Genomic DNA, 57,671 nt, shown 5'->3' on the forward strand with positions numbered 1-57,671 from the left:
CGACCAGTCCGGTGACCAGTCCCACGACGATGCCGTCCAGCAGGACGTGGAGGACGGGGAGTTCGTGGTGGACCTTCTTGGGTGCCTGCCGACGACCGCGGATCATGGCGACAGCGGTGGCGATCATCATGAGGGCGAACGCGAGCAGCAGGACGGTGCCCGGGAAGAATTCGGCGAGTCGGCCGCCCGCGTAGGCGCCGGTCATGCCTGCCAGGCCGAACAGCAGCCCGGTGCGCCAGCGGACGCGTCCGGCGCGCGCGTGGGAGACGACGCCGGCGGCGCTGGTGACGCCGACGACGAACAGGGAGGTGGCGATGGCTTCCTTGGTCTCCATGCCGGCCAGGTAGATCAGGATGGGCACGGTCAGGATGGATCCGCCGCCGCCCAGGATGCCGAGGCTGACACCGATGAGCAGGGACGCGGCGATGATGACGGCGATCATGGCGTGCCCCGCAGGGCGGCGACGACCGTGTCGAGGTCGGTGCGCGGGCCGCGGTTGTAGGGCAGCTTCGACAGCAGCACGCCCATCGCGCAGGTGTTGGTGAGCGCGGCGCCGGCCAGCCCCGCACCGACGGCCGTGCCGATCAGGTGCACTCCGGGCACGAACACGCCCGCGACGCCGGTCACCAGGACGAGAGCTCCGGCGACGAGCCGGACCTGGCGCTCCAGGTCCCAGCGGTCGGGCCCGCGGGTGAGCGGGCCGCCGGCGGTCTCCCAGGCCATGACGCCGCCGTCGAGGACGCGCAGGTTGGGCAGTCCGGCTTCTGCGAGGGCCTGTTCGGCCTGGGCGGCACGGATACCGGAGCGGCAGATGAGTATGACGTCCTCGTCGAGGTGGTGGCGCAGTTCGGCGCGGTGTTCGCGCAGGGTGTCGAGGGGGACGTTGTAGGAGCCGGGGATGTGGGCGGTGCGGAACTCGCCGGGCGTGCGCACGTCCAGCAGGCGCGGGCCCTCGCCGGATCGGGTCAGGTCGCGCAGGTCGGCGGGGCCGAGGCGTGGTTTGTCGGCATGGAGGGTCATCGGGGGGTTCCCTGCTGTCGATGAAGCGTTCTTTCTCGATGGGGAGCGGGCGGCGGCCGGTGCTTCGGTCGCCGCCCGGAGCGGGGTGGATCAGACGTCGGCGGGTGGGGGTCCCCCCGCGGTGGGGGAGAAGCCTCGCGTGGGGGAGGGCAGGGCGAGCCAGGCGCCGTAGCCGCCGAGCAGGTCGGAGACGTCGGTACGGCCCTGGTGGCGCAGCAGGCTGGCGGCGATGGAGGAGCGGTGGCCGCCGGCGCAGTGCACGACCAAGGGACGGTCGGCCGGGATCTCCTCGATACGGCGCGCGAGTTCGGCCAGCGGGATGTGCCACGAGCCCTCGATAAGGCCCTCTTCGCGCTCGGCGGTGTTGCGCACGTCCAGCACCAGCGGCGGCTCGTCGCCGTCCAGCAGACGGCGCAGCTCGTCGGCGGTGAGCCGGCTGGCCTGATCCATCTCGTCGGCCAGGGCCGGGAAGGCGCCCTCGGGCTCACGAAGGTAGCCGCCGACCTTGTCGAAGCCGATCCGGGCCAGCCGGGTGACGACCTCCTCCTCGCGGTCCTGCGGTGCGATGACGACGACGTCCTGTTCGGGAGCGACGACCATGCCGGCCTGCTCGGCGAACCGGCCGTCCGCGGGCACGTTGACCGAGCCGCACAGATACCCCGGAGCGAAGTCCTGCGGGGAACGGGCGTCGACCACGACGGCGCCGGCCGCCCGCCGCTGCATGAACTCCTCGACCGACAGCGGCCGGGGCGCGGCGGCTGCATCGAACAGGCCGTGCTGCTTGCGGTTGAGGATGGCGTCGTAGACGAAGTACGCGGGCGCGGACGGCTGGCCCTCGGTCACCAGCGACACGAACTTCTCCTCGCTCATGGGCCGGCAGGCGTAGTTGGTGGCGCGCTGCTCGCCGATGGTGGACTGGCGCTGGGTGGAGAGGTTCTTGCCGCAGGCGGAGCCGGCGCCATGGGCGGGGAAGACCCGGACCGCGTCCGGGAGGTCCATCAGCTTGTGCTGGATGGTGTCGTACAGCATCTTGCCGAGTTCGTCGGCGGTCACGCCGATGGAGGCGAGCAGGTCGGGGCGGCCGACGTCGCCGATGAACAGCGCGTCGCCGGTGAGGACACCGTAGGGGACGGCGTCGCTCGCGTGCTCGTACACCAGGACGCTGATCGACTCCGGGGTGTGGCCCGGCGTTTCGAGGATCCGCAGCTGGACGTCGCCGAGGGTGATGCGTTCGCCGTCGACCAGCTTGTGGATGGGGTATTCGGCCTCGGCGCGCTGCCCGTAGCCGATCCAGGCGCCGGTGCGGTCGGCGAGTTCCAGGTGCCCGGCGAGGAAGTCGGCGTGGAAGTGGGTGTTGATGACGGCCTCGATGGTGAAGCCGTGCTCGGCGGCGTCGGTGAGGTACTCGGAGATGTCGCGGCGCGGATCGATGACGGCGGCCTTGCCGGTGGTCTCGTCGGCGATCATGTAGGACGCCTGGGAGAGGCAGTCCAGGTAGTACTGGGCGAAGAACATGGTCGGGTGACCTCCATGTCGGATGAGGTGGCTTACCCCGGGGGGTATATAGAAGGCGCTGGTCCGCCCATGTCGGAGGGCGGAGGGGTGGTGGTCGGCCCGGGTCGGGGGATGCCCGGGCCGACCGGTCAGAGGCGGCCGGTGAGCATGCCCCGCCAGTAGATCGGCGGCAGTCCGTACCGCTTGAACGCCCACATCGTGCGCCGCTCCTTGAACGGATCCAGCAGCGGGAACGACGGGGTGGGGTTGAGGTCGTAGTCGAACTCGGCGAGCAGCATCCGGTCCCGGGCCGTCACCAGCGGGCAGGACGTGTAGCCGTCGTAACGGTGTGAGGGGGAACGGCCGTCCATGACGTCGAGCAGATTGCCGGCCACGACCGGGGCCTGCTTGCGCACCGCGGCACCGGTCTTGGACGTGGGCAGGTTCGCCACGTCCCCGAGGGAGAACACGTTGTCGTAGGAAGGGTGTTGGAGGGTGTGCTTGTCAGCCGCGACGAAGCCCTGCGGGCTGGCCGGGTCGGCGAGCGGGCTCGCCTTGACCCAGTCGGGCGCGCTCTGCGGCGGGACGGCGTGCAGGAGGTCGTAGCCGATGGTCTCCTGGGTGCCGAGCGCGTGGTCGGTGACCGTGAGCTCGCGTGCGTCGCCGTCGACGGCGGCCAGCTCGGAGCGCAGCCGTACGTCGATGCCGTAGCGGGCGGCGACCTTCTCCAGGACCTGTGACCAGGCGGGCACCTTGAACATCGCCGGGTCGGGGATCACCAGGATGATGCGGATGTCGTTGAGGACCCTCTGCTTGCGCCAGTGGTCGGCGGCCAGGTAGGCGATCTTCTGCGGGGCGCCGCCGCACTTCAGCGGGGTGGCCGGGTGGGTGAAGACGGCCGTGCCCGAGCGCATCCGCCGGATGAGTTCCCAGGTGCGCGGGGCGTACTCGGGCGCGTAGTTGCTGCTCACCCGGTCGTGCCCGACGGCCTCGGCGAGGCCCGGCACGCCGTTCCAGTCCAGCTGGAGGCTCGGTGCCATGACCAGGTGCTCGTAGGTGAGTTCGGCGTCGCCGGACAGGGTCACCGTGCGGGCCTCGGGGTCGACGGCCAGGGCGCGCCGGCGGGCCCATCGCACCCCGTCGGGTATTACCGAGTTCTCGGGGCGGCGGGTGCTGCGCAGGGGTGCTTGGCCGCCGCCGACCAGGGTCCACAGCGGCTGGTACCAGTGGGTGTCGGACGGTTCGATCAGGGTGATGTCGGTGACGCCGGCACGGCGCAGGCGGGCGGCGACGCTGATGCCGGCGCTGCCGCCGCCGATGACGGCGACTCGGTGGCGTCCGGAGATCGGGGCGGCGGAGGGGGAAGGGGTGGCGGCCAAGGCAGGGCTCCTTTCCAGCTGGCCGGTGTGGCGGTGTCGGACGGGGGTGTCAGGCGGCGTGCTCGTGCGAACCGGCCGCGATCGGACGTCCGGCGCGGGCCCAGGCGCCGGTCCCGCCGACGACGGAGTAGGCGTCGATGCCGCGGGAGTTCATCCAGTCGGCGGCGGTCCGGCTGCGGTTGCCGCTGGCGCAGATCACGAACACCGGCCGGTCGGCGCGCAGTTCGCCGCAGCGGGCGGGCACGGTGCGCAGCGCCATCAGGTGGGCGCCGGGCACGTGTCCGGCCGCGTACTCGTCCGCCTCCCGGACGTCGACCACGAGTGCACCGTCGGCCCAGGCCGCCGCGAATGCTTCCTGTGTCACTTCGAGAGCCACTTCCTTGCCTCCTCAATTACCCCCGGGGGTATCTCTCTGGCGAGAGTACGGCGGGTCGGAGCGGGGCGTCAAATACCCCTGGGGGTATTTGCCCGGGAGGTAACTCGCGACGCGCGGCCGGGGCCGGGCACGAGCCGTGATTCCGGTGACGCTGCCCTGGGCAGCCGGAGGGTCATCCGTGTTCCGCCGCCCGGTCCGCAGGCCGCGGTGACCGTGCCGCCGTGGGCGGTGACCAGCTCCTTGACCACGGCGAGGCCGATGCCGCTGCCGCCTCCGGCACGAGCGCGGTCGCCGCGCCACAGACGGTCGAAGACGTGCGGCAGCTCGTCGGCGGGGATGCCCGGTCCGGTGTCGGCCACCTCGACGAGCGCTTCGGTGGGCGTGGCGGACGTGGTGACGGTGACGGTGTCGCCGGGGCGGCAGTGGCGGGCGGTGTTGCTGAGCAGGTTGCCGAGGGCCTGGTGCAACCGGTCGGCGTCGGCGCGGACCGGCAGGGGAGCGGGGCCGGGGACGGCGCGGACGGTCAGCCCGGCGCTGCGCAGCTCGGCCTCCCGTTCGGCCACGGCCGCGTCGGCCAGGGCGGTCAGATCCACCTCGGCCAGGTGCAGTGACAGCCGGGCCGACTCGGCCTCGGCGAGTTCACCGAGGTCGTCGACGATGCGGCCCAGACGCAGGGCCTGGTCGTGCAGGGACGCCAGGCGCCCGGCCGACGGGTCGGCGTAGCCGTCGTGCAGTTCCTCCAGCCCTGCACGCAGGGAGGCCAGGGGTGTGCGCAGTTCGTGGGCGACGTCGGCGGCGAGGCGGTGGCGGGCCTGTTCGGCGTGGCCGACGTCGTCGGCCATGGCGTCGAAGGCGCGGGCGAGGTCGCCCAGTTCACCGGGTGCGTCGATCCGGGCCCGTGCGCCGCGGTCCCCGGCGGCCAGCGCCCGGGCGCCCCCCGCGACCCGGACGACGGGTGCCGTCATGCGCCGGGTGACGAACGAGCTCACGGCCAGCGCCATGGCCAGCGCGCCGGCGGCGGCCGCGGCCACCCAGCCCCAGGCGACGGACAGGCCCGCCGATCCGGAGCCGGCCGAGAAGACCAGGTGCACCGTGCCGACGGTATGGCCGTCGACCACCACGGCCGCGCTCGCGCCGGGGCCCGAGCCCATGCCCTGCTCGCGATGCCCGCGACCCCAGCCGGACATGCCATGCTCGTCCTCCGCCCCCGAGCCGGAGTTGCCGGAGACCACCTCGCCGTCCGCATCGCGCACGGTGAGCACCGCCCCAGCACCGGACGCGAGCGACCGGGCCGCAGACAGGTCGGCCGAGGTCCAGCCGCCCGCGGTGCGGTAGGCGTCGGCGGCGGCAGCGGCCACCTGGGAAGCCGTCCGCCGGCGGTCGGCGTGGTGGGCGCTGCTGAGCCCACGATCGGTTCCGATCAGCGCCGCGGCCGTCAGCAGGGCCACGGATGCTAGCGCCACCACGGCGAATGCGGCGAACAGCCGCCGCCCGAGCGGGCCGAGCCCGCCGGACGGCCGAACGCTGGAGCGCGGCGCACGCGGCTCACGGATCACGGACCCACCCCAGCCGGTAGCCGACACCCAGCACCGTCTCGACAAGCTCAGACCCCGCGCCCCCGAACTTGTGCCGCAGGTTCTTCACATGCGAGTCGATCGTCCGCTCGTACCCGGCGAACTCGTAGCCGCGCACCCGGTTGACCAGCTCATAGCGCGAGAACACCCGGCCCGGTACCGACGCCAGCGCGGTCAGCAGGCCCCACTCGGTCGGCGTCAACTCGAGAGAACAGCCGTCCAGCACCGCCTCGTGCCGGGCCTCGTCGATCCGCAACCGTCCCTCGCCGTACGACACAACCGGCGCCGCCCCCGTCGCCGTACCCCGGGCCCGCTGCAGCACCGCACCCACCCGCAGCACCACCTCGGTCGGGCTGAACGGCTTGGTCACATAGTCGTCGGCACCCAGCCGCAGCCCATGAATGCGGTCCTCGACGGTCGTACGCGCGGTCAGCACCACCACCGGCACTCGCCCACGCTCACGGGCCTCACGCAGCACCTCGTCCCCGTCCACGTCCGGCAGCCCGAGATCCAGCAGCGTCAGATCGATCCCCGGCTCACCGAGAAGCCGCACCGCCTCTGCACCCGAGCCGGTCGTCAGCACCCCGTATCCCGCGCGCTCCAGGTAGCGGCGCAGCAGCTCGCGGATCTCCTTCTCGTCCTCGACGACGAGCACCGTGTCGGCCATGTCCCACGTCTACGCGCCGCGCGCCCGCCCCCGGGAGGGGCCAAACAGCCCAACCCGCCCGGCGGTTGTCTCCATCCCGTCTCCACACACACCGCACGGCGACTGCAGGGCCCGGCGCGACGGTGACGGTGCGGGAACGCAAGAACGCTCCCGCGGACCCGAGGAGGTTCGCCATGAAGCGCAACATCAAGATCGCGACAGCGGTCACCGCGGGCGCCCTTGCCATCGGCGGAGTGCTGGCAGTCGGCCCGGTGACCGCGGGCACGGGCGGCGGCACGCCGGCGGCCGCGCAGACCACGTCCCGGAGCATGCTGATGAATGCTCAGTACCAGGGACGCCTCCACGGCGGAGACACGGACGGCATCCGCCGGCACGACGGAACCTGCAACGGAGCCGCCCTGACTGAGCAGGGCACCCTGACGACCGTCCAGAAGGCCACGCTGGCGGGCATGACCGAGGAGGAGAAGCTCGCGCACGACCTCTACACGGCGTTCGCCGAACGCTACGACGTGCGGGTCTTCGAGCGGATCGCGGCGGCGGAGACCCAGCACCTGAGCGCCGTGCGCACCCTGCTGGACCGCTACGACGTCACCGATCCGACCGCCGGCAAGCCGGCCGGGGAGTTCACCGACCCGGGCGTCCAGGCCGCCTACGACCGGCTCCTGAAGCAAGGAGAGGACAGCCTGCCCGGAGCCCTGAAGGCGGGCCGCACGGTCGAGACCGACGACATCGCCGCGCTGAACAAGGCGCTGTCCGGACTCACCGCCCCGGACACCCGCCAGGTGTACACCAACCTGCTCGCCGCCTCCGAGCGGCACCTGACGGCATTCGAGCACTGGAGCGCCGACGAGTAGGAGGAAACAGGGAGACGGTCCCGGCCTGTACCTGGCCGGGACCGTCGGGTTTCGTCGGAGGGGGCCGGCGCCTACAGGGCCGCCGTCGGGGCCCCCGCACGCGCCCTGCGGCGGCGCAGCGCGAACACGGTGGTCATCGTGCCGGCTGTCAGCAGACCGGCGCCGACGGCGATCGGCAGGGCAGGGGAGGCGGAGCTCGCGGCGGCGACGTTCTGCGCCTTGAGGTCCTGCACGTACGCCGCGTACGGGGCGTCCGTGGAGGCGGACGACGCCGTCTGCGCGTAGTGGTGCGGGATCGGTTTCACCGACTTGACCGAGCCGTCCGCGTTGAGCAGCACCTGCTTGTTGTTGGGGTGCCGGAAGTCGAACAGGCCGCTCAGGCTGCCCGCCCGCCGGTCGAAGGAGGCGTCGCCGATGCGGCCGGTGTGCCAGTTGTTCTCGATGAACTTCGTGATCGACGCCTGCTCGGTCGCGGTGTGGTCGACCGAGTTCACCTTGCTGTAGGGGGAGATGACCAGCAGCGGCTGACGGGTGCCGGGACCGCAGCGGTCCGCGTAGCCGCCCGCGGCGGCCGGACCGGCCTGGCAGTCGGGGCCGTCCAGGGCCTTGCCGTTGGAGCCGACCGTGGAGTCCTTCGAGCCGTTGAGCACCTTCGAGGTGACGTGGTCGTACCAGCCGTCGGAGTCGTCGTAGGCGACAACGACCGCGGTCGACTTCCACTGCGGAGACTTCTGCAGCGCGTTGATCTCCTTGACCAGGAAGTGCTGTTCGTCGGTCGGGTCGGAGTAGGCGGCGTGCCCGTCCTGGTACTCGGCGGCCTTCACGAAGCTGACGGCGGGGAGGCGGCCGGCCTTGAGGGTGGCGTCGAAGTCAGTGAGGTCGTAGTTGTGGTTGGCGCGTCCGGTGTGCCCGATCTCGGCGATGTTCTTCGGCGCCAGGTGGTGCGGGTTCGAGGTGGACTTGTAGTACTGGAACGGGGAGTGGTGCGGGCTGTAGTCGACCACCGCGGCGCCGCCGACGTTGGTGTGCGTGGCGCCGCCGCACTTGGCGTAGTCGCCGCTCTTGCCGTCCCAGGGGGTGCTGGGCCTGAAGCCGCCCTGGAACCAGCCCCAGCTCACGTGCTTGGCGTTGAGCAGGTCACCGATGTTCTCGCCCTGCATCGCTGCGAGGGCGTTGGTGCTGGTGTGGTCCTTGCCGGAGCAGTCGTCATAGGCCGGGTCGGGGTCGTTGATCACCGTGCCGACGCCCTTGGCGTCCGGCGAGAGGACGGTGTACGAGTCCGGGGTCGACGTCTGCTTCGGGTTCTCCGTGCCGGAGGCCGGGTCCACCGAGATGACGCCGTGCGTCTGGCCGGAGACCAGGTTGAGGGCACCGGGCGTGGAGGGGCCGTAGACCGAGCTGAAGGACCGGTCGCTCATGGCGTACTGCTGGGCGTAGTTCCACAGGCCGGTGACGGTGTTGCCGTCGTAGTAGTCCATCACCAGACCGGGCTCGCCGAACAGCCCGGTGCACTTGCTGACCTCGGTGTTCTCGACGTACTTGTCGGCCTTGCCGCCATCGGCCGCGTACTGCTCGGGGCCGTAGGAATGGTTCTGGTCGCACGTCATCGCCTGCGCCGGAGTGAGCCGCTTGGGAGCGTACAGGTTCGGGTTCTTCGTCAGCAGCCCGGCGTTGAGCAGGTTGTCGGCCTTCGGCGTGTGGGCCTTGGCCTTGAACTTGGTGCCGTCGGTGTTGGCGGCCTTGGGGTAGGTGGCGAAGTAGTGGTCGAACGAGACGTTCTCCTGGTAGATCACCACCACGTGCTTGATCGGCGTGGCCGTGTGCGTTCCGTGGCCGTGACCGCCGTGCGCCGAGGCCGCCGCCGCGGGGACCGCTCCGCCCGCCACGGCCAGGGCGGCCGCGCCGAGCAGGGCGCCTACGCGCGTCAACCGGCGTCGGGCGCCGGGGGTTCTTCCTGTGCCGATCATGCTGTCTCGCCTTCCGGGAGCACCGAGTTCCGCTGCCACGCCCATTCGTGGCCATGGCATCGATGGCTGATCCTGGGCAATGGTGGCGGCCGGGCGGGGGAGCGGCAATGAAGGGCGAGCGAACGAATGGTCAGGAGATTCTCATGGTGTCTTGACCGTCTTTTGATCCGGGTGTGCAGGTCCGATCACGTCAGCAGGGCGCGTCCCAACCAGTCGGAGGTGTCCCGCACCCCGGGCAGCGCGAAGAAGTAGCCGCCGCCGAACGGGGAGACGTAGTCGACCAGCGGCTCACCGGCCAGCCGCTTCTGCACGGCCTCGAACTGCCGGGCCAGATCCTGCTGGTAGCAGCAGAACAGCAGGCCCATGTCGAGGTTGCCGTTGCTGTCCGTGCCCCGGTCGTAGTTGTAGCCGCGGCGCAGGATGCGCTGGTCGGCGCTGGCGGTGGTGCGCGGGTTGGCCAGCCGGATGTGGCTGTCCAGCGGGATGATGTCGCCCTTGGGATCCTGGGCGTACTGGGGGGTGTCCTTCTCGTGCCGTCCGTCCAGGGGCGCGCCGGTGTCGCGGGCCCGGCCGAACATCCGCTCCTGCTCGGTGATCGAGACCCGGTCCCAGAACTCCACCAGCATCCGGATCAGCCGTACGACCTGGTAACTGCCGCCGGTCGCCCAGGCCGGTTCGCCGTCACCCGCGCCCACCCACACCAGACGGTCCGTCTCACGCGCGCTGGTGACGTCCGGGTTGGCGATCCCGTCCTTGAAGCCGAAGTGGTTGCGCGGGGTTCCGGACGGGCGGGGCGGGCTGATGAAGCCGTCCATCCGCCAGCGCACCTGCATGCCGCCGCGGGTGTGCCGGGCGATGTCCCGCAGGGCGTGCAGCACCGTGTCCGGGCTGCCCGCGCACAGCTGCACGCTGAGATCGCCGTGACACCAGGCGGGGTCCAGATCGTCGTCGGGGAACGACGGCATTGCGGTCAACAGGCGGGGCTTGCGGGCTGTGAGGCCGTAACGGTCGTCGAAGAGCGAGGCGCCCACGCCGACCGTGATCGTCAGCGCGTCCGCCGGGACGGTGGGGCCGAGCGTGCCCGAGTCGGCGGGCGGCCCGGTGATGCCCAGCTCGTCCGGGCTACCGCCGGTGGTGAGGAACCGGGCGCGGTCGGTGAGCGTGCGCAGCAACTCCCGCAGTTCGGCGCGGTTGTCGGCGGTGGTGTCGAAGGACACGAACGCTGCGGCGCGTGGGGCTGGGGTGAGGACGCCCGCCTGGTGGCCTCCGTGGAAGGGCACGCGTGCGGACGCGCCGGTCGGCGCGGCGGAGGCGGTGCTGTGGTCGGCGGCCACGAGCCCGGTGCCGGCCACGGCTGCCGCGCTCGCGAGGAATCCCCGGCGGCCGACTTCGTTCACGCGCTTCACGCGGTCCTCCGCACATCCGTGAGAGCGGCCACGTCGGCGAGCCGCTCGACCAGCTCTCCAAGATCGGCGTTGACCTTTTCCCGCTGGGGGAGGGTCAGGTGGTCGAGGGGCGTCCAGCGGCCGTCGTGGTTGTAGCCGTCGAGGGTGTGCCGGGTGCGGTCCAGCCACGAGTCGAGCCCGGCCAGGCCCGTGTCGCGGGTCTTCAGCAGCGGCCGGAGATACCCGACCAGGACGGTGGTGCCGTCGAGGTTGGCGCGGGCGGTGGCCAGGCTGGTGCCGCTGCCGTAGTTGGTACGGCCGGTCAGCTCGAACTGCACGGTGTTCTCCAGGATCTCGTGCGCGCGCAGGCCGACGTCCGCCGGATCCATCCGCTGGGTGGGCCAGCTGTTGCGCAGTGCTCGTACGGCCTTGGCGAGTTGATCGGCCGGGCCCCGCAGGTTGCTGGCCGACTCGCCGTGCCACAGTCCGTACTCGACCCGGTGGAACCCGGCGAAGTCCTTGTCGTGCACCCCGCCGGACAGGCCCGCGGTGGTCCCGTTGATCGCCCCGTCGGCGTCGCCGAAGGTGCCGTAGGCGGCGCCCATCCGCTCGTACACCAGGTGCGCGGGCAGCCACGCCGCACGCGCGGCCGTGAGATCGCCGCGGTCGACCGCGGCGCGCAGCACGTCGGTCCTCTTTTCCAGCTCGACGGTGCGGGCCTGGATCCATTTCTGGTAGGCGAGCGTGGGCGGGATGAGGTCCTGCTGGCTGACCGGCACGGCGGCCGGACCGCCCTTCACCTTCGCGCCGGTGATGCGGACCGTGGGGCCGGTGACGGCGTCCGCGTCGTCGGGCAGGCACTTGAAGGCGTACGTGCCGTTGCCGAGCGTCACCCGAAGCGGGCGGACGGTGCCCGGGGCCAGCCCTTCGACCTCGCCGTAGACCGCTCCGGTCCTCGCGTCGGTCAGATACACCTCCGCCGCCGTGCTGGAGGTGTTTCGGAGGTCGAAGACCTGGCGGCCGGGCTCGGGGTGGTTCCAGCCGCGCCCGCAGTCGGCGGGGGTGACCTCGACGGTGGTGTGCCGCAGGCCGTCGGCCGACGCTGCCGGGTGACCGCTGCGCCGGGAACCCCCAGCCGTCAGCAGGCCCGCTCCCACCGCGACTGCGGCCACCAGGGCAGCGCCCGCGAGCAACACGGGACGCCGCCGGGCGAACGGGGCGGGTTCGGGCGGGGCTGGTATGGAACCGGGATCGGCGTCGTGTGCGGCTTCGGGCACGCCGGGCCTCCAGACAGTCGTACGAACGAGGCGGCGCTGATGATGCTAAGCGGGCCGGAAGACCGCAGCCGCGCTCCGGACCGCACTCTGACCGAAAGCAGGAACAGAATTCGCCCACGGTTCAACCGCGCGTCCCGCAATCACCGGACCAGGCCGAGTGGTCGACCGTCGCCCGACATCAGGGGTGCGGGTGGGTTTCGTACATGCGGGTCGCCACGACCAGGCCGGATACGGCGGTGAGGGCGGCGACGGTCCAGACCGCGGTGGTCAGACCGTAGGCGTCGGCCAAGAGGCCGGCGAGGAGGGCGCCGACCGCAAAGCCGCCGTCGCGCCACAGGCGGTAGACGCCGACCGCGCGGGCTCGCCAGGCAGGGTGGGCGACGTCGCCGATCACCGCGAGGAGGGTCGGGTAGACCAGGGCGGTGCCGACGCCGAGGAGGATCTGGGCCGTTGCCCAGACCGGGAAGGTCGTACCCAAGGCGACCAGGGCGATGGCGGCGGCCTGGAGCAGCATGCCGGCGGTGATGAGGTGTTTGCGGCCGACGCGGTCGGACCACCAGCCGGTGAGCAGCTGGCCGAAGCCCCAGACCGCCGGGTAGAGGGCGCCGAGGATTCCGATGCGGGCGACGGACAGGCCGTGCGCGGCGAAGAGGAGCGGAAAGATGCCCCAGGCGAGGGCGTCGTTGAGGTTGTTGACCAGGCCGGCCTGGCTGGCGGCGGACAGGGCCTTGTCGCGGACGCTGGTGATCCAGGCGATTTGGCCGGTGCTCAGGTCCTCGTGGTGGTCCGGGCTGGATGGGGCCGGGTGGCCGGCCGCTTCCAGGCGGGCGTGTTCGCGGGTCTCGCGTACGGCGAGAGCCGAGGCGCCGAGCCCGAGGGCAGCGTAGGCGATGCCCAGGAAGAACGGCTCGGGGCGCAGTCCGGCATGGGCGGCGATGGCGCCGGTGGCCATCGCGGTGGCGGCCAGGGCGACGTAACCGGCGGCCTCGTTGAAGCCCATGGCCAGACCGCGCCGGGACGGCCCGACCAGGTCGATCTTCATGATGACGGTGGTGGACCAGGTCAGGCCCTGGTTGATGCCGAGCAGGACGTTGGCAGCGATCACCCAGCCCCAGGCGGGTGCCCAGATCAGCAGCAGCGGCACGGGCAGGGCGATCAGCCAGCCGGCGACCAGGACCGGCTTGCGGCCGTAGCGGTCGGAGAGCGTGCCGGCGAAGAAGTTGGTGATCGCCTTTGTGGCGCCGAAGGCCACGACGTAGGTGAGCGAGGCGGTGTAGGCGGAGAGGTGGAAGACGTCGTCGGCGAGCAGGGGCAGTACGACGCGCTCCTGGCCGAGCATGCCGCCGACCAGGGCGTTGACGGCCACGAGCAGGGTGAACTGGGCGAGGTTGGCGCGCAGTCCGAGCCGGATGCCGTGCTCCGGCACGGTCGTGGTCACGCGCCCTCCTCCAGCGTGCGGCCGGTGGCCTTGGCCCAGTCGCCCGGTCCGCCGGCCAGGACGGCGAGATCCTTGTGCCCGGCGCGCTGGAGGAGGCTGGCGGCGGTCATGGCACGCTCGCCGTGACCGCAGTGCACGACCGCGCCGGCGGGTACGTCGTCGGCGCGAGCGGCGACGTCGCCGAGCTCGATGCCTACGGCTCCGGGGAGGTGCCCGGCGGCGCGTTCGGCGTCCTGGCGGATGTCCAGGACGGGTCGGCCTTCTGCGATGTCGTCCGCGCCGATCAGTTCGACACGCTGCTGCTCGCCGCCGTCGGCGGCCCAGGCCGTCATGGGCAGGTGGCCTGCGAGGCGTTCGTAGCCGATCTTCAGGGCCTGCCAGGTGAGTTCGGTCAGGTCCTGGCCGGGGGCGGTGACGAAGACGAGCGGGGTGTCGTCGGGCAGCAGCCAGCCGAGCCAGGTGGCGAACTGGTCGCGCAGTGGGTTGGAGAGTGCGCCGGGGATGTGTCCGGCGGCGAAGTCGGCGATGGGGCGGACGTCGACCAACTGGGCTCCCTGGCCGATCAGTCGGCGGGCTTCGGTGACGGTCAGGGCCGGGAGACCGGGTTCGGTCCTCAGGACGGCGGGGCCGCGCCGATTGGCCTCGCCGAGGCGGTCGAAGTACGCGGGGTAGGAGCCGAGGCTGTCCAGCAGGCGTCGTACGAAGGTGTCCTCGTCCGGCGCGCCGAGCAGCGGGTTGGACCGCTTCTGGGCGCCGATGGTGGTGGTGCGTTCGGTGCCGGGCGGGGCGGAACAGAAGGAGCCGGCGCCGTGCGTGGGCCAGACGAACGTCGCGTCGGGCAGCGCGGCCAGACGGTGCAGGGAGCGGTACTGGGCGCGGGCCAGTTCCTCGGCCCGGTCGGCGCCGAGCAGGTCGGTGCGGGCGGCCGAGCCGACGATCAGGGAGCCGCCGGTGAACACCCCCAACTCCCGCCTCCCGTCCAGGAGCAAGAAGGACACGTGCTCGTCCGTGTGGCCCGGAGTGGCCAGGGACCGCAGGGTCAGACCGCCCAGATCGACCAAGTCGCCGTCGGACAGACCGCGGTGCGTGAAGGCGCGGCGTCCGACGGCGGAGGCCAGCACGGTCGCCCCGTCGTCGGCGGAGAGCTGGAGCGCGCCGGAGAGGAAGTCTGCGTGCAGATGCGTGTCCGCCGCGTATGCCACCGTCAGACCGCGCCGTTCGGTGGCTTCCCGGAGGGCGCGCAGGTCGCGGCTCGCATCCACGGCGAGGGCGCGGCCGTCACCGAGGTCGACGAGGTAGGCGCTGTTGCCCAGGCCCTCATCGACGAGCGGTATGAGGTGGTCTTCGGCGAAGCCCATCAGGTCCTCCAAGATCCGGATGCGAGAGGGCGTGTGGCCGTCCCCCTCACCATCATCTACACTATTCCATGGATTCATGGAGGATGTCATGGCAGGCAACACCACAGCCGGTACGAAGGCGCAGCTCTACGACGCGTTCGCGACCAGCGGCAAGGCGCTGGCCAACGGGAAGCGACTGGAACTGCTCGATCTGCTGGCCCAGGGCGAGCGCACGGTCGACGCCCTCGCCAAAGCGGCGGGCCTGAACCTGACGACCGCCTCGGCGCATCTGCAGACCCTCAAGCAGGCCGGCTTCGTCGCCACCCGCCGCGAGGGCGTGCGCATCCACTACCGCCTCGCCGGCGACGACGTGGCCCAGCTGTTCGCGCTCCTGCGCAAGGTCGCCGAAGCTCACCAGGCTGCCGTCCCCGCGGCTCGGGACGCCTACCTCGGGGAGGACGGTGCAGGGGAGGTCAGCCGCGAGGAGCTGCGCGCCCGCGTGGCGGCGGGGGACGCGGTGGTGCTGGACGTCCGCCCGGCCGAGGAGTACCTCGCCGGACACATTCCCGGCGCGCGTTCCATCCCGGTCGGTGAACTGGCCGACCGCATCGGCGAGTTGCCCGAGGAGACGGAGATCGTCGTGTACTGCCGCGGCGAATACTGCGTGCTCGCCTACGACGCCGTACGCCTGCTGACTGACCGCGACCGGCGGGCGATCCGCCTGGACGACGGGATGCTGGAGTGGCGCCTGGCCGAGCTGCCCGTCGACGTCGGAGACCTGGCATGACCAGCAGCACCGTGCCGGACCACCCGGGACTGGCCGACGGGCCGGTCTACCTGGACTACAACGCCACCGCGCCCGTCGATCCGCGGGTCGCGGCGGCGATGGCGCCGCTCCTGACGGACTTCTTCGGCAACCCCTCCAGCAGCCACCCCTACAGCGCCGAGCCGAAGACGGCCCTGGCGGCGGCCCGCGCGCAGGTCGCCGACCTCATCGGGGCACGCCCGGACGAGATGGTGTTCACCGCCTCCGGGCCCGAGGCGGACCAGCTCGCGCTGCGCGGTGCGGTCCTCGCACCAAGACGCAAGGGCTGGTCGACGTCTCGATCGCCATCGCCGGTGCCACCGGCGGCATCTCCTCCGGCCTCCTCGTCGCCGCCGCGAGCTATCCCGTCCTGGCCCTGATCGGAGGCGTCCTGGCCCTGGCCATCCTGCCAGCCATTGCCGCCACCGTGAGCAGCCGGTGAACGACCACTCCCCACCGCCACCGGATCTCACGATCGACGGCACCGGGCCTGCTCTGCGTCACCCTCCTGCTCTGCCGTCGCCAGGGGATCGACGGCGCCGAGCCGGGCATCGTGGTGCACGTCGGGGCCACCGACCGGCGGCCCGCTCGGCCTGTCCGCCTGGTGCCACATGACCGGCCACGACTACCTCGGCCCCGTTCCCGGCGCCCGGCCGACCTATGCCCTTCGGCTCACCGTCGATGCCCACGCGACCCATCCCACCGCGCCGTGGCACAGAGCCGAACCCTGACACCCGAGTCCGCACAGAGAGTTACCCATGGCTGGTGGGATCGACGGCCTTGAGTCGCTCGGTCACCCGGGCCAGGGAGCTGGTGAAGTCAGCGAGCTGGCCGGCAGGCATGTCGGCGAACAGTACGGCGGCCAGTTCGTCGCGTCCGCCGCTCAGTTCGGCGGTGACCTGGCGCCCCCTGCCGGTCAGAGAGACCAGAGTCGCGCGCCGGTCGGTCGGATGCGCCTCGCGGAGCACCAGCCCGTCCTCCTGCAGTGCGTCCAGTAGCCCGGTCACGTTGCGGGGCGTGACTCCCAGCAGGCCGGCCAGCGACCGCTGAGTCATCGGCCCCTCGTGGAAGAGGGCCCACAGCACCCCTGCCCGCGCGATGGTCAGACCGCGCTCGGCCACCCCGCGCTGCATCATCGCGCCCAGCACCTCGGTCAGTTCGAAGAGCCGGTCCAGCGAGACCCTGGCGGAAGAGGGGTGCTCGGGCATACCGTGAAGTGGCTTCACTATGTAGTACCTCCGCATATCAGAGTAGCCCCAGCGGCATCGCCGGGATGCTGCCGCAGAGGGAGACGGTCACCATGACCCAGCGCATTAAGCACCCACTGTTCGCCCGCTTCTACGCCCGGTTCGCCGCACCGGCCCTGGAGAAGGCCGGCGTCGCCGAACACCGCCGTCGACTGCTGACCGGCCTGTCCGGGCAGGTCATCGAGGTCGGGGCGGGCAACGGGCTGAACTTCCCGCACTACCCGCCCGACGTGAAACGGCTCCTGGCCGTCGAACCCGAGCCGCGACTGCGTGCCCTCGCGGAAGAGGCGGCCCGCGCCGCAACCTCCAAGATCGAGGTCGTGGACGGCCGCGCCGAGCAACTCCCTGCCGCCGACGCCTCGTTCGACGCCGCCGTCGTCTGCATGACCTTGTGCTCCGTGACCGACCAAGCCGGCGCCCTCGCCGAGATTCGGCGCGTCCTGCGCCCCGGCGGCCGGCTGCATTTCTTCGAGCACGTCCAGGCGGATTCGCCCGGCATGCGCCGTGCCCAGCGCGTCGTGGACGCCACGTTCTGGCCGCTGCTGAGCGGAGGCTGCCACACCGGCCGCGAGACCCAGGCCGCCATCACCGCGGTCGGCTTCACCGTCACCGAGCTGGAGAAGTTCACCTTCCCCGAGACCCGCTTCCCCTTCCCGGCCGCCACGCACATACTCGGCACCGCAGAGCAGACCGGACTGGGAGGCCCCGCATGAGCAGCCCCGAGCAGACCTCCACCCCGCCCGTTCCGCTCGCGGACGTCACCGCGGCCCACGCATCCGTGAACCTACTGGAACGCCTCGCCGACAAGCTCGGCGGGCGCGCCTCCGTGACCGCCGTCTTCGGCGAACCGGTCACCACGTGAACATCACCGTCATCCCCGTGGCCAGCGTCGGCTTCGGCTTCGGAGGAGGCGCCGGACGTGAGGTCGCCACCGCGAGGACCGCGGAGGGCGGAGGCGGTGGAGGAGGCGTCGAGGCCCGGCCACTCGGCTTCATCGAGATCAAGAACGGTACGGCCGCCTACAAGCCGATCCGCGACCCCTGGGCGGACGTGGTGCTCGCGGCGCTGCTCGCCGGAACCGCGGCACCCAAGCTCGTCCGAATCCTCAGGGCCCGCCGGAATCGGTGAGCAGCCCTGTTGCCGCAGAGCAGTTGGACGCCACCCGGCCCAGACCGCTCATCGCGCTCACGCTCGCCGTCAGCGCCCCGATCCGGGACGTCGATGCCTGGCTCGCCGAAACCTCACTGCCTCACAAGGCGATCACCGGATTCGCCAAAGGTCCCCTCTGCGATGGCGCCGTCCCTCGGGCTGAAACTCCCCAGATTCTCCCCGGGGTGATGGGCAGCCGCCGCTGCGTTAGCACCCCAATTCGCGCCACCTTGGAATCGCAACCAAGGGGTCCTGTTGACCTTGGAGGTTGCTGCCCTTTTCGGTTTCATCTTGCCATGTCGCAACTATGGGGGCCGTCGGCTCGTTTCGAGTGTCGCCATCGGTAATCGATCTCGGTACGTTCAGAGTCGATGACACCGGTCTCGATGGAGAGGACGCCCCGCGGCCGCGGACGGCCACGTCCTACGCCGTCATCTAGCGCGCACGCCGTCGACAGTCGGCGCAGGCATGCGCGGACCCTGGGCCGTATCGATGGATTGGTGTGCCGCAGCCGGCACAGGGACCGACCTGCCAGATGCGACAGCCGCAGCGTCGTGATGCTTCGGCGCGCTGCTCGGGGCTGACGTTGAGGCGCTGAGGTTGGTGGGGGATACGGAAGATCCGCTGAGGTACCTCGGGGAAGGTGTGCAGGCCGGATGTGGCAGCGTGATCGCGGCGCGGTCGCCGGTCGTCGAAGACCCGGGTGTCCTCACCGTAGCGGCAGGTGGAGTCGAGATCTTCCTCGGTGAACATCAGACTCGCCTGCATCGGCGGTTCCGCGTCCGGCAGTGCCTCGTCCTCGCCGATGATGTTGCGCCAGCGGTCCCGGTCGGCTGCCGGGGCCCACAGCCGGGTCGAGGCTCGGGGGTTGTGCTGGGCAGGGATCTTCATGGGCACGAAGTCGCCCTCAGCGCTCGCTGCGACGAGGGCGTCGACCCCGGTGTGTGGCTTGGGCGGCAGGCAGAGCGCCGGCAAGCTCCAGGCGACGTGCAGTCCACCGCACGAACTGCCGTTGAGGGGGCAGGGTCTCTGGGCGGCTGGCGTGCAGGCCCAGTCCTGTAGATGTCGTACCCCGCCGCGTACGAGCATCGCGCGGTCGGAGGCGATGGCCCGCCAGGGCAGGTCATCCACGCGCACCCACGGCGCACGGTCGATCAGGGCCGCCCGGTCATCGTTGGTCACCCACAAGGGCATGATCCCCCGGTCTGCAGCGGCAGTTGAACGCCGTCGCACGGTCGATGCCGTGATCGGCGAGTATTGGGCCTCCCATCCGATATGGCCTGCGCTGCCTGACACCAGGACATCGTTGCGTATCTTGCCGTCCATGCTGCGGGCTTCGATCTGCGCGGAGAGGCCGTGACGGTGCGCGGCACGCGCGATCCGCTCCTTGAGCGCCTTGTGCTTGTCGCTCTCATCGGCTGTCGGTTTGGTGCGTACCGGCAGATGCGCGGCCACCAGGGTCGTGACCCCGTCGACAGTGCGCCGCCGGATCGTCATCCACGGAGAACGGTCTTCCTCCTCGGCCCGGCAGATGCCGGTGCCGTGATGCTGCAGACACTGCAGCAACTCACGGTCGCGCTGTTCGATCGGCAGGGTGATCTCGTCGAGCAGCGCGGGGCGGTCCGGGTGTCCGAGGTCCGCATGCGTTAACTCGATCTTGATGTGGTAGCCGGTGTGCCACACGCCGTTCGCCATAACTCAACAGGTTAGAAACGGCCACTGACAATGCACCAGATCGCGTAGGTGTGGGAGGGGCGGCCGTTGCCGCAGTCGACCGTTCCTTGTCCGCAGATCTATAGGTGCCGGAGATCTGTTCCAGTTCCGCTACTTGGCGGCGTAGTGGCGGGAAGCAGGCACCGATGTAGGCGGGTTGGGCACCCGTGGCCGAGGCGTTGGGGCCGCGCAGCAGGCACGGCGCGTCGCGGCCGAGGGCGGGTCGCCAACTGCTGGTTCGGAGTTTGGGACCGCGTGATGATGCCATGGGCGAGGCACGTGGTGGCTGATGGGAGTGAGGGGGCAGACGTAAGTGCGCGACCAGGATTGTCGTCGTGCCTCCAAGGATCGTTCGGCTTCGCTACGATCATCGGATCGATTCGCCAGTGATCAGATCGTCGGGCCGGAAGTGAAGCATGTTCATCGAGAAACTTACGCTGGAGAACTTCAAGTGCTTCGGGCCGGGTCGCACCTCCGTTGGTCTTGATTCGGGCGTGACCGCGTTCATTGGCGCAAACGGCTCAGGCAAGACCGCAGCGTGTGAGGCATTGTTGCGCTTGTTCGGGGTCTCCGCGAAGGAGCGAGCCGTACAAGTAGGCGACTTTGCCGTCCCTGCCGACGAGACTGTTACCCCGGCCAGCCGCGAGCTGATGGTCGAGGTGGTGCTCGTCTTCCCTGAGCTTCACAGCGAAGCGAAGGATGAAGGTGAAGCAGAGGCTGTTTCCGAGACACCCGGGAGCCAGAGCGAGGCACCCCGGGCGGTCCCGGAGTTCTTCCGGCGCATGGCGGCCAACGATGAAGGCGACTTGAAGGTCCGCGTCGTGCTCCGGGCCAAATGGGAAGACGACGGCACGGTAGAAGGGGCCATCACTGAAACCCGGGAAGTCGTCCAAACACTTGCAGAGGATTACAGCGAGGACGACTGCGTGCCGCTGACTCCTGCAGAGCGCAGCCGTATTCAGATGATCTACATTCCGGCATCGCGCGACGGCGTACGTCAGGTGACAACGTTTCTGAAGAGTCGACTGTGGAGAGCCGCGCAGTGGTCAACGGGCCTGCGTGATCTGGTCAGTGACCACGCGAGTGAAGTCGCGAGGACGTTCACCAACGAACCCGCAGTGCAAGCCGTCGAAGGCGCACTGACCGCCCGCTGGCAGGAACTGCACGATGCTGGTGTCCACTCTGACCCCAAACTGCGGCTCCTTGACAGCGACTTCAACCAGCTGGTCCGCGGCTCCGAACTCGTTTTCGAGCCCGATCGGAACGCTCAGCCGCGTCCGGCCAGCATGCTGAGCGATGGGCAGCGCTCGCTGCTGCACCTTGCACTGGTAGCAGCCGCCCTCGACGTCGAGAGCGAGGTGTACGAGGGCCAGCATCAGGACAGCTTCACTCTTGAAGCCGTCCATCTGCCGGCCCTGACCCTGATCGTGGTGGAGGAGCCCGAGAACAGCCTTTCCCCGTTCTACCTGTCGCGTATCGTCACGCAACTTCAGGCGCTGAGTAGTAGCACAGCGACGCAGGCCATCCTCTCCAGTCACTCCGCCAGCGTAGTGACTCGCATCCGCCCCGAGGATGTTCGGCACTTTCGCACGGAAGCAACTACCTCGACTGCAGCGGTCCGCGCGATCACTCTGCCTGAAGACGCCACAGAGGCCGGGAAATACGTGCGCGAGGCGGTACGCGCCCACCCGGAGCTCTACTTCGCCAAGTTCGTCGTACTCGGGGAAGGCGACACCGAAGAACTCGTCATTCCGCGGATCGCGCAAGCCCACGGCGTACACCTGGACCCGTCGTTCGTCGCCATGGTCCCCCTCAGCGGACGACACACCAACCACATGTGGAAGCTGCTCAACGACCTAGCCATCCCGCATGCCACCCTGCTGGATTTCGACTACGGCAAAGAGGGGGCGGGACCAGCCCGGCTCCGTGATGCCTTCAGTCGGCTGATGGACAACGGGTTGGACCCGCTGAAGGAGCTCCACGGGTACGACAACGTCGACGACATCCACGACGGACTCTCTGCGGAGGCACTGCGAACTGTACTGGCCCACTTGCGCACCTTCGGCGTCTTCTTCGCCACGCCCCTGGATCTCGACTACAGCATGCTGATGTCGTTCCAGTCTGCCTATACGCACCTCGAAACGGGCGAGCGCGGCCCGGGCTCCACCGACCCCACGCCCACGGTCTTCGGGGAGAACGGCACCGAACCGGCCTACTGGGGCACAGACGCAAAGATCGAACGGCTGCGCTGGTATCGCTATCTCTTCCTTTCCCGCTCGAAGCCCAGTACGCATCTGAGGGCCCTCGGCCGCCTGACTGATGCCGAACTGAAGTCAGACGCGCCCGCGGTTCTTTCTGCGCTTGTGCGATACATCCAGCAGGAGGCTGGCCTGTGAGTGGTCCGGGTGCAAGCCGCGCCACGAGCCCGAACGCCACAAGACCGGTGCCGATTGATGCGTGGCGGCCGATTGGGATCGAGGACTTGGAGCCGGTGGCTTGGGAAGCGCTTCGGGACAGCGGCAATGTGGCGGTCGTGGCCGGGCCGGGGGCCGGCAAGACGGAGTTCTTGGCCCAACGCGCCGCCTACTTCCTGCAAACCGGTATCTGCCCGTGGCCGCAGCGCATTCTGGCGATCTCGTTTAAGAGGGATGCGGCAGTCAACCTTGGCCGCCGCGTGGCTGCCCGCGTTCCCGAACATGGCGGCCGGTTCGTCTCGATGACCTTCGATGCGTTTACCAAGAGCCTGGTCGACCGCTTCGCGGCGGCGCTGCCCGCTGACTGGCGCATGAATAATGAGTACGAGATCCGCACGGCGACCGGGGTGGAGGTGAGGAGCTTCCTCAACGACATCGCTTTCACCGCGCCGCAACCCCTGACGCGGGAAGTCGCCCGACTCCAGCCCTCGCGTTTCATGACCGACCTCGTCGGCCGCTGGCGCTTGCCGACGACCATCCCGATCGGCGACGAGCTCGACGCCACGTCCTACGCCGTGCGCGAGTGGTGGCGTGCCCGCTACCTCCAGCCGGGAAAGCCGCAGCTCGACTTCGTCATGATCAATCGGCTTGCCGAGCTGCTCGTCCGCGAAGTGCCGCAACTCAGGCGCGCTTTGCGTATGACCTATCCGTTGGTGTTTGTCGACGAGTTCCAGGACACCACCGGGGCGCAGTTTTCCTTCCTCGCAGCGGTGTTCGGAGACAAAGCCGCGGTGACTGCGGTCGGCGACACCAAGCAGCGGATCATGGGCTGGGCCGGAGCACTTCCCCAGGCGGTGCAACGCTTCGCCGAAACCTTCGATGCCACCAGCTATTCACTGGCCTGGAATTTCCGCTCCAGCGACGCGCTCGTCGAGCTGCAGCATGTCATCGCCAGCAAGCTGGAACCCAGCACAGTACGGGCCACTTCCAAGGCCACGGCAGAGGATGGTCATGATCCAGCGGTGTTGTGGACCTTCCGCAGCCCCGAACGAGAAGCGACCTTCATCGCAGACTGGATCGCCCGGGACATCGCCAACTCGGACCGAACACCGGCGGACTTCGCACTCATCGCACGACAGAAGATCAAGGACTTTGAGCCGCTCTTTAGGTCCCGTCTTGCTGCCCATTGCATCAAGCTCCGCAACGATGACGCGCAGGTCGGCAAGATGCGGCTGCAGGACCTACTCAAGAGCGAGACGGCCCGTCTCCTGATGGGGTTATTGCGTCTGGCCCAGCAGCCTCAGGGCCTCGCCTCCATTTGGCAGGACGTCTCAACCACACTGCAGCGCGTACATGGAGCCGCGGATGACGACGTGGCCCAGCGCCGTGTCGGTGAGCACCTGACACAGGTGACCGGAAGGCTGCGGACCTGGCTGCGGTCTCACTCTCCGGTGACAACGCCGGCTGCGGACGCGGTGCAGGAGATGCTGGACCTGGTCGACAGCGCTGCGCTGCAGCGATACATCAAGTCCGCCGTGCCGGGAGAGGACTTCAGCCTCGTCACCGATGCATTCGCCGCACGATTGGAGGAGGCGTCCAGCAGTGCAATCGACTGGGGGGCGGCACTTGACGAATTTGAATGTGCTGATGCTGTCGTATTGCTCACCGCCCACCGCAGCAAGGGACTTGAATATCACACCGTGTTCTTTCTAGGCATCCATGAACGGCAGTGGTGGTCCTACCAGAATGACCCGCGCGAGGGAACGTCTACCTTCTTCGTCGGATTGTCCCGGGCAGCCCAGCGGTTGATCCTCACTACGGATCGAGTCGATTCGACCGGCCCTCTCGCCGCCCTCTTCGCGATGCTCAAGGAGGCAGGGGTTCCCGAAGTCGCCCAGGACTAGGCACTGCTGGCGGCTATTGACGCCCAGGTCTCATGCACGACAGCGACACTGCAGCCAAGTTGCGCGACCGCAGCATGCGCTGTCGGCTTGCGTCTTGGCGAGGCCCCCAGTAAGGGCTGTCAGGATTTACTGCGCATGCAGGGGCAAGCCATCTTCATCGAGGGGGCGCTTGGCGGCTTGGGCCTGATTATCGCGCCAGTAGCTTTCCGTCCGGCATTCGTGCCGCTCTCGGTTACGGCGAACCGGCATCGAGTAACTGACCCTCACGTTCGCTGCAGGCAGACGGCATCAGGGCTCCTACGCGTTGGATTCCTAGGCGAACTCATGTCAAGGTACGAAACCGTGAAGCCCCACAGATCGCACATGCGGCGCCTTCTGAAAATTCCACGATGGAGACTGCTTGCCTGAAATATCCACTCCCGCGCACCTCTCTGTGATCCTCGGAGAGGGCGCCGACGCAAGAATATTGCAGGTGACGGTGTCGCTCATTGCTCAGAGAGAGGGGCACAGTGCGCTGGGACACGTGGTCGGCCTCTATGCCAAGCTCGAACTTAATACCGTTGACAGGGATGCACCCGTCACATATTTCCTATCGCGTTTGCAGGGGGAGGTTGCATGGGTCATCGATGCCAAGTTCGGCTCCGATGGGTATCCGCACTATGCCCATGGATTTGGCGAGCGAACGTCCGCCACCCGAACCATCGTCAAGCCGGTAGCACGTGTTCTCGATGACTTGGCTCTGGTCCTGGGCCTGGCAGAGGCCGTCGGAGAGAATGTTCCGCTGGTTCTCGCCGTCTATTGGCCTACGCCCCGACACCCGTAAACCGGATGCTTCCGGGGAGGCCGCCGGCGGGGGTGGCCTCCCCGGAAACGGGTGCCTCGGTCAGGCTTCGGTAGCCAGATGCGCCAAGACATTCTGGGCACACCGCTCGGCGTCGCGGACGATCTGACCGCCCCAGAAAGACAGGACAGTCCAGCCCTGAGCGCGCATGGCGTCGCGCTTGGCCTTGTCGGATGCCTGACGTTCGGCGGTGTGATGGTGCTTCCAGCCGTCACAGAAGACAGCGACCTTCTGATCCGGCCAGGCGAAGTCGGCGATAGTGACCGGACGGGGCGTGCCGTCGGTGGATCCGCGGTCACCCCACGCGTACTGCGCCACGCCATGCGGGACTCCGGCCGTCATCAAGGCGATGGCGAGGCGCCGTTCGATGGCGGAGCGGGGGCGGCCGTGGAAGGCATCGGCGTAGCTGGGCACCCGGCGGCCGTCGACATCCGGCGCATTGACGAAGCGGCGCAGGAAATCGGCGGCGATGCGGCGGTCGAGCAGGTCCTCTTCGCGCTGGTTCCCATAGGAGCGCAGGCAGGCGTAGCAGGAGCGCTCGCAGGAACAGCCGTCGAGGACCGGGACGAGGGCGGCGGCGACTTCACCGAACCGGGCGGCGAGCTGACGCAGGTAGCCAGCGCCGCCGGGGACCTCTTCGTACAAGACGGCGAGGCGGAAGGTGGCGTCTTCGCTGTTCGGGTCGGGTCGGGGCCAGTCGAAGCCAGCCACTTCGTCGTCGCCGGCCTGGAGGATGACGCGGCAGCCCAGGTCCAGGGCGGCGCGGGTGCTGGCGAGGAATTCCTCCAGGTTGTCCGGGCGGATGTCCAGGGCTTCCAGGTCGGGGAGGACCTGCAGGCAGTCCACGCGCCGTTCGACTTGCAGGATGCTGGGGACGAGCTGGTGGTTGGTACAGATCGTGTCGTGGAACTTCTGGCGATCCCGCTGGGCGCGGGTGGGGTCAGGGCCGGGGATCGCGTCGAACCACAGTCCGCAGCTGGTGCACACGATGAACCGCTCGCTGTTGCTCTGGTTTCGGGCAATGCGGCCGCGGTTGAGGATGGTCAGCTCTGCGCCGCGCTCCCACTGCAGCACGAGTCCGTCGCGCTCGAACAGGTATGTCTCGGAGGTGTTGGGGGCGCCGAGGTGGTGTGTGACCTCGAAGGGAGAACGGGACCGGTGTTCTTCGTCGGCCGAGATCCGCTGACGGCGAGAGGCACGCATGGCCCGCATCGGGACGCTGTGCTGGGGGGTCATGTCGTCGCTGTCGCAGGACAGGCAGTGCGCACTGGTGGAGTCGTTGACGGTGTCGCAGCGGTTGCACAAGTTGATGGAGTCCAGTGCGCCGACGCCGTCGGCGTTGACGAGGTTGGCACGACGGAAGTCGACCTGGTCGACGAGCCACTTGTCGCCGCGCGCGTAGACGAGCTGGCCGGGGGCGTAGTCCTTGAGCGCCTGAACGGAGTCCTGGGACAGTTCGGCCGTCTCACGCTGAAGGGAGAGCGTGGTGGTGTCGGTGGGGAAGGCGTAGGAGGGAAGGAACCCGACGTTGCTGAGATAGGAGAGCACGTATGCGCGGATGCGGTCACCGCTGCGCATGGCTTCCAGGCTGGCGCTGATGCTGCTGACGGCGCGGGAGGCTTCCTTGTTGCCCGGCTTGCTCGTCGCCTGGGCCCATTCCTCCAGCAGGCTCTTCTGCCGGAGCCGGTAGGACCCGACGGCCTCGTCGAGGTCCGTGATCCAGTTGTCGACCACCATGCGGGCCCAGTCTTCGCTGAGCCAGGGAAGGTCATCCGGAGCCAGACCGAAGCGGAAGGCTGCATGAATCCGGGCTGAGATGCGATCCCGCCCCTCAGCGAGGGCGGCCTTGACCTCATCGATGCCCTGCAGCTGTCCGTCGGCGTCTTCGGTGACCAGGCCACGCATCCACTGGGGAAGGTTCTGGCCACACAGTTCGAGCGCCATGGCACGGGCATGGCGCTGCAGGACGCGCTGGTTGTCCAGCAGAAAGGCAGGCGGGCGGATGGCGCCGCGGATCATCTCCACGGGGCGGGCGTAGTAGTAGCTGTCGTGCGGCATGCCGCCGGCGAAGGTGACGATCAGCGCGACCCGTTCCTCGCGGCGGCCGGCGCGGCCAGCGCGCTGGGCGTAATTGCTCGGGCGCGGCGGCACGTTGCGCAAGATGACAGCGAGGAGCTGGCCGAGATCCACGCCCAGTTCCAGCGTCATCGTGCACACCAGCAGGTTGAGGTCGCCGTCCTTGAACCGTTCCTCTATGTCTTCCCGGTTCTCCAGCGGCACCTGGCCGGAGTGTTCCTCGGCCTTGACGATGAGGGGCGCGTCGCTGGCGGCCAGCACCCGCTCATGGTCATCCGGGTCGCCCTGCCAGGGAGCCATGGTGCCCTTGCAGTTGAAAGTGGCGCACTTGCTCTGCGGTGAGGGGCCGGGCTGCACGGCACGGCACGCGCCGCACCGGTACATCGTGTCCGAGGCCGGCCGCACCTCCATGGCCTGGGGCGGGACCTGACGCAGCTGAATCCGGGACCGGCCAGTGCCGACCTGGGCGCTGGCAAGGAGATCGTGCTCGGCCAAGAGATCCACGGCCTTGCGCACGCCACGCTCGCGGGTGTCGGAGTTGGTCACCAGCGGGAACGCGGTCTTCACCAGGCGGGCGGCGGCACCCCTGTAGCCCAAGGACAAGGGGTTGGCTCCGGCCACCGTGATGGTGGTCTCCCCGTAGCCGGTGACGGTGTGGCCCATGCCCATGGTGGCGCCGGCGTCGATGAGCTCGGCTTCAGTCTTCGCGTCCAGGCGCTTGTTGAGCAGGTCGTGGCCGAGTCCGCCACGGGTGCGGACCAGGTCGAGCATGCGCGCCAGCAGCCACCGGGCCGCCGCCGTGTCCCCACCGAGGATGTCGGTGATCGACTTGAGCGCTTCGTCGCTGAGGGCCTCCAGGCCCGGGTAGCCGACCGTGATCAGGCCCAGGCGTTCCAGCGTCGGGGGGCGCCGTTCATCGCTAGCGATCTCGCCCAGCAGGTCCCATTCACACACACGCAGGGCGCGCCGACGGGCGTCCTTGCCCGCCGGATCCTCGTAGAGCCCGGATTCCTGACCGCGCCGGAAGACGTCCTCGACAAGACTGTTGAAACTCGCGGCGGAATCGCCGGCACGCACGCGGTCGTTGACGCTGTCCACGATGAGATGGCGCACCTGTACGGCGCGGGCACGGTCGCGCAGGTAGCCGGCCTGGAAGGCGGTGTCCTGCCGCGAGTCGGCGAAGATCAGAAGCCGGCGCAACATCTCGTCGTCGCTCTGTGCCGCCAGCCCAGTGTGCAGGCTGAACGCGGCGGCGGTGACGGCCGCGGCGGTGCGGGCAGTGAATTCCTGCACGGCGCCGTGCGACGATCGCTGGTAGCCGCAGACCAGGCAGCGCGTCAGTGGACGTTCGGGCTCGGGGACGGCGACGGAAACCTCGCGAGTGGCGGTGCCGCAGCCCAGGCAGGTCGCACCGTTGGCGTCCTTGCCGCAGCGCGTGCACCGACGCGCCGGGTACCAGTTCCTGTTGCCCGTGCGCGGCAGCTCCAGGGGGTCCTCGGCCGTCAGGCGGCGGGCGACGTAGCGGGTGACCGGGCCGTGGGGATCATCGCGTTCCAGGTCGTAGTCCTGGCCGCAGCCCAGGCATACGCCCAGCGACGTGGTGGCCTGCGCGCCACAGTCCGCATGGGGGCAGACGGTTGCACCGTCCAGCAGTAGGTGCTCGGCCTCGCCGACGCAGCGTACGGGGGTGGGCAGGCTGCGCAGGAACAGGTGGACCTTGGCCTCAAGGACGGGCGGGCCCGCCGCGGTGTGGGTGTCGGCGCCCAGCAGTAGCCATCCGGCAACCTCATCCTCCAAGGCATCCCGGTCAGCTCCGACGCGCTGCGGAAGGCTCGCCAGGGTTTCCACGAGCTCATCGACCGTGCTGGGGTGTGCCAGGTGTGCGCGCAGCAGGTCCAGCACCGGGCTGGCCTGCGGGTCACCGAGCGCCGCCCGTAGACGCTGGGTGTCCCCGCCATCGGCCAGGGCGCGCCGCAGCAGATCGCGATCGGGGGCCGGGCCGATCGCGCTGTGGTCCGGTTCCGGCTGCGGGATGGCCGTCTCTTCGACGATGGCGTCCACGTCGAACGGAGCGGCGAACAGGCTGGTGGCGAACTCCGCGGTGCGCTGCAGGTCCACATCGTGATCGCCCCCGGCGCTCACGGTGGCGGACAGCCCTACGCATACCAGGCCGTCGTCATCGACGTGGCCGCGAAGCCGTCGCACCAGGCCGGCGATCTCGGTGCCCAGCGCCCCCTGGTAGGTGTGGATCTCGTCCAGGATCAGATGGCGCAGCACGCCGTTGCGGAACAGCTCCCGGTCATCCCGGCGCGTGAGGATGTACTCGAGCATGGAGTAGTTGGTGAGCAGGATGTCCGGCGGCATCTCCTGCATCCGCGTCCGCTCGTGCTGCGGAGTGGCCCCCGTGTACACACCGTAGGTCAGGCCGAGCTTCTCGCAGGCGGCCTGAACGCGGTCTTCCTGGTCGTTGACCAGGGCGTTCATCGGGTACAGGGCGATGGCCTTGACCCCGGGCCGGTGCCGGTTGTCGAAGGCGTGCGCGATGACCGGGATCAGGAAGGACTCGGTCTTACCCGAGCCAGTGCCCGTGGCCACCAGGGTGTTCTGGCCCTGGCGGATCCGAGTGATCGCCGTGACCTGGTGGGAGAACAACTGCTCCACTCGCGGGAACGCCCCGGTGATCTCCGTCGGCAGGCCGACGCGGTCAGCGAGCTCGGCGAGCGTCGCGTCCAGCTCGTAGCGCGGCTGCACGGACAGGTACGGGCCGTTCCACAGCAGGGAATCCTCATCGACCATCTGCTCCAGACGGGAGCGCAGGCCCGGATCGGCAATGGGGTAGGTGGTCCAGGTGAACCGCCGATAGTCCTCGCGCAACCGGTCGGCCAACTCCAGCGGGTTCATCCCGTGCTCCTCCTACGCCCGTAGTCGATCACCTGGGTGCGCGTGGGCCTCCCGCTCGGGGACCTACGCAGCACTCGAACATGGAGCGTAGTGCGGGACACTGACAACGCCGCCTGCGTCGATGACGAAGATCAGCCAGCAAGACGCGCGAAGTGTTCCCGGACGAGCTCCTTGTACTCCTCACTGGGCCGCACCAGGCTGCCTTCCATGCTGGCGCTCTGGCGGAAGTCGGCCAAGATCATTTCCAATTGAGGCGCCGAAATTCCGTAGACGTGAGCAACGAGCGCGTCCAGTTCGGATCGCAGTTCACTTTCTTCCTTCCTGAGCAATGGGCCACACTCCACACCGAGCGCGTCAGCAAGCTCGTCGAACTCGGATGTGCGACAGGTGAGCCTGGCGGAGCGCCGCACGATTTCTGCACCCGGTCCGCGATCAAGTGGGATGTCCGCAATTGGCAAGGTGGACATTACTGATTTGCTTACAGTGCTAGAAACCTTACGCCGGACAATAAAGTCCAGAGTTACGCTATTGAGGAGTGCCACTACGTAGACCATTGCTTCCGCGCTTAGGGCGGTGTGGTAGCCATCCGTTGCGGGATCGAATGTTGAGCGATAGAAGAAGTGTAGCTTGCGGGTTAGTGAGTATCCGGGTGGAATGATTGCCGAAATGAGCGTGCGCTCATCCGTGGTGCGTGCGATTTCGCGGAAACAAGGTCGGTAAGCGTCGATCGGCACTTCGATGACCCTGCGTCGGGGGCCCTTCGTTCTCAGGTGCTGTTCGCCGTTAACACGCTTGAAAGAATCGATCTTCTTTTTCCCGGTGCGCTTGCGGGTTCGATTCACGAGCGCAAAATCGCCGACGCCCTCCTTCAGGTGATAGGTGGGGCTGGAGAAGTTGTGCATGTACTGGTGAACATGCTTCCCTTCGAGGAGTGGGGCTCCTGTTCCATTGCTGGAGAATGAATCGCGATCGTCGTGTAGGTCAAACTCGCGGCCCCATTCGATTCTCCACCCGCCCTGCGGCATCTCGTCGAGCAAATAGGGGCGATCGCCGTAGATTGTAGCGAACACGTCCAGTAGGCCCGGGTCGCGGGTGTCAGGAACTGCGAGTGTTTCGGGAGCTAGCGATTCGATAGTGGTTCGCGAAATGGGAAGAGTGTGACTATCGAGGTCGAGTAGCTGATCCAGCTGGGAAACGTTGCTGGTAAATGGCAAGGGGTCGGTGGATCCGCCCTTACCGGCCACCAAGAGCAAAAACTGTTCGCTCTTATGGATGGGGAAAATTCCCTTGATGTTGTCACACAAGACGAACTGATCGATGGTGCAGTTGTCGAGGAGCTCGCGCCGGTGCTCGGCGGTAGCGGCATCTGATACCACGCCCGAATCAATTACCACACCTAGTCGTCCGCGAGGTGAAAGCAGAGAGAGCTCGCGCTCCAAAAAAGTGCGATAATAGTTGAACGTGGTGCCGTGCGAATATAGCATGCGATAGACGCCGGAACTCTTAATGAATCCCTTCACTCCGGCGAGTTGTTCATTCTCCTCCTCTCTGGCGGCGGCGACGGGTGCTTGCTGATTCAGCTCGGCCTGACGCTTAAGTTTTTCGTCCTTCTTTTTGAGTAGTGCGTAAGACGGGTCGAAGCGGCCATAAAATTCTGCGGCCTTGAATGTAATTCCTTCCCACGGTGGATTGCCGAGCATGATGTCGAAGCCGGCATCTTCGCGGCGCTCCCCGCGTTCATCGAAGAAGACTTCGGGGAACTCTACCTCCCAATGAAACGGGCGGTAGCGGGACCTGATCGAGGTGGGGATCTTTTTCAGACCCTCTCGGAGGGGGGCTCCCTGCTTGATGCTGCTATGACCGGCAAGCCATTGACCACTATTGGCCTTGAGTTCTTCCGGGTGGAAAAATGGGGCGACCCACCAGTCGCCCATGTTTCTCAGCCTTTTGAAATCATCGCCTTCGAGGAGGCTATTGAACCGCTTTTCCTTCCTGCGTACGTCTAGACGGTCCTCTGACGGCCCGTGGGCTAGTGCTCGACGGATTTGAACGAGGGAGGATAGGTCGGGCTCTTCCACTCCGAACAGTGAGCCTTGTAGGTCGTCGACCTCTGTGACGCCGCGCTGGACTCGACCGCCTTGAGCGGGTGCAGGGACGCCTGCCCAACTGTCGATAGATGCGCCGACAACGGCGTTGCCGCAGCGTAGGTGGGCATCTAGGAAGGACAACGGTTTTCCTGCTGCTGCAGTAGTCAACCAGAGGGAGACCTTCGCGAGTTCGACGGCCATGGGGTTGAGGTCCACGCCGTAGATGCAGCGCTCGACGATTAGGCGGCGGTATTCGGCGCGCTCGGCATCGTCGAGTTTGTGGTCGAGTACCTCGCCTGCCCGGGCCAGTGCTTCGCCGTATGCCTCGGTCAGTTGGTGGACGGCCGGTACGAGGAAGGCTCCGGAGCCCATGGCGGGGTCGCAGATGCGCAGGTTGAGGATGTCCTCGGGAGCGGCGTCTTGGACGAGGGGGCGGAGGGTTTCGCCGACGACGAAGTGTGCGAGGGGGCGGGCGGTGTAGTAGGAGCCGGAGCCCTTGCGCTGGCCGCTGGCCTCAAAGAGATAGAAGGTACCGGTGTCGTAGGGCTCGATGCTTTCGGCGTTCTCGGGAAGTCGGTCGGCATCGAGCACTTGGATCAAGGCGGACTGGCCACGGCCGATACGGGCGAGAGCTTTCGGACGATCAGCGATTTGAGGTTCGAAGGAGAGTAGACCTTCATAGATGCTTCCGAGCTGTTCGACGCCAAGTTCGCGGTAGTTGACCGATCGACGCCCGACGGAGGCTTTGTTCTTGCTGCGTTCTACTTCGGTCCAGGAGAGAGCGTCGATGGCGTCTCGGACGAACGTGTCGCCGACGCTCAGGTCTGGGTCGTCAAGCAGTTGGCATTTAGCCGGGTCAAGGAGGCCACCGTTGAAGCCCCTGATCTGGAGTTCGCCGGCGTCGATGCCGTCGCGCAACAGGGCCCACTGAGCACGCAGAGAGCTCCAGAGGAAGCCGCCGTCGGGTTCCCAGGCTGCGTCGGCGGTAAGGATGTCTTTGCGGAGGGCGCGCAGCGAGTATCCGCTGTCGTACGAAGGTGTGCCGATGGGCAGGAGGCCGCGGTCTTCGGCGTACGCGACGAACAGAAGTCGGTAGGCGATCTTCAGGGCGTCTGCGAAGAGGGGACGAGGCTCAGGGACTGACTTGTCGTGCTGTCGCCAGTGGTGCAGGGCGCCGTTGGCGATGGCACTGATGGCGGTGCGGACACCGCCGGAGAGGTTCTCGCTGACGGCGGTGGCGGCGTCGGAGCTGGCGTCCTCGACGCGCTTCCACAGAAATTCGCCCGAGTCATCGGGGATGAACGCTTCGGGGCGCAGCAAGGCCCACAGGATGCGCCACTCGTGGTCATCGCCGAGTTCGGCCAGGCCGGCCAGATCGACCGAAAGGTAACTGGCTTCGCCGCCGAGCCCCGGGTCGCGGCGGATCACCCGCAGTTCGGTGCCGTTGCTGAGCAGGACCGCGGGGAGTCGGTGCTCGCGGGCACACACTTCGGCCTGGCGCTGGGGCCGCAGCTTGCCGGTCCGGCGGCCGGTGGGGGATGCGTCCAGGTGCTGACCAGGCGGGGTGATGAGCACGGAGACGAGGTCTCCGGGCGCAGACTCATGGTCCGTGTCGTGCGTGCGGCCGAGGACAGGTTCCTCTATGGCAGGGAGGCTGCCGGCAAAGGCCCAGCCGAAGCAGGAGAGCCAGCTGAGCATCCGCTTGCGCGTATCACCTGTGGCACTGGTCTCGTCGATGTCGGCGACCAGGCGGCGCAGTTCGCGCTTGGCATGGCGGATGCCATCGGTGGCGTCTTCGGCTCCGATGCGGTCGCGTTGCTCGCGGAGGAAGAGGGCGGGGTCGGAGAGGTAGTACGTCGACAGGGTGGTGCCGGCGACGGTGATGTTCAGCATGCCGGAACCTCCACGCACACGATGCAGCCCACACTTTCGCCGGGTGTGACCTCGGCGACCTGGAAGCCGCGGTTGAGCGCCTTGCGGCGTCGGTCGAATTCGGCGTCGACGGCGGCACGGGCTTCGTCGACGGTGTGGAAGGCGCCGTGTCCGGTGTCGGCGAAGAGACCGAGCTGGATCGTGTCACCGGCTCCGGTGGCGAAGCGACGTTCGGCTTCAGCGAGTTCGGCGGCGTGCCAGCGGTCCAGGTCGGCGTGGAGGCGTTGGGATTCGGCGGTCAATTGTTCTCGTAGTTCGTCGGCTCGTTCGGCGATGCGGCGGGAAGCTTCCTCCTGTCCGGACAGGACAGCGGACTCGAATCCGGCGGACAGTTCCTGGCGGGCTTTTTCGACCGGGTCGAGGCTGCCGGTGGGGGCGGGGCGCTGTCGCAGCCGGCGCAGGTCGGCGGATGCGTCCTGGCTGGGGGCGGCCGGGGCGCCAGCGTCCGTGCGTGGGACGAAGACGGGGACCAGAGGCTCTTCGAGGACGCGGTTGTCGTCAGAGGTGATGCGGCCTACGTAGGTGAACAGCCAACCACCGCCGCCTTCGACGACAGGTCGGACTGCGACTCGCCCGCCGTCGCGGTCGTCGTACAGGCGGGTACGGACGCGCTGGAGGATCGCGCGCACCAGGGGGTGGGCGGGGGTGAGGAACGCGATTCCGCGGTGTTCCGGTTCCAGAGCGACGGAGCGGTTGAATGTGGCTTGAAATGCCTCTTGGGGCACGAGGGGGTACTGCTTGAGGAGCGGTCCCGGCTCAATGGTCACGATGTCGTCGTTGCCGGTGACCTGACCGGCGGACTGGCGGACCACGGAGGTCACTAGTTGCCGGAATTCTTCGAAGTCCGGGAGCAGCCAGCCAGCCTGCTCCCGGGCGACCATGGTTTCGTCCTCGACCTGCTTCTCGTTCTGCATGCTCTGCATCAGGACGAGGGCGCCGCTGCGCTCGAGGTAGTCGCGGACCTGCTGGACCGCGCGTTCCAGGCGTTCCTCCAGATCCTGGGTCGAGGCGTCCTCGAGGAGGCCGTCGATGACATCGCTGCGGCCCGCTACTCCCAGCACGTCACTGCTGGAGCCGAGCTGTTTGGTGATGGTGGAGAGCTTGTCGCGCAGCCGCTGGAGGATCTCCTCGTCGCGGGTCTCTGCCAGGTAGAGGTAGCTGATCTCGACGACGTGCTCTTGGCCGTAGCGGTCGACGCGGCCGTTGCGCTGCTCCAGCCGGTTGGGATTCCAGGGCAGTTCGTAGTGGACCACCACATGGCAGGCGTCCTGAAGGTTCAGACCCTCGCCGGCCGCGTCGGTGGCCAGCAGGATCGCCCCTGGAGTGCGGGAGAAGCGCTCCAGCACCTCGCGGCGCTTGGCCAATGGGATAGTGCCGTCGACCCGTAGCAGGGCGCCGTGGCCCAGGTTCTTCTCCAGGTAGTCCAGGGTGTCGCGGTACTCGGTGAACAGGATGACGCGCTCGCCGCGCCGTCCTGCCCGAAAGCCCTCCAGCCAGCCCTGCAAGCGGGTGAGCTTACTGTCATCGCCCGGGCTGAGGGATTCGACCTGTTCCAGAAGCTTGCTGACCAGACGCTGTTCCTCGCGCAGGTCATCTTCCGGGAGGTGGGCGGCCACGCCCTCCAGCGCGAGCTCCTCGGCGGCCCGAAGGTCTTCCTCGGGCAGCGCGATGTCTCCTCGGTACTGCTGCAGGACGTCCATGCGATGCCGGCCGGTGTGCTCGACGGGCGGGATGCCGAGGTTCTCCGCCCGGCGACGCAGGCTCTGCAAGAGCGCGTACGGGCTGGACAGAGCCCGCTTACGCAGCACTTCCAAAGCGAATGCCTGGACGTAATAGGAGTCGGTGTCACGCAGGGCGTGCAGGACTCGCTTGCTGTGCCCGCGCAGCCGCTGGTGGATCTCCTTCTCCCGGCTGGTCGGACGCACCTCAATGGGCTGAGGTGGCAGGCGGCGGCTGATCGGCTGCGGCGGCTCGCCACGGGTGACCTCGTCCTTGAGGCGGCGCACGATATACGGCTGGACGAGATCGGGGTCCAGCCGACCGTCATCGGCGGCCAGGTGCGGGGAAAGGAGCTGCAGCAGGCTAGCGAAAGACTCCTGGTAACCGTTGTGAGGTGTGGCCGACAGCAGCAGAATCTCCCGGCTGTGGTCAGCCAGGGCACGAGCCAGGCGGCTGCGGTCGGTGGCGCTGGAGCGCCCCTCCCCGGCGTACGCGCGGGCTACATGGTGCGCCTCATCCATGATCACTACGTCGAAGGGGGGAGCGCTTTGAATCGCGGTGAGGTTGTTCTTCAAGTAATCGATGGACGACACTGCGTAAGGCACGGCAGTCCATGGGCTGACCGAAGTGGGATTGTCGCGGCGGACCTCTAGCCACTTCCTGCTGTCGACCTTGGTGAAGTCAAGGTTAAAACGGAACCGCATCTCCTCGACCCACTGGTCCTGTAGACCGGCCGGGGAGGCGATCAGGACGCGGTCGGCACGCCCACGGCGTGCCAGTTCCATCAGCACCAGGCCAGCCTCGATGGTCTTGCCCAGACCAACGTCGTCCGCAACGAGCAGGCGCACGCGCGGCTGGCGCATGGCTACCAGGACGGGGACCAGCTGGTAAGGCTCGACGTCGATCCGGCCATGCTCGACCGCCAGCAGGTCGCCGCGGCCATGGGCCATAGTGAGTGCCAGGGCGTCATGGAGCTCGTTGAGTCGAATCGGGTTGCCAGGCTCGAAGCGCAATCGGGTTGCCGCTTCGGGACGGAGCGTCGGCTCCTGGCTCGGCAACACTGTCAGACGCCGCGGGCCCGGACGCTCATCAGCACGGCGCAAATCGAGGAACGCCTCGTTACCTGCCCCACGGACCCCTTCGACCTCCCACAGACGGTCTCGGAGCCGGACCCGCATCCCGCGTTCGTACATGATTGTGGAGTCTCCCTACCTGCTGATCAGCAACAGGAAGGCTACCGGGGCTCGGCCGGGGCTGCGGCCTAATCCAGCTGCGTGCAGCCGTGCCGCCCTGGGCAGCTGCCACCGACTGGAACCCTTACGGGCCGCTGGTGCGCCATGGGCGGACCGGTTTCGTGAGGGACTGCCTGGAGACCTAATGTTTGAGTGGCGCGCTGGGTGCTGTGTGCGTCAAGAGACCGCACGTAACGCACACAGCGCACGTAACGCACGCAAGCGTTTTGTCTGGAATGAGTGCCGCAGGTTACTGACCTGCGGCTACTTCCACGCGTTTGTGGTCCACATGTTTCGCGATGACCCATCATGTTGAGTGCGTCGCGATCCTTGAGCCTGCCGAAAAGGGCCGCTGACCTGCTGGTTTAGCGAGTGTGCATTATGTGCGTTGTGTGCGTTACGGGCGATATCTTGACGCATATTCGACGCACGCTGGGCCCTTCTGACGCACGTTCTGATGGTGCGTCAGATAATTGTCGACGCTTGCGATGGTGGGTCAGGTAAGCGATGGGCGGTCGGTCTTGCAGTGCCTCGGTGGCGCGGTCGGCGCCGCGTGCTGCCCCTGGGGGCCGTGGTGCGCTTGGGCGCCACCGGCTCGCTGGTGTGGTGATGTGGTCGAATTCCGCTTCAACGTGTAGCGGCTGACATATCACCACGTCGCTGATCTGGCAAACATGCAGGTCAGAGAGGGTCCGGCTCTTCGGGGTCGGGCCCTTAGCTTTTTCCCGTGCTGGGATGGTGCTGGGATAGCTGACCCCTCGTCACCTGTCATCACCCCTGCTCATCCCTACCGTGCTGGGATCGTGCTGGGATGGGACGAGAACGCCCGTGCTGGATTTCGGACAGTGATCTGCCAGGTGCGCGGGGCGGGTGCTTAGAGGCTCCGTCTGCACGCTTTCTTCACGGCTTCGTGGCCCTCTGCGGAAACAAATCTGCACCCGCCCGGCGTTGTCGATCTCCTAGCCGAGGAGGGAAGGTGTCGGGCCTGAAGCTGTTCCACACGACGAACAGCGGCGTGACTGAGGTCACTCCGCGTCTTGCTGCGGTCGAGGCGGATGTGCAGGATCTCGTCGAGGCGCACATGGAGGCGATGCTGGGCGTCACGTTCCTCGCGAGTGAGTACGTGATCGACTGCGTCGACGGCGGGCGTATCGACTCGCTCGGGCTGGACGAGAACGGCGCGCCCGTGATCGTGGAGTACAAGCGCGGCACGGACGCTGGCGTCATCAACCAGGGCCTCTTTTACATGGCCTGGCTGATGAGCCACAAGGACGCCTTCCGGAGTCTGGTCCGCGACCGGCTCGGGGTGACGGCCGCGTCCCAGATCGTGTGGAGCGCACCGCGGCTGATCTGCGTGGCTGGCGACTTCACCCGCTACGACGCGCACGCCGTACGCGAGCACCGGCGCTCGATCGACCTGGTCCGCTACCGGTACTTCGGCAGCGACCACATTGGTCTTGAGACCGTGGCCTCGGTCACTGGGCACTCGGCAGAGGCCAAGCGGGTACGCCGCAGCGCGCCCGGGGCGCCGCCGGTTCGGCGGCAGGGCGGTGCGATGGTCGAGCTGGCGTCGGCAGTCGACGAGGTCCTCGTCGGCCTCGGTGACGGCGTCACCCGGGTGCAGCGCAAGCGGTACCGCGCCTATCAGCGGCTGCGGAACTTCGCCTGCCTCATCCCGCCCCAGCAGACCAAGGTGCTGGTCTACCTGAAAGCGGATCCGACGGCGGTGGATCTGGTGTCCGGGTTTACCCGGGATGTGACCGGGCTCGGCCACCATGGCACGGGAGACCTGGAGGTTCAGCTGCGCACCGAGCGGGATCTGGAGCGGGCCCAGGACCTGTTCCGGCTGAGCTACGCCTCGGCGTGACGGAGCAGGAACGGGCATTGCGCCTAGCAGGGCGGTGGCGTGATGGATCGTCGCAGTGCTGCCTTTCGGCGGGCGGTCAGGAAGTGGCGGTGGAGCTACAAGTATTCGGCGGATTCCCGGTTTCGGTAACCGGGGATCCGCCGCTATATTGCCGCCGCCTTCCCAAGTGGCTCTGAATGGGCTGCTACATCTGGCAGGCGTCAGGTCCCATCCGCGGGAACAGGCCGCTTGACGTTTCACACCGACGGTCTAGCGCGGCCCCACTTGGTGGAAGGGCAGTTGGCGGGGTTGTGACGGCACCTCGTTCTTACGCGGCGTCGAGGTTGCAGAAGCCGGCGAGGATGCTCGGGGACAGGCTGCTCGTAAATCCCGAGCGGGGCATGCGGCGGACGATGGCCTGCCAGAGTTCGGGCGCAAGGCGGGAGGGAGGCCGCTCCACTGTGGCCCGGAGATCGAGCATGGCTGTCTTACCGGCGTCTTCGAGGACGAACTGCTGGTCGCTTCCGTAGTTTTCGTCCGTGTCGCCGCGGTACCTCTTGAGTACGAGGGGAAGTCCGCATACGGGGTCCAGCAGAGCTGCAACGATGTTGTGCGGTCCCGGCCCTTGCTTGTGGGCGTGCGAGGACTGCAGGACCAGGCGTGCCACGTCGAAGGCCGCGCCGCGGTGGCCGTCGGCCAGGAACGTGTTGGCGACGGTGTGCAGGAGCGCGGCGCGACGGAGCAGGCCGCTGCCCAGCCAGGCTCCGCGTTCCGTCACCTGCACGTAGTGGTCGTCGGGGTCTTCCCATTGAGCGTGGTGTTCACGCTCTGCCGTGGTCCAGGCGCGTGGCGAGGAGCGCCAGCACAGGTCCATGCTGTCCGGGTCGATCCAGTTGGAGAGTGTTCGTTCCTCGGCGCTGCGCCAGAGGGTGGACGGCAGTCCGGTCAGCCGTAGCCTGGCGGACTCGCCCAGGACCTGGAGTTCGATCGCGGTCCGATGCCGTCGAGTGATGCGCAGGCCGGGTACACCCTGCACCTCCTTGTGGGCGGGGGCGTAGGAGGGCAGGAGGTTGAAGAGGATTTCAGCCGCTCGTTCTTCGCTCTCGACGCCGAGGGTGATGACGTCGGGCTGGGGCTGCACTGCGGTGATCCCCAGAGGGAAGCGGGTGTAGAGGTTGCGGAACTCCAGGAGCGCGACCAGCACGCGGGCTTCCAGGAGCTGTTGGGCCGGCGAGGCGGCTCCTGGAATGGGGGACTGGCTGTTTTGAAGGCCATCGACTGCCCGGCGGGCCTGCTGGACGCTCTCGCCCGTATAGAGGCGTCGGAGAAGGGAAACGTCGTGGTGCTGTGCGCGCATGGGTCTCCTGCACGTCTCGGCCCAGGAAGTACAAAATCGAGATCCGGTGGGATGCGTGGGATTCGTTGGATGACCGGTTCACCCGAGCGTGGAGGAACAGGGCCGAGAGCGTCTCCGGGGAGCGGTGGTCACGCCGCAGACGCATCGTAGATCGCGTGTCGGCGCAGGGTAGGCAACTTGGCGGACTTCCGACCTCATGGCCACCCGAAAGGGGGAAGAAACCCCTGGGTCGGCACACTGTGGCGTCGCCAACATGTCAGCGCCTCAACCGCCTGGGTGTCGCCGGGGTGTGGGTGAATTGCCGATCCGTCGGGGCGTGTGCGAGGTCAGCAGGTACATAGACTGCGCCCTCGATCACGCTGCCGCCGGCCGTCAGATGAATGTGGTGGGTGGGATCGTTGCGCCGCGAGGTTCAGTGGACGGAGTCGCACGTCACGCTCGCGGCGCAAGAGGCGAGGGCGACGCGGGCCTAACTCCAGGGATCCGCCGACGGGATCAAGCACGGTTCAGCCGCTCGCAGGGCTAGGCGAATCGGCGCACACGCCTTTACGTATGCCGCCCGGGCGGCGTCGTCGACAGCGTCCAGCACGGTGGGGGACGAGTCTCCTAGGGCCACGTCGGGATCTTCGGGCAGGCGGGAGAGAACCGGGATCCCGAACCGCGCGAGTTCTGCATCCACCTGTGCGGTGAAGTCCGGTGACGGGGTGCTGCCGGCGCTGGGGGAGGACTTGCGCAGGACGAGGCCGGACATGGGGACGCGGTCCAGGGGAATCCCGGTGAGGTGTTGCTGGCGCCAGGCCATGGCCGATGCGGCCGGGGTGACGGCCACTTCATGGTGCTCGGCGACGCCGTTGCGTGCCTGCGCGGTAACGAAGCTCTCGGGGTATCCGGAGGAATCGACCACGATGAAGTGGCTGTCCACTGATCGTTCGATGTAGGGGCCCATACCGAGGGTGTCGTTGCAGTCCACAAAGATGGTCCAGTCGAAATGCGCGCGTGCCTGCCCCAGCAGGGCGCCCACGTCCGCACGGGAACCGCACACCGTGTGGGTGAAGAGCGCGCCGCCGCCGGGAACCAGCCTGCCTCTGCGCCAGGGCAGGGACGGAACAAAGGTCGGGCGGTCCGGGATGGACCATCCGAACACGTCATGCTCGTACAGGCGGCGCACTTCACGGTCGGTGTCGAAGGAGTGGGTCACGACGAGGACCGTGCAGCCGTCCAAGGCCCACGCCGCACCGATTTTCATGGCCATACCCGTCAGTTCCCACTGGCTTCTGCTGAGTCGAGGAGCTAGCAGCTGGGTGGAGCGGCCTTCCGTCGGCTTGTTGTCGTCGGAGCTCCGGGTGCGTTGGGAACAGTGGTGCTCGGCGGGTGAGGTGTGAGGAAGGCTGCCGTGGCTGGGGAAGGCGGTCTCGTCGAGTGCGGTGAAATTGCGTGGCCGCTGTGGCACTGGCAGTACCGGGGTGCTCGCTGCAACGGTTTCTACCCGCAGGAGGCCGCGCCAGCCGCTCGTGCGGTCGGCTGGTGCGGTGAACTCCATGACACAGCGGTCGCCGTCACAGTGGTGGCCTTCCCCGTCGGTGACCAGACCTGGCCCGGCCACGGGGTCGCTGAGAATCGCAGCGAGCCGGTCGTCATGGAGGGTGACGCCCGGGTGGACCTCGCGCACGATGTGCCAGTCCAGGCCATGGTCCGCGGATGTGGCCGACACTTTCAGACCTGCGTGGCTGGCAAGCCGGTCCCATAGCCGGATCCGGCGCAGCACGGCGCTGGGCAGCGCGACCGCCGGGCTGTGGTCGTCGATGATCGTCCGGGGCTGGGGCTTGCGGCGCCGGCCCCCAGTGCGGAGCTTCTCGGGCGGAAGCGCGTCGGGGGCAGTGGTCCACAGGGGCACACGCCGCTGCGCAGAAAGGGAAGCTTCGTACGTGGAGAGGAGTCCTTCGAGATGGTCGGACCGGTCCAGTGTGGTGAGAGCGATGACGCCTGCGGCTGGGTGACGTGCGAACGCGATCTCGATGCTGCTGCCGACCGTACGCGCCCACAGCCCGGGAGTGCCGTGAATCGTCCGCTGGCCCCGTTCACGGTAGGGAAGCATCTCCAGGGCGGGGCGCACCAAGTCGGAGTGCTCGAAACGGATGTCCAGGCGGCTCGATGCGGGAACGACTTCGGCGATCCCGAGTGGGAAGCGGCTGGAGCGCTGCGAGTTGCCGATATGCTGCAACAGGACCGATTCCAGAAGCAGTTGGGTGTCCGTGCCGCTCGGAATGAGCGTCCTCCAGCTCGGCATTTCCTTGACGCGCAGCCGTACGGCACGCAGGGATTCACCCGTCAGCTGCTGCCTGGCGGCGGCGACTTGCTCCTCGATCAACATCATGCTCCTTCTGGTACGTGCCCCGACCTGGCACAGAAGGCTCATGAAAGCGTTCGATGAAGTAGTTGATCTTTAGATCGTCGGAGAGGGTTGTCCGGCAGTGCCAGGGTCGGTTCAACGGCACTCGGAGCTGGCCGCTTCCAGGGGCCAGGTGCACCTACTCCAGCTCATGTGGGGCCTCGGTGTCAAACACCGCGAGCGTGGCCGGAGCGTCGTCAATCCATCGGGGGAAGGGGGCCCGAGGGTGGGGTCATCGGTGGGCCCGTGAGGCAGGCAGTGCGGGCTGGAGCAGCGGACTGGTCGCCCGGGGCGGCTGCGCGGCGCGTGTCGACGGCCTGCCTACAGGTGCGGGTGCCGGTGTGGTGGCCCGGTTCCAGCGGGTGCGCAGGGCGTTGAGGTCAGCGAGAGCGCGACGGCTGCCGGTGATGAGCTGGTGGGGGGTGTTGGCGGGGTCGTCGGTGTAGGCGGTGATCCGTGCAGCGACTGTCTGGGCGCGGGCGAGGAGGGCGCGTTTGAGGATCTCCTCGCCCCAATACTCGGGGGAGCCCGCGGGCGTGGAGACCAGGGCCATCAGGTCTTTGGGGGTGAGGGAGTCGGTGAGCAGTCCGCGGTGCTGGGCCTCGCCGAGGACGGTGACCGGGTCGACCATGTCGCTGCGGTGGACCAGCGCCGTGATGGACTGCCAAAGCGCGGCGTGTAGCGGCAGCAGGAAGTCCGCCTCGGTCAGCCACCGCATCTGCTGGACCTCCGCCGGATAGGCGGTGGCCGTCGCCAGCAGGAGGCGCTCTTCGTCGAGGTCCTCCTCGTCGGCCTGCCGTGGGACATCCGCGGGGAGTGCCGTGCGGGGGAGCGAGCCGGGGTGCGGGGCGAACTGTTCGCTGAGGGTGTCCAGGACGCGGCTGATGTCGTCAGCCTTGTCGAGTGTCGCGGCGGCCGGATTGGGCAGGCCCGGGTCGGTGGCGGTGGACGCGAGGCGCTCGGCGTGTCCGCGCAGGATTCGACGGGCGTTGTCGGCGCGGATCATCTGGGCGTACGCCGCAGCGTGCTTCGGCTGTGGGCAGAACTGGATGAGGTGGTGCAGGTAGGAGGCGTTCAGGCCGGGAGCGTGCGGATGCGCGTGCTCCAGCACGGTGTTGAGCCAGGCGGTGTCCTTGGCGTGGTCGGCGGGGTCGGGCGGCGGGAGGGTGCGGATCGCGGTGAACAGCGCGGCGTGGGTGTGGCTGTCGAAGTGCTGGGCGATCAGCGGCTCGGTGTCGGCCAGACGCGCTGGGTTGAGGAGGAGGGCACCGAGCAGGGCCTGCTCGGCGTAGTGGACCGGCTTTGGCGCCGACACAAGGTCGAGGGCGTCCTCGTCGGGTTCGGGGGCGTGGGTCATTAGGCGGCGAGGGTGAAGTCGTCGGGGTTGAAGGGCTTGTTGAGGTGCGGTGCGAGTAGGTGTGCGGCCAGGCGCGGAGGGACGGCGTTGCCGATCTGCGAGAAGGTCTGGCCCTTGCTGCCCTGCCACGGATAGTCGGCGGGGAAGCTCTGCAGTACGCCGGCTTCCCGGGCGGTGATCCTGATCGGCGCCGGTGCTGCTCGGTGTCCGTCGTCCAGTAGGTCGGGGGCGGTGCCGGGAACCCAGACGCACTCGTTGGCGCGGTGGCCGAAGAACAGGCTGCCGGCGGGCTCGTCGGATCGGCGCACGGTCGAGTTGGACTGGTTGTTGCTGCGCAGCGACCACGACCATCGAGGGGTTTCGCCGGCAAGTGTCGGGGCGGCAGTGTCGGCCGGCCGGCTCTCCCTGGCTCCGTGCCGGGCGCTGCCCCCGGCGCCTTCGCGGCGGGGCTGCAGCACGAGGTCGCTCTGAGGCTTCCAGGTCCCGCGGTCGCGGGCGTCGGTGAGCGTCTTACGGGAGCCGGAGGGGAAGGGCTCGGGGCCACCGCCCCGTCCGCCGCCGGCGCACACGGTCGGCACGGGCCGGTCGGTGGCGCCCCAGCCGAGGGCCTCGGCCATGGACACCCACTGGGCGCGGCCCGGTCCGAACAGCGACTCGGGCTCGGCGACCTTGGCGTGGGTGGGTGGCGGCGGCTCGGCGGTGCGGGTGCGGGAGGCGAGGAGGATCGCTCGCCGCCTCGTCTGCGGCACTCCGTAGTCCGCCGCGTTCAGGATCCCGGTCCATACTGAGTACCCCCAGCTGCGCAGGATCGCGGCGTACTGGCGCCACAGCGGCAGGACGTCGGGCACCTCCTCCATCGCGACCCATTCGGGTTGGCCGTGCTGGTTCAGGGCGTGCAGGTAGCGCATCGGCTCGGCGGCGAGCAGCGAGCGCTCGTCGCGGCAGGAGGCCAGCAGCTGTTCGCGGGTGTCGCGTCCGGTGGCGAGGTCGGCGACGGCCTGGTGGACGAGCGGCTGGTCGAGGAGGCCGAGGCGCTTGCCGGCCATCGACCATGCCTGGCAGGGCGGGCTGGCGATGAGCCCGGTGGTCTTGCCGAGGAACGGCCAGACCGGGTACATCGCCACGTCGGTCCGGATCGTCAACTGCCCTTGCGCGGCACGGGTCTTGCAGGCCCACTCGTCCCATTCCAGGCCAACGTCCCGCATGCCGAGTACGGCCAGTGCGTGGCTCCAGCCGCCGGGCCCGGCGAACAGGTCGAGCACGATCACGTGGCCAGCCCGAAGTCGTCCTGCGTGGCTGCGATTTCACCTCGGCAGGTCCACGGAGAGCACCCGTCGGTTACGCCCTCTTCCATCTGCTGCGTGGCTTCTTCGGTGTCGAGCTCCTGCTGGAGCGCGGCCCATTCGGCGGCGGTGACGTGGTCGATCGGGGCTTCGCTCAGAGGGATGCGTGAGCGGTGCAGGAATGCCTCGCCCAGCAGGTGGTTTCCGGTGGCGTTGGCGCGGGCGTTTCCCTTTCGAATGGCGGCGTCGAATTCCACCACATCTGCCCACTCGGCAGGGGAGTTATCGCGAATATTTCGCCACTGGGCGTTACCGTGAAATGGGCAACCGAGGCAACTCGATTTCGGGGTGTCGGCCAATCCGAGGGAGGACAAGTATCGGATGCAGTCGCTGCGCGACCAGCCCATTTCGATGAGCGGGTGCCGATTGCGCATGTACTTCACGTCCGCGTCCTTGGCGCGGTGGAATTCATCCGTCGAGATGCCCACCCATTGCTCCACGAACACGTCTCGCGGAATGCGGGCAGGGTAGGGGTGGCCGAGGAGTTCGCGAACCTTCTTCTTGATCGGCTTTATCTTGTATTCGCCTGTACATTGCCTCCTGGTCATCCCTGCCTTGCCGTCCTTATTCAGAATGTAGAGCGGCATGGAGGCAAATCTGTGACCAGGGTCGAGTGCATCACTTCGAATATTCCCGGATGTCACGCGCAGAATGGGTATACCCGCCGGTTTCGCCACCTCCCGCTCCAGGCGGTCGAGATGCGAATAAACGGCATTCGGTTCCCATCCTGTGTCGGCAAAAATGGCGTAGTCGACCTTGGGGAGAATCCCCTCGGCTGACAGGGCGAGCATGGCGCTGGATTGAATTCCGGCACCGAGTGAGATGGATCGGAATACGGGGCTGGCGGAAATGAGGGCGTCCTTGCGATGAGCGGGGCGCTGTCCGTGGGCGGACCGGTCAGCGGCGGGGAGCGGGGTGTGGTGCGCGGCAGGCGTCGGCGGGGTCGGTGCCGTGGAGACGGCGCGGGGGCAAGCGAAGACGGGGCTTACCTCGTCCAGGCCGGCAGCGAGGTCGCGGGCGGCGTCCGTGGCTGTACGCAGCCATTCCCAAGGGGGTGCGGGCAGTTGACGCCAGAGGGCGTTGCTGGGCGCCCATTCGAGGATCTCGGCGGCGTTGCGCAGCTGCTCGGCGGGCTGGGCCAGCACGGCGCGCTGCTGGTCCGGGGCGTGGGGATGGGATGGCCCCTGTGCTGGTTCAACGGTTTCGGGTGGCGGCTGCCTGCGCGGCGGAGGGCAGCGGGCGGGGCGTGGTTGCGGGCGCGGTGCGCGGCCCGGCTGGAGGCGCGTCGATGACCGAGGCGAGGGCGGTGATGCCGGGTGAGGTGAGGCGCACGCGGTCCAGGGGCGGGCCGCCGACGTAAGCGGCGCGCGCCGAGCGGGCGATTCTCTCGGCCAGGCCCTTCGTCTCCAGGGCGCGCAGGGTGCTCATCAGCACCTTGGGCTCGCGGGAGCGGGTGAATTCGCGGCCCAGAGAGCTGCTGGCCACGACGTGTCCGCAAGCGATCTCGGCCAGGGCCGTGCGGTGCGTGGCGGTCAGCCGGTCGTCGGGGGCCGTTGCGGTGGCCCAGCGGCGCCGCCGGGTCTCGCGGGCCAGCGTCAGGGCGCAGCCGACGGCGGCTTCCGGGGCCAGCGCGGTCAGCTCGCGAGCGGTTGCGACGTTGAGGTCCACTGAGGCGTCGGCAAGGAAGGCGAGCTGCCTCAGTCGCACGACCGTTTCGGTCAACTCGACGCTCTCATAGAGCCGTTCGCCGTGGATCGCCTTGATGGCGGACTGGGTGTCGGTGGCCAGACGCTGCGCGGAGGAGGCGTGGGCATCCGGTGCGGGAGGGTCGGTGGCGACGAGGAGGAGGTCGAGCGCGTCGTTGTACTGGGTGTACTGGTCGGCCAGGTGGAGCAGCCGTTCGACGGGCGTGGGCGGTGGCGGCACGTCGAAGAGCAGGGATTCGGTGGACGGCTCGGTCATGAGCGCCGCCGTGCGGTCGGGCAGGGGCGGATGGGACTTGCCTCCCGTCGGGTGGGGTACGGCTGTTGGCCTCGGGAGTGCTTAGGCGGCAGGGCCGAAGTCGCTCTGCTTCGGGGTGGTCTTAGCGATGGCGCGGGCGGTGATGCCCTTGGAGGCGCGGGCGGAGGCGGCGGACAGTTCGGCGGCGCCGGGCTCGAGATACCAGGGACGAAGATCGAGCATGGCCGCGCGCATGCCGGTGGCGAACGCGAGCGCCGTCCCCTTGGGCAGCGCGCGGATGGCGTCGGCGGCCAGGATGCGTTCCTGCCGCATGGACACCGAGGTGGACTTCCCGGACTCCGACGTCGAGGTGGAGGTCGTCTCGACGTCGTGGTCGCCGATCAGGCGAGAGAGCTTGTCAGCGAAGTCGGGGTCGTCGATACCCGAGCCGATGACCTTGATGGTGGACGCGGACCACATGGCGTCCATGCCCGCGTCGCCCCACACTTTCTGGCCCTGCCTGTAGCTCTGCAGAATGGTGATCGGGATGATGCCTCGAGAGCCCAGGTGGGAGTACAGGTCCGGAAGGTCGCTGATCTTGCAGACGTTGGCGGCCTCGTCGAGGATCGCGAGCATCGGCGGGTCCAGGCGTCCGCCGGCACGCTCGGCCTGGGCGGTCGCGGATCGCATCACGGAGTCCGCGCACGCGGCGATGAGGGCCGAGGCTCCTCCTCCGCCGTCCTTCGACAACAGGTAGAGCGTGTCCGTCGAGGTGACGAACGCGGACGGCCGGAACTCGGGCACGTCCTTTTGGGGTGTCACCCAAGCGGCGATCTCCGAGTTCAACAGGGCGGCGGCGTACTGGCGGGCCGTCTCGTAGATGCCGTCGCGGGTTTCCGGCGGGCCTTCCACGGTGCCCTTGAGCTGGGCGGCGACCGCGGCGAACTTGTGGTCGCGCAGGATGTCGAGCGGCGTGCGGTCGGCGGGGAAGGCGAGCCAGGCCATGACGTCGGTGATCGGCCGCTCGTCGAGCGCGGCGGCCAGGAAGAGCTGGCTCAGGATGTTGCTGCCGGCCTTCGACCAGAAGTCGCCCTGCTGGGACGCGTCCACGCTCGCGGCGAGGAAGTGCCCGGCCAACCGTCCTGCTCCGTCGAGGGTCTTGGCGTCGGCCAAGGGGTTCCACCACATGGCCCGTTCGGCGTGGGCGATCTGCTGCGGGTCCATCGACCAGGTCCGGCCGACGGCGGCCCTCGCATCAAGGGTTGCGGTGTAGGCGTCGCCGGCGGCCTTGTTGGAGGTGAGAAGGACAGGACCGGGCGCGTTGAGGATCGAGGGGATCGCCAAGCTGGTCGTCTTGCCGCTTCGGGGCGCCATGATCGCGACGGCGACATCCTCGTACCCCATGCGCACCTCATGCTTGGTGCCCTGGAGATTGCCGAGGAGGACGCCGGTGTCGGCGGCGGCGATGTGCTTGGCGTCTTTCAGACTTGGGCGTAGCGAGCGCGCCTTGTCGGTGATGGCCTTCGCCATCAGCGGCTCGATGTCCTTCTGCTTGGCCATGCCGGCGACGCGCTTCTTACGCCCGCTGCCGCCGCCTCGGTACCGCTTGTAGAGCATTGCGGCGGTGATGCCGAGCGCGACGAGTACGGCGCCGGGCAGGATGCGTGTGCCGAGCAGGAGGGACGTTTCGCTCAGGTTGGGCCACAGCTCGTCGGGGTGCAGCAGGGCCTGAACCGGCTGGTAGGGAGCGGTGTTGGAGGTGGTGGTCCAGGCGGTGAGATTGCCGCCGAGCCAGGCGAGGTTGGACAGGGGCACGGCGACGGCGATGGCGCCGAGGAGGACCTTGAAGGCTATGTCGTAGCCGTCGTTGGACGTGGAGTTGGGCTGGGGCAAGGGCTGTTCCAAGTACGGGGAAGGAGGGGGCCGGCCGCGGCGGACTGGTCAGCGCGTGCGGCCTCGCGCCGGTCCGGGCGGTGTGGGGGCAACGTTGGCCACGTGGTGGTGTCGCTCGGTGAGGGCGCTGATGCGTCGCTCCAGGGCGAACGCGACGTCGGTCGCGGGGATGTGGTGGGTGTGCACGGTCATGCGGTCGCGGGCCCAACCCGGGATGCGGCGAGGGTCGCGCATGAGGGGCGCGGGGTCGGCGAGCGCCCGTGTCACGGCGGCGATCAGGTGCAGGGGCGTGGTGCCGGTGAACACGGCTCGCCAGATCGTCGGGTCTCGGATGACGGCCGTCTCGATGTGCCACAGGTCGCTGCCTGGGTTGCCGAGCCGCTCGATGCGCGTGATGCCGTCGGGGGCTGCGAGCCCGCCGAAGTGCCGGGGCGGTTCCCATCCCGCGTCCTGCAACGTCGTGAAGGGGTCGGGCGACGCGGTGGGCGCACCGGATGGGTCGGTGAGCGCGTCGGTGAAGGCGGCGATGATCTCGACGGGAGTGCGGGCCTGGAAGGTGGCCGCCCAGGCGGGATGATCCGCGGTTCGCGCCTGCCGGATGGTCCACCAGTCCGGATCATCCGGATCGCCGGGGGCCAGACGCAGTTGCGTGAGTTGGTCCGGGCTGGTGAGCAGGACGCGAGGGATGAGCGGGTCATGTCCGTAGCTCCAACCGGAGACCCGGTGCAGGGGCTGGGTGATCCAGCCGGGATCGCCGATGCCCGCGAGGTAGCGCGGGGCGATGAACGCCTGCTCGACGGCCTCGCTCGCGCCCGTCACCGTCGGCCCATGGACGGTGTGGCGGTGGCCGTGTGTACGGGCACCGCCGTCGACAGGGTCCGCGCGGATGCCGTCGAGTGCCTCTGCGCCAGCGCATTGACGGCGAAGAGCACCTGGCCGTGGATCGCCCACTGGTCGAGGTAGGACCAGGCTTCCGCGTAGCTCTCGGCGAGCGGTTCCTCGTACGCCTTCGTACGGGGCCGCGCGCTCGCGGGCAGCGCGGCGCGTACCGCACTCCACTCGTCGTGAAACGCGTAGAGGCGCTGCGTGGCATCCCGAAGTTCGCGGACCTGCCATGCGTAACGGCGGGTCCGGTCGGAAGACGACAGCAGGTCGAGCTGCCGCTGAGCGACGTCCACGAGTTCGTCGGCGTGGTAGTACACCCGGCCGAACGCGGACAGGGTGTCGGCGTCGCGTTTCTGCTGACGCCGACCATAGGCATCCTCATCGTGGGGCTGGAACGTCTCGGGGTCGGAGTGCCGGTCGGAGTAGCGGTCCCAGTCGGCGAGGATCTGCCGGCTGTGCCGCAGATAGATGGCGAGCTGGCTCAGATAGAGCCGGTGGGACAGGCTGCCGGGTTCGAGTGAGATGGTCAAAGAGGGCCTTTGGGCGGGCAGTTGTGATGGCGGGCGGGGTGGGGGGTGCGGCGCTTCGGCGGGCCTGGCGGGCGGCGGACCGGCTGGCCTTCAGCCGAGCTTCGTGGGCGGCGGCGAGCTGTTCGCCCTGGGCGCCGCGTTCCACCTGCGTGACGAGGTGGGAGTGCGGAACGTCGTAGTGGCCGCGGGAGACGGGCGCGGGGTCGACGAGGGCGGTGACGAATCCGGCGATCAGGTGGCGCGGGGTGCGGTCGTCGAAGTACGCGTGCCATAGCCGGTGGTGGCCGCCGAGGCCGGTGGGCAGCGCGACTTCGGCCTTCCAGCTGAAGTAGTCGCTGGTCAGCGTCGCCGACCGCTCCATGGTGGTGATGCGGCCCGGATGGTGGGCCCGCTCGTTGCCCCGTTCGTCGCACTCGTACGTCCAGCCGCTGCCTGCAACGCCGGCCAGATATCCGGCTCGGCCTCGGGCGGGGAACGTAGGAGCGCGTCGGTGAATCCGGCGATGATTTCCACGGGTGTGTTGCCGCCGAAGGACGCGTACCAGCGCTGCGACGAGATCCGCCACCAGGAGCCGTACGCGTCCGGGGTCGGCTCCAACACGAGCGTGTGCCGGTAGTCGGGGCTGCCCAGTACAACGTGGGGGAAGTCGGGGTCGCCGAAGTTCTTCCACCCGCCGGCCCGCAATGCCTGGGTGACGTGGCGCGGGTCACCGGCTCCGGCGAGGTGGCGGGGCGTGGTGTCGCACCAGATCCGCGACCAGGGATCGTCGGCTGCGCTGGCGATATAGGGACGTGTCACGGCGCCGAGGGGCCGGCGGGCTCAGGCGCGTAGCCGTTCAGGCGATGTACGTCCCAGTGCAGGACGTGCAGGTCGGTGGCCTCCTGGGCGGCAACCCGAAGCCCGGCGACGATCAGATGGATCTCGTCGCTGTCCGCCTTCGCCTCCTGGGCGATGAGGCGTGCGGCGTTGCGAAGGATGTCGCCGAGCAGGATGGGGACGCCGGTGTCCTCGTCGAGGAGGATGGCGAGCAGCGGCAGCACGTCGGCGGCGGACGGATTGGTGTGCAGGTAGTTCTGGACCTGGGCCAGTGTGGCGGTCGCCTGTGCGACGTCGTCGGCGCTGGGGGCGGAGGGGGTGGGCAATTTTCTCCTTGGATGGAAGGGACGGGGCCGCGCTCACCATGGCCGGACTGGGCGCTGTCCCCTGGGTATGCGTGTGACGTCCGGGGAGAAGGTGCGGAACTGTTCGTCGAGTCCGTTGAAGCGATCTCTGTGGGAGGCCAGCTCGCTGTACGCGTCGCAGCAGAGGTCCTGCAGATCGTTGGCGTAGGGGTCTTGGAGAGCGAAGTCGGCACAGGTGGTTGCGATCACGTCGAAGATCTGGGCGATGAGGTGGAGCGCACCGTGACTCCGATCGACGATCGGAGTGAGGATGTTGGCGAGATCCTCGGGGCGTTCGGCTCTGTCCAGCTGCCGGCAGAGGCGCAGGAGTTCGGCGGTGAGGGGCTCAACGCCACCGGGCGTGAGGTCTTGGGACTGCGTCAAGGTGATGCACTTTCGATGGGGCGCCGGGCTGAGGCGAGGCGGTCGGCGGAGGACGCGTGCTCCGGCGTGGGCGTACGGACGGGGCGTACAAGCTCCGGAGTCAGCGGTGTCTCTTGCGGCGACCTGGTCCGGGCGGTGGCGGCGCGGGCGAGGAGGTGCCGGTGCGCTGAACGGTTTCGAGGCGCCGCAGATGCTGCAGGCGGTGTTGTTCCGGTGTGACGGGGCTGCGGCGTGAGTCGAGGAAGCCGAAGGCGTGCCGCGGTTCCTGCCCCTCCCAGCGGAGCAGCGGGGCGGGATCGGTGAGCGCGTCGATGAACCCGGTGAGGGCTGCGGGCGGAGCGGCTTCGTCGATGGAGGCATTCCAGATCCACCGATGCCGCTTCTCGGAGAGCAGTACGGAGACCTGAACTGCCCAGCGATGGATGGGTGTTTCAGCGAGCGAGGACTCGCGGGACAGGTAGGCGGTCTCGTCCGGGGACAGCGCGGCCCGCTCCCTGCCGGCCAGCCGCATGGTCCACCCGCGGCTGGCCGCGAGGCGCCACAGTTCTGCCTCTTCGGGTCGTGGCCCCGTGCTGTGCGGAACGTCGGTGAAGCCCGCGATGATCTCCACCGGGGTGTGGATGCCGAACTGGGCCGACCACGCGTGGCCCTGGGCCGGGCGGACGCGCCAGGAGGACATGAACTCGTCCTCTTCGGGTTCCAGTGTGAGGTGCAACCGTCGGTCGGGGCTCTCCAGCAGGACATGCGGATAGCCCGGGACCGAGTGGTTGCTCCAGCCGGACGCGAGCAGATACTCGGTCACATGTCGGGGGTCGCCCCCGCCGGCCAGATGGCGCGGGGTTACCTCGTCCAGCCAGCGGACGGCGTTGACGCGATGCAGGGTGGGACCGTTGACCTTGGAGTAGAAGCGCTCGTGGCTCACCGCATCCGCCCGGCCTTGGCATACGGGCGGGCCCCGGGACCTTGAGGACGTGCCCGGTTGCTGGCGAAGGTGTTGCTGGCCCAAGTGGCGGCGCGGGCCGCGGTGATCCGGGCCTGCTGCCATGCGCCGAGTTGCGAGGGCAGCACGGACACCGAGGTCGTGCGGATTCTCTGCGAGGGCGGGACGTGGCCGAGGGGCCGCATCACCGGCTGCGGGTCGGCGAGCGCGGTGCTGAACGCCTGCACCAAATGCATCGGCGTGGTCGGCGTGAACGTCGCCTCCCATACCGTCCCGTGCTCGTTGCGGGCGCCGGCCCACCAGTGCGCCTGTCCGGGGGCGGACTGGTGGAAGCGGACGACGGCGTCGCCGTCCGGACTGCGGGCGGTGAAGTGCTGTCCGCGCTCGGTTTCCCAGCCCTGTGCCTCCAGCGGCGCCCACACGTTGGGGGCGTGGGCGGAGCGCGGCCGGGTCAGCGCGTCGGTCATTCCGGCCACGATCTCGACGGGGACCGGCCGGCCGAGAGTGGCGTGCCACGCCTCCTCCGTCCTGGTCTGCTTCCCGCTGATCGTCCAGCCGCCGGGCTGGGTGAACGGGTCGTAGCCGATGCGCACGGACTTGTCGGGGCTGTCGAACACGACGGGACCGCCGGTCTTGGACTTGTCCTTCCAGCCCGAGGCGCGCAGGTACTCGGTGACGAAGCGCAGGTCTCCGCCGCCGGCGAGGTGCCGGGGTTCTACGAGGTAGTGCTGCTGGGCCTGCTGACCGGTGGGGCCCCAACCGGACCACTGCTTGTTCTTCTTCACCTGCGCCGCCTGACGACCATCGCCGATGCGACCGGCGCGGCGGTGGGCCCGCTGGAGCTGAGGGCGGGCGCGGCGACCTTCTTGATGGCGCCGGTGTGCTCAGTGAGGTCGACGCTCACGCTGTCGAGTTCGTTGGCGGCGCGGCCCAGCGCTAGCCAGACCTCGGGCGGCAGGATGCCGCGCTCGGAGTTGACCTTCGCGAAACGCGAGCCGGTGGAGACGAGTGCGGTGACCTCACCGAGGAGACCGGTGTCGTAGTCCAGGACGTTGGCGAGGATCTGGGCTGCCTCGCCCGGCGGCGCCAGGGCGAGGTGACGGCGGAGCTGGCCGATCTGGGCGGTGATGGCGTTGGCCAGCTGTATGGAGGGGAGAGTCGAGTCGGGCATGGGCCTCCTGAACAGGCCGTTCGGGGCTGCTAGTTGTGGGGACGGATGCGGTAGCTCTCCACGAGGAGGGCGGCGTCGCGGCGGCGGGCCTCGTCGAGGGCCGCCTCGGGGCGTCCGCCCGCCAACGGGATGTTGCGCCCCCAGCTGCCGACGCTCACGGCGCGCAGGTAGTGGCGGAACAGGGCGGTGACCAGGCGGGGCTTGCGGTCGGCGGTGATGGGCGGGGGTGTGCGGTCGGGCTTGTGAGTGACGGCGGGCTCCTGGCGAGGGTGGGGCCGGCCCCGGTAGACCGGGGCCGGCGAGGGGCGGTCGGTCAGCGCGTACGGCGTGCTTGCGCGGCGGGTGGTGTGGGTGGCGGTGCTGGTCGGTGTGCTGCCTTTTCGGCGAGTGCTGCGCGATAGGCAGTGCCGCCGAAGAGGCCCGCATCGATGTCGACCCGGTATCCGGCACGGGCCAGCAGCGGCGCGGCCCGGTCGGCCAGGGCCTTCATGGTGATCTCGTCCATCTCGTCCGGGATCTGATGCCAGACGTCGCCCTCGACCTGGTGCCGGTCGAGGCCGAGGTCGTCGAGCAGGACCAGGAGATGTTCGGGGGCGTCGGCGCGGGTATCGACGTAGATCGTTCCGTCGCGGTGGTAGACGGTGACGTCGACGTCGTAGTCGTCGGCGAGGCTCACCGTCGGTGTGCCCCCGCTGGACGCCCCGTCGCGGGCGCGGCGGCCACGGCGTGTGGCGGGACCGGGGCGCTGTGGTTGCGCATGGCCGTTGCGGCGTCGGTGTAGGCGGCGGCGTCCCAGACGTCATCGTCGATGCGGACCACATATCCGGCCTGGTGCAGCCAGGGCACCGCATGGGTGGCGAGCTGCTTCTTCGCGTCCTCGTCGAGGTGGGCGGGTGCTTCGTGCCAGAAGTAGACGGGCCCGGGGGTGGGCAGGGTCCGGCGCTCGAAGCCGAGGTCGTCGAGGAGGGCGAGTAGCTGCTCGGGCGCGCCGGTCGGGGTGTCGGCGTGCACGGTGTCGGTGAGGGGCTTGCGGTAGATCGTGACGTCGGTGCCTTCGTCGTCGGCACGGTTTCCCACGTGCGGTTACTCCTGTGCGGTTCGGGGCTATCGCCGTCGCGCGGACGGCACGGACGAGGTCGCGGGCGGCGTGACGGGGGTGGTGTCCAGGGCAGGCCGGGTCGGCGGATGGCGCAGCACGGTGTCGATGCCCAGCGCGGACAGCCGTTCTCCGGTGGCTCGTACGGAGGCAGCCTGGCGGGCGGTGTCGTCGCCCGACAGGACAAGGGCGGCTCGCGCTGTGTCGAGAACGAAGCCGTGGTCGGTGAGTACCTGGGTGATGTCGGCGCGGCCGGGTTGGTCGACCACGAGTGCACCGTCCGACCAGGTCATGACCAGGCGTTCGTCAGCGGATGATTCCCGCGTGAGGTGCTCGGCGTTCTTGAAGACCTGGTGGGCCGCGACGTAGTAGCGGGGAAGGAGGTCGAAGGTGATGTTCTCGGCGGCGCTGAACGGGTCGGCTTCGACCGCGATTCCGTCCGGCTCGCGTACGCCACGGAATGCCTCGGACGGTACGTCGTCGGGGGCCAGTGCGGCGATGAGGTATCTCTCCGCGTGGCCGGGCTGTTCCGTGACGAACAGGCGTGTTCCGTCGTGCCGTTGCAGCACGGCGCAGTGGCCCACGGGGTGCTTGGCCAGTGCTTCCGCGACCTCGTTCATGTCCCAGACCGCGTCGGTGAGGACGTGGTGGACGTTGAGGCCGCCATGGCCAGGGTGGTGCGCGCTGGTCCAGGTGCCCGGCAGCTCGCCGGCGAGGACGGCGGCGAACGAGCCGAGGCTGGTGTCGGGGGTGGGGTCGTGCATGGGCTCCTCGGAAGGGAAGGGCGCGATCAGCGTCGCGGGTGTGCCGGTGCGGGTGCGGCGGGCACGGCGACGGGGCTGGTGGTCAGGCGCGGCGGAGGCGTCGGGCAGGCGCAGACGGCGGAGGCTTCGCGTTCCTCCGGTCCGACCTCGGCGGTGCACGCGCGGCGCTGGGGATGGTCCTGGTGCCGGTCGACGAGGTCGTTGCGCATGTGCGCGAGGTCCGACCACAGGACGCCGAGCCGGTGCTCGGCCAGGTACTGCAGCCGCTTCGCGGTGTGCGGATCTGCCGGTTGGCCGAGGTCTTGATAGAAGGCGGCGGTGGCCGCCAGCACCTCGCCGAGGGCGACGAGCACGCCGTCGTGGGAGGCCGTCAGTTCGGTCAGGACGTCGGCGACCTCGTCGCTGCTGGTGGCGTCGCGGATCCGTTCGGCCAGGTGCGCGACGGAGGAGCCGAGTGGAAGGTAGTGCGGCTCGCGCCTCTCGGTGTCGAAGGCGTCGTCGGTGTCGACGCCGTACTTCACGGCACGCAGACGGGCGACGGCGCGGGTGGCGAGGCGTTTCTCCTCGGCTTCGTCGAGGCCGACGGGCAGGCGGTGATAGGTCTCGTGGAGGCGGACGACGGGGACGAATCCGCTGCGTTCCAGGATGCTGTGGGCTTCGGGGTCCCCGCCGCGGGCGAGGACTTCCCCGGAGTGGACATCGCGCCTCAAGGTCAGAAAGCGATCGGCAAGGGCCAAGAAGGTGTTCTTTCAGTCGGGTCAGCGGGAGAGCCCGGCGCCGGACGGGCCAGGTGCGACGATCCGCGTGGATGCACGGGGTGTTGGCCCGGCGAGGGGCGCTTGAGCGGGGGCTGGCAGGGCCGCAGCCAGAGACTCGAGACTGGCTTGGATGCCGTACAGGCGGCGGGCCACCATCTCCAACTGGTGCGCGATGTCGGGGCCGTACGCATCCGGCAGGTCATCGAGGCGGTGGGCCGTGTGCTCGATGAGGCCGCGGACGGTGGCCAGAGGCCCCGTGCGTTCGGCGGCGAGCTGCCGCAGCAGTACACCGAATTGGGAAGCGGCATCGGCGGTGCCGACTTCCAGTCGGCGCCCCGCGAACCGGGCTTGCTGGACGGGCTGCTGCGGATCCGGTCCGGTACGGGGCGAGATGAGGCCCAGCTCTGCCTCGATGCGTCGGCTCTCGGCGGACAGGAGCGCGTGCAGCCGGTGCGGCTGTGCGGTCCAGGTGTCGTCGGGGCGGATGAGGTTGGCGATCAGATCGAGGCGGCCGGGCTGCGCCTGCACGGCGATCCAGCGGCAGCTGTGGTCGTCGCCGGGGTGTTGGATGCCGGCGGTGCGGGCGATCCGGTGGGCGATCTCAGTCCACTCGGGGCGGGTGAGCTCCCGGTCGTCCGGGTGCAGCCGCACGTGCATGTGCCAGATGGCGCGGCGGTCGCCGTGCGGACTGACTGGGATTGGGTGGCGCCAGTTGGGGTCGTCCAAGTGCTCGGCGATCTCGGCGGTCGTCCAGGTCTGCCCTTCGTCGAGGGGGGTGTATACGGCGAGGTTGTGCCAGTGGGCGACCACCGTGTGGTCGGTCAGGCCCTCGCGGTCGCTGACCGGGCGGCCTAGGGCTTCGGCGAGCGCCTCGCCGGCGCTGAGGTCACGCGGTCCAATACGGACGATCATGGGGTGGGATCCGGGCGGTGGGGGATGAGGAGGGCCAGGTCGTGCGCCGTGGTGATCAGGGCGCGTTCACGTACCAGGTCGGCGTGGACTGCCAGTTCGCCGGGCGGCAGCAGCTCCAGGGCGTGGTCGATGGCGGTGAGGGCCTCGGGGTACTGGC

At 68.7% G+C, this 57,671-nt stretch carries 50 protein-coding genes (2 of these 50 only partly in view); 10 read left to right on the forward strand and 40 right to left on the reverse strand.

What is annotated here, in order from left to right; all coding sequences use genetic code 11:
* The 7 genes from ACN6LB_RS08715 to ACN6LB_RS08745 all read right to left on the reverse strand — a co-directional run.
* Positions 1-442, reverse strand: the 5' end (the start) of a protein-coding gene (locus ACN6LB_RS08715) for a sulfite exporter TauE/SafE family protein (protein ID WP_445025269.1). 530 nt of this gene lie to the left of the window's left edge; the window shows 442 of its 972 coding nt (coding positions 1-442); it begins with the start codon at positions 440-442; the stop codon falls past the left edge of the window.
* Positions 439-1,020, reverse strand: a complete 582-nt coding sequence (locus ACN6LB_RS08720; RefSeq protein ID WP_445025270.1) for a rhodanese-like domain-containing protein — start codon at positions 1,018-1,020, stop codon at positions 439-441. Before ACN6LB_RS08720 ends, ACN6LB_RS08715 begins: the two co-directional genes overlap by 4 nt.
* 90 nt (positions 1,021-1,110) lie before the next feature.
* On the reverse strand, positions 1,111-2,535 hold the full coding sequence (locus tag ACN6LB_RS08725; RefSeq protein WP_445025271.1) for an MBL fold metallo-hydrolase: 1,425 nt from the start codon (positions 2,533-2,535) through the stop codon (positions 1,111-1,113).
* Between the two features lie 128 nt (positions 2,536-2,663).
* Entirely contained in the window at positions 2,664-3,893 is a 1,230-nt protein-coding gene (locus ACN6LB_RS08730) for an FAD-dependent oxidoreductase (protein ID WP_445025272.1), read from the reverse strand.
* Between the two features lie 49 nt (positions 3,894-3,942).
* Positions 3,943-4,269, reverse strand: coding sequence for a rhodanese-like domain-containing protein (locus tag ACN6LB_RS08735; protein WP_445025273.1), 327 nt, complete (start codon positions 4,267-4,269; stop codon positions 3,943-3,945).
* Positions 4,270-4,337: 68 nt separating this feature from the next.
* Positions 4,338-5,825 (reverse strand): sensor histidine kinase, encoded by a 1,488-nt coding sequence (locus tag ACN6LB_RS08740; protein ID WP_445025274.1) that lies wholly within the window; start codon positions 5,823-5,825, stop codon positions 4,338-4,340.
* A complete protein-coding gene (locus ACN6LB_RS08745) occupies positions 5,815-6,510 on the reverse strand; it encodes a response regulator transcription factor (RefSeq protein WP_445025275.1) in 696 nt (231 codons plus the stop codon). Before ACN6LB_RS08745 ends, ACN6LB_RS08740 begins: the two co-directional genes overlap by 11 nt.
* Before the next feature lie 173 nt (positions 6,511-6,683).
* Between ACN6LB_RS08745 and ACN6LB_RS08750 the strand changes: the two genes are divergently transcribed.
* Positions 6,684-7,364: a DUF2202 domain-containing protein gene (locus ACN6LB_RS08750; protein ID WP_445025276.1), complete on the forward strand. Its 681-nt coding sequence runs from the start codon at positions 6,684-6,686 to the stop codon at positions 7,362-7,364.
* A gap of 71 nt (positions 7,365-7,435) precedes the next feature.
* Here ACN6LB_RS08750 and ACN6LB_RS08755 read toward each other — a convergent pair whose 3' ends face one another.
* The 5 genes from ACN6LB_RS08755 to ACN6LB_RS08775 form a co-directional block, all read right to left on the reverse strand.
* Positions 7,436-9,331, reverse strand: a complete 1,896-nt coding sequence (locus ACN6LB_RS08755) for a phospholipase C (protein ID WP_445025277.1) — start codon at positions 9,329-9,331, stop codon at positions 7,436-7,438.
* A 185-nt stretch (positions 9,332-9,516) separates the two neighbouring features.
* On the reverse strand, positions 9,517-10,737 hold the full coding sequence (efeB, locus tag ACN6LB_RS08760; protein ID WP_445025278.1) for an iron uptake transporter deferrochelatase/peroxidase subunit: 1,221 nt from the start codon (positions 10,735-10,737) through the stop codon (positions 9,517-9,519).
* Positions 10,734-11,993, reverse strand: a complete 1,260-nt coding sequence (locus ACN6LB_RS08765; protein ID WP_445025279.1) for an EfeM/EfeO family lipoprotein — start codon at positions 11,991-11,993, stop codon at positions 10,734-10,736. The genes efeB and ACN6LB_RS08765 overlap by 4 nt, the downstream gene beginning before the upstream one ends.
* A 178-nt stretch (positions 11,994-12,171) precedes the next feature.
* Complete coding sequence (locus ACN6LB_RS08770) at positions 12,172-13,431, reverse strand: MFS transporter (protein WP_445025280.1); 1,260 nt, start codon at positions 13,429-13,431, stop codon at positions 12,172-12,174.
* Entirely contained in the window at positions 13,428-14,789 is a 1,362-nt protein-coding gene (locus ACN6LB_RS08775; RefSeq protein ID WP_445025281.1) for an MBL fold metallo-hydrolase, read from the reverse strand. The genes ACN6LB_RS08770 and ACN6LB_RS08775 overlap by 4 nt, the downstream gene beginning before the upstream one ends.
* 88 nt (positions 14,790-14,877) lie before the next feature.
* Here ACN6LB_RS08775 and ACN6LB_RS08780 point away from each other — a divergent pair, with 88 nt between their 5' ends.
* Both ACN6LB_RS08780 and ACN6LB_RS08785 read left to right on the forward strand, forming a co-directional pair.
* Positions 14,878-15,555 carry an ArsR/SmtB family transcription factor gene (locus ACN6LB_RS08780; protein WP_445025282.1) on the forward strand — a complete coding sequence of 226 codons (678 nt, stop codon included), beginning with the start codon at positions 14,878-14,880 and terminating at the stop codon, positions 15,553-15,555.
* A complete protein-coding gene (locus ACN6LB_RS08785; protein ID WP_445025283.1) occupies positions 15,552-15,953 on the forward strand; it encodes an aminotransferase class V-fold PLP-dependent enzyme in 402 nt (133 codons plus the stop codon). Before ACN6LB_RS08780 ends, ACN6LB_RS08785 begins: the two co-directional genes overlap by 4 nt.
* A 372-nt stretch (positions 15,954-16,325) precedes the next feature.
* Here the strand turns inward: ACN6LB_RS08785 and ACN6LB_RS08790 are convergent, their stop codons facing one another.
* On the reverse strand, positions 16,326-16,781 hold the full coding sequence (locus tag ACN6LB_RS08790; protein ID WP_445025284.1) for a MarR family winged helix-turn-helix transcriptional regulator: 456 nt from the start codon (positions 16,779-16,781) through the stop codon (positions 16,326-16,328).
* Between the two features lie 92 nt (positions 16,782-16,873).
* Between ACN6LB_RS08790 and ACN6LB_RS08795 the strand changes: the two genes are divergently transcribed.
* From ACN6LB_RS08795 to ACN6LB_RS08805, 3 genes are read left to right on the forward strand one after another with little or no spacing between them, the layout of a single operon-like run.
* Entirely contained in the window at positions 16,874-17,533 is a 660-nt protein-coding gene (locus ACN6LB_RS08795) for a class I SAM-dependent methyltransferase (protein WP_445025285.1), read from the forward strand.
* Positions 17,530-17,682: a hypothetical protein gene (locus ACN6LB_RS08800; protein WP_445025286.1), complete on the forward strand. Its 153-nt coding sequence runs from the start codon at positions 17,530-17,532 to the stop codon at positions 17,680-17,682. Before ACN6LB_RS08795 ends, ACN6LB_RS08800 begins: the two co-directional genes overlap by 4 nt.
* Entirely contained in the window at positions 17,679-17,948 is a 270-nt protein-coding gene (locus ACN6LB_RS08805; protein ID WP_445025287.1) for a spore germination protein GerW family protein, read from the forward strand. The genes ACN6LB_RS08800 and ACN6LB_RS08805 overlap by 4 nt, the downstream gene beginning before the upstream one ends.
* Positions 17,949-18,404: 456 nt before the next feature.
* Here ACN6LB_RS08805 and ACN6LB_RS08810 read toward each other — a convergent pair whose 3' ends face one another.
* Positions 18,405-19,664, reverse strand: coding sequence for a competence protein CoiA family protein (locus tag ACN6LB_RS08810; protein ID WP_445025288.1), 1,260 nt, complete (start codon positions 19,662-19,664; stop codon positions 18,405-18,407).
* 434 nt (positions 19,665-20,098) lie between these two features.
* Here ACN6LB_RS08810 and ACN6LB_RS08815 point away from each other — a divergent pair, with 434 nt between their 5' ends.
* The 3 genes from ACN6LB_RS08815 to ACN6LB_RS08825 all read left to right on the forward strand — a co-directional run bounded on the left by ACN6LB_RS08815 (position 20,099) and on the right by ACN6LB_RS08825 (position 24,823).
* The gene (locus ACN6LB_RS08815; RefSeq protein ID WP_445025289.1) at positions 20,099-22,078 is read left to right on the forward strand and encodes an ATP-dependent nuclease; all 1,980 of its coding nucleotides are present in this window, start codon (positions 20,099-20,101) and stop codon (positions 22,076-22,078) included.
* 47 nt (positions 22,079-22,125) lie between these two features.
* Entirely contained in the window at positions 22,126-24,000 is a 1,875-nt protein-coding gene (locus ACN6LB_RS08820; RefSeq protein WP_445025290.1) for a UvrD-helicase domain-containing protein, read from the forward strand.
* Positions 24,001-24,400: 400 nt separating this feature from the next.
* On the forward strand, positions 24,401-24,823 hold the full coding sequence (locus ACN6LB_RS08825; protein WP_445025291.1) for a hypothetical protein: 423 nt from the start codon (positions 24,401-24,403) through the stop codon (positions 24,821-24,823).
* A 60-nt stretch (positions 24,824-24,883) separates the two neighbouring features.
* Here ACN6LB_RS08825 and ACN6LB_RS08830 read toward each other — a convergent pair whose 3' ends face one another.
* The 3 genes from ACN6LB_RS08830 to ACN6LB_RS08840 form a co-directional block, all read right to left on the reverse strand.
* Positions 24,884-29,818, reverse strand: coding sequence for a DEAD/DEAH box helicase (locus ACN6LB_RS08830; RefSeq protein ID WP_445025292.1), 4,935 nt, complete (start codon positions 29,816-29,818; stop codon positions 24,884-24,886).
* Between the two features lie 131 nt (positions 29,819-29,949).
* On the reverse strand, positions 29,950-33,798 hold the full coding sequence (locus ACN6LB_RS08835; RefSeq protein WP_445025293.1) for an Eco57I restriction-modification methylase domain-containing protein: 3,849 nt from the start codon (positions 33,796-33,798) through the stop codon (positions 29,950-29,952).
* The gene (locus ACN6LB_RS08840; protein ID WP_445025294.1) at positions 33,792-36,749 is read right to left on the reverse strand and encodes a helicase-related protein; all 2,958 of its coding nucleotides are present in this window, start codon (positions 36,747-36,749) and stop codon (positions 33,792-33,794) included. The genes ACN6LB_RS08835 and ACN6LB_RS08840 overlap by 7 nt, the downstream gene beginning before the upstream one ends.
* 1,015 nt (positions 36,750-37,764) lie before the next feature.
* Here ACN6LB_RS08840 and ACN6LB_RS08845 point away from each other — a divergent pair.
* Entirely contained in the window at positions 37,765-38,655 is an 891-nt protein-coding gene (locus tag ACN6LB_RS08845) for a transporter (protein ID WP_445025295.1), read from the forward strand.
* 307 nt (positions 38,656-38,962) lie between these two features.
* Here ACN6LB_RS08845 and ACN6LB_RS08850 read toward each other — a convergent pair whose 3' ends face one another.
* From ACN6LB_RS08850 to ACN6LB_RS08960, 23 genes are all read right to left on the reverse strand, one after another.
* Positions 38,963-39,991: a hypothetical protein gene (locus tag ACN6LB_RS08850; protein WP_445025296.1), complete on the reverse strand. Its 1,029-nt coding sequence runs from the start codon at positions 39,989-39,991 to the stop codon at positions 38,963-38,965.
* A gap of 469 nt (positions 39,992-40,460) precedes the next feature.
* Positions 40,461-42,359: a hypothetical protein gene (locus ACN6LB_RS08855; RefSeq protein WP_445025297.1), complete on the reverse strand. Its 1,899-nt coding sequence runs from the start codon at positions 42,357-42,359 to the stop codon at positions 40,461-40,463.
* Positions 42,360-42,612: 253 nt separating this feature from the next.
* Entirely contained in the window at positions 42,613-43,737 is a 1,125-nt protein-coding gene (locus ACN6LB_RS08860; RefSeq protein WP_445025298.1) for a DnaB-like helicase N-terminal domain-containing protein, read from the reverse strand.
* A complete protein-coding gene (locus ACN6LB_RS08865) occupies positions 43,737-45,002 on the reverse strand; it encodes a DNA cytosine methyltransferase (RefSeq protein ID WP_445025389.1) in 1,266 nt (421 codons plus the stop codon). Before ACN6LB_RS08865 ends, ACN6LB_RS08860 begins: the two co-directional genes overlap by 1 nt.
* On the reverse strand, positions 45,002-45,871 hold the full coding sequence (locus tag ACN6LB_RS08870) for a hypothetical protein (protein WP_445025390.1): 870 nt from the start codon (positions 45,869-45,871) through the stop codon (positions 45,002-45,004). The genes ACN6LB_RS08865 and ACN6LB_RS08870 overlap by 1 nt, the downstream gene beginning before the upstream one ends.
* A gap of 403 nt (positions 45,872-46,274) precedes the next feature.
* Positions 46,275-47,042, reverse strand: coding sequence for a hypothetical protein (locus ACN6LB_RS08875; RefSeq protein WP_445025299.1), 768 nt, complete (start codon positions 47,040-47,042; stop codon positions 46,275-46,277).
* A gap of 81 nt (positions 47,043-47,123) precedes the next feature.
* Positions 47,124-48,914, reverse strand: coding sequence for a TraM recognition domain-containing protein (locus ACN6LB_RS08880; RefSeq protein WP_445025300.1), 1,791 nt, complete (start codon positions 48,912-48,914; stop codon positions 47,124-47,126).
* A gap of 48 nt (positions 48,915-48,962) precedes the next feature.
* Positions 48,963-49,733, reverse strand: coding sequence for a DUF317 domain-containing protein (locus ACN6LB_RS08885; RefSeq protein WP_445025301.1), 771 nt, complete (start codon positions 49,731-49,733; stop codon positions 48,963-48,965).
* Positions 49,730-50,284: a hypothetical protein gene (locus ACN6LB_RS08890; RefSeq protein WP_445025391.1), complete on the reverse strand. Its 555-nt coding sequence runs from the start codon at positions 50,282-50,284 to the stop codon at positions 49,730-49,732. Before ACN6LB_RS08890 ends, ACN6LB_RS08885 begins: the two co-directional genes overlap by 4 nt.
* Positions 50,178-50,690, reverse strand: a complete 513-nt coding sequence (locus ACN6LB_RS08895) for a DUF317 domain-containing protein (RefSeq protein ID WP_445025302.1) — start codon at positions 50,688-50,690, stop codon at positions 50,178-50,180. Before ACN6LB_RS08895 ends, ACN6LB_RS08890 begins: the two co-directional genes overlap by 107 nt.
* The gene (locus tag ACN6LB_RS08900) at positions 50,669-51,127 is read right to left on the reverse strand and encodes a DUF317 domain-containing protein (protein ID WP_445025303.1); all 459 of its coding nucleotides are present in this window, start codon (positions 51,125-51,127) and stop codon (positions 50,669-50,671) included. Before ACN6LB_RS08900 ends, ACN6LB_RS08895 begins: the two co-directional genes overlap by 22 nt.
* Entirely contained in the window at positions 51,124-51,471 is a 348-nt protein-coding gene (locus tag ACN6LB_RS08905; RefSeq protein WP_445025304.1) for a hypothetical protein, read from the reverse strand. The genes ACN6LB_RS08900 and ACN6LB_RS08905 overlap by 4 nt, the downstream gene beginning before the upstream one ends.
* A gap of 33 nt (positions 51,472-51,504) precedes the next feature.
* Positions 51,505-51,873, reverse strand: a complete 369-nt coding sequence (locus ACN6LB_RS08910) for a hypothetical protein (RefSeq protein ID WP_445025305.1) — start codon at positions 51,871-51,873, stop codon at positions 51,505-51,507.
* A 100-nt stretch (positions 51,874-51,973) separates the two neighbouring features.
* The gene (locus ACN6LB_RS08915; RefSeq protein WP_445025306.1) at positions 51,974-52,795 is read right to left on the reverse strand and encodes a DUF317 domain-containing protein; all 822 of its coding nucleotides are present in this window, start codon (positions 52,793-52,795) and stop codon (positions 51,974-51,976) included.
* The gene (locus ACN6LB_RS08920) at positions 52,792-53,598 is read right to left on the reverse strand and encodes a DUF317 domain-containing protein (RefSeq protein ID WP_445025307.1); all 807 of its coding nucleotides are present in this window, start codon (positions 53,596-53,598) and stop codon (positions 52,792-52,794) included. The genes ACN6LB_RS08915 and ACN6LB_RS08920 overlap by 4 nt, the downstream gene beginning before the upstream one ends.
* Positions 53,595-53,984 carry a hypothetical protein gene (locus ACN6LB_RS08925; protein ID WP_445025308.1) on the reverse strand — a complete coding sequence of 130 codons (390 nt, stop codon included), beginning with the start codon at positions 53,982-53,984 and terminating at the stop codon, positions 53,595-53,597. The genes ACN6LB_RS08920 and ACN6LB_RS08925 overlap by 4 nt, the downstream gene beginning before the upstream one ends.
* A gap of 29 nt (positions 53,985-54,013) precedes the next feature.
* On the reverse strand, positions 54,014-54,142 hold the full coding sequence (locus tag ACN6LB_RS08930) for a hypothetical protein (protein ID WP_445025309.1): 129 nt from the start codon (positions 54,140-54,142) through the stop codon (positions 54,014-54,016).
* A gap of 155 nt (positions 54,143-54,297) precedes the next feature.
* On the reverse strand, positions 54,298-54,660 hold the full coding sequence (locus tag ACN6LB_RS08935; protein WP_445025310.1) for a hypothetical protein: 363 nt from the start codon (positions 54,658-54,660) through the stop codon (positions 54,298-54,300).
* Positions 54,657-55,061 (reverse strand): hypothetical protein, encoded by a 405-nt coding sequence (locus ACN6LB_RS08940; protein ID WP_445025311.1) that lies wholly within the window; start codon positions 55,059-55,061, stop codon positions 54,657-54,659. The genes ACN6LB_RS08935 and ACN6LB_RS08940 overlap by 4 nt, the downstream gene beginning before the upstream one ends.
* Positions 55,062-55,088: 27 nt before the next feature.
* Positions 55,089-55,844 (reverse strand): hypothetical protein, encoded by a 756-nt coding sequence (locus ACN6LB_RS08945; protein ID WP_445025312.1) that lies wholly within the window; start codon positions 55,842-55,844, stop codon positions 55,089-55,091.
* Between the two features lie 26 nt (positions 55,845-55,870).
* Positions 55,871-56,581 (reverse strand): hypothetical protein, encoded by a 711-nt coding sequence (locus ACN6LB_RS08950; protein ID WP_445025313.1) that lies wholly within the window; start codon positions 56,579-56,581, stop codon positions 55,871-55,873.
* Positions 56,582-56,602: 21 nt separating this feature from the next.
* On the reverse strand, positions 56,603-57,514 hold the full coding sequence (locus ACN6LB_RS08955) for a hypothetical protein (RefSeq protein WP_445025314.1): 912 nt from the start codon (positions 57,512-57,514) through the stop codon (positions 56,603-56,605).
* A protein-coding gene (locus tag ACN6LB_RS08960) for a hypothetical protein (RefSeq protein ID WP_445025315.1) crosses the window boundary here: on the reverse strand, positions 57,511-57,671 show its end. 613 nt of this gene lie beyond the right edge of the window; the window shows 161 of its 774 coding nt (coding positions 614-774); its start codon lies beyond the right edge, outside the window; it ends in the stop codon at positions 57,511-57,513. The genes ACN6LB_RS08955 and ACN6LB_RS08960 overlap by 4 nt, the downstream gene beginning before the upstream one ends.

This window comes from Streptomyces sp. SAS_270 (assembly GCF_052543295.1).

Excerpts from the sequence above, each read along its gene's own strand:
- ACN6LB_RS08725 (WP_445025271.1), bottom strand. The coding sequence starts at position 2,535 with ATGTTCTTCGCCCAGTACTACCTGGACTGCCTCTCCCAGGCGTCCTAC.
- ACN6LB_RS08835 (WP_445025293.1), bottom strand. The coding sequence starts at position 33,798 with ATGCTGAACATCACCGTCGCCGGCACCACCCTGTCGACGTACTACCTC.
- ACN6LB_RS08850 (WP_445025296.1), bottom strand. The coding sequence starts at position 39,991 with ATGCGCGCACAGCACCACGACGTTTCCCTTCTCCGACGCCTCTATACG.
- ACN6LB_RS08780 (WP_445025282.1), top strand. The coding sequence starts at position 14,878 with ATGGCAGGCAACACCACAGCCGGTACGAAGGCGCAGCTCTACGACGCG.
- ACN6LB_RS08800 (WP_445025286.1), top strand. The coding sequence starts at position 17,530 with ATGAGCAGCCCCGAGCAGACCTCCACCCCGCCCGTTCCGCTCGCGGAC.
- ACN6LB_RS08840 (WP_445025294.1), bottom strand. The coding sequence starts at position 36,749 with ATGTACGAACGCGGGATGCGGGTCCGGCTCCGAGACCGTCTGTGGGAG.
- ACN6LB_RS08955 (WP_445025314.1), bottom strand. The coding sequence starts at position 57,514 with ATGATCGTCCGTATTGGACCGCGTGACCTCAGCGCCGGCGAGGCGCTC.
- ACN6LB_RS08790 (WP_445025284.1), bottom strand. The coding sequence starts at position 16,781 with ATGCCCGAGCACCCCTCTTCCGCCAGGGTCTCGCTGGACCGGCTCTTC.
- ACN6LB_RS08830 (WP_445025292.1), bottom strand. The coding sequence starts at position 29,818 with ATGAACCCGCTGGAGTTGGCCGACCGGTTGCGCGAGGACTATCGGCGG.
- ACN6LB_RS08750 (WP_445025276.1), top strand. The coding sequence starts at position 6,684 with ATGAAGCGCAACATCAAGATCGCGACAGCGGTCACCGCGGGCGCCCTT.
- ACN6LB_RS08745 (WP_445025275.1), bottom strand. The coding sequence starts at position 6,510 with ATGGCCGACACGGTGCTCGTCGTCGAGGACGAGAAGGAGATCCGCGAG.
- ACN6LB_RS08925 (WP_445025308.1), bottom strand. The coding sequence starts at position 53,984 with ATGCCCGACTCGACTCTCCCCTCCATACAGCTGGCCAACGCCATCACC.
- ACN6LB_RS08720 (WP_445025270.1), bottom strand. The coding sequence starts at position 1,020 with ATGACCCTCCATGCCGACAAACCACGCCTCGGCCCCGCCGACCTGCGC.
- ACN6LB_RS08875 (WP_445025299.1), bottom strand. The coding sequence starts at position 47,042 with ATGACCGAGCCGTCCACCGAATCCCTGCTCTTCGACGTGCCGCCACCG.
- ACN6LB_RS08870 (WP_445025390.1), bottom strand. The coding sequence starts at position 45,871 with ATGCTCGCCCTGTCAGCCGAGGGGATTCTCCCCAAGGTCGACTACGCC.
- ACN6LB_RS08755 (WP_445025277.1), bottom strand. The coding sequence starts at position 9,331 with ATGATCGGCACAGGAAGAACCCCCGGCGCCCGACGCCGGTTGACGCGC.
- ACN6LB_RS08815 (WP_445025289.1), top strand. The coding sequence starts at position 20,099 with ATGTTCATCGAGAAACTTACGCTGGAGAACTTCAAGTGCTTCGGGCCG.
- ACN6LB_RS08775 (WP_445025281.1), bottom strand. The coding sequence starts at position 14,789 with ATGGGCTTCGCCGAAGACCACCTCATACCGCTCGTCGATGAGGGCCTG.
- ACN6LB_RS08810 (WP_445025288.1), bottom strand. The coding sequence starts at position 19,664 with ATGGCGAACGGCGTGTGGCACACCGGCTACCACATCAAGATCGAGTTA.
- ACN6LB_RS08945 (WP_445025312.1), bottom strand. The coding sequence starts at position 55,844 with ATGCACGACCCCACCCCCGACACCAGCCTCGGCTCGTTCGCCGCCGTC.
- ACN6LB_RS08895 (WP_445025302.1), bottom strand. The coding sequence starts at position 50,690 with ATGGAGCGGTCGGCGACGCTGACCAGCGACTACTTCAGCTGGAAGGCC.
- ACN6LB_RS08860 (WP_445025298.1), bottom strand. The coding sequence starts at position 43,737 with ATGACCCACGCCCCCGAACCCGACGAGGACGCCCTCGACCTTGTGTCG.
- ACN6LB_RS08785 (WP_445025283.1), top strand. The coding sequence starts at position 15,552 with ATGACCAGCAGCACCGTGCCGGACCACCCGGGACTGGCCGACGGGCCG.
- ACN6LB_RS08795 (WP_445025285.1), top strand. The coding sequence starts at position 16,874 with ATGACCCAGCGCATTAAGCACCCACTGTTCGCCCGCTTCTACGCCCGG.